The organism is Paenibacillus konkukensis (assembly GCF_023523925.1).
Taxonomy (GTDB): Bacteria; Bacillota; Bacilli; order Paenibacillales; family NBRC-103111; genus Paenibacillus_S; species Paenibacillus_S doosanensis.
In genome coordinates, this window is the sequence record NZ_CP027059.1 from 7,808,308 (window position 1) to 7,865,978 (window position 57,671).

The window sequence follows — 57,671 nt, forward strand, 5'->3', positions numbered from 1 at the left end:
GATCGGGTCAAAGGATATATGATCGTAGATCTGGATGCGGCGAAGGTGATCCAGGACGCGTCGCAGCAGTTGGGGCATGAGGATCGTCTGTTGATCTTCGCTGAAGACGGGCAACAGATCAATGGCTCCAGTGCGGTGGATGCCGACACGCTGACATGGGTGCACGGCGAGCTGGCTGCGCATCGGGAGGCGACATTGGAAAGAGAGCAGTCTGTCATTACGATATCGCCGGCGAAAGACTCCCTCTTCAACTGGCATTATGTATTGATTCGTCCGCAATATTCAGCCCTTGTAATGACGCAGCAGATGAAGCAGGAGATCTGGATTTTTGGAATAGCGCTTTTGCTGCTGGGGCTGGCCGTCTCCATTATTGCTTCCCGCCAGGTATACGGTACCTTCGCCGACTTGGTGCAGCGAATTCGTGCCGTCGCTGGCCTCAACAAGACAACTTCGCCGCATAATGTGATGGGCAGCGTCGAACAGGCGCTGGGACTGATGGACCAGCAGAAACGAAGCTATCTCCAGGAGCGGAAGGAGAAGCAGTGGCGCGCTCTTCTATCGGGACTGTCTAAACCGTTCGAGGGCGAAGTGCTGCTGCCGGAGGCTCAAGGCTATACACCGGTGTACATGGAACTTAGCGGAACGGATATCGAACGGTTATACGGACAACTGCACGCGGAGCCAGAGTCTGCTTTCGGCCTGCGCGGCGATTGGGTGATTCTTACTGCGCGTTCGGCGTATTGGATATTAATGTCAGACTTGGACCGCGACGACTTTCATGCAGCCGTATCGGAGCATTTGGAGCAAGCTCTTCGCCGCAGCGGCGGCGACATTCGGTTCCGCGCAGGGATAGGGACGGAAGTGACCAAGCTGGAGGACCTGTCCTGGTCAGCTCTCGAAGCACAGACAGCGGCGAGGTACGGATTCCTTCAACGGGAGAATAGGCTGGTGCGGTACCAGGAGGTCCAGCACCGTCCGTCCGTGTACCCGGACATCAAGCCGGATACGTTCGAATTGCTGCTCCGCGGAGGTTCTGTTGAGGAGATTGAGCATTATCTGGAAGCATGCGAGAATACGCTGTTGGCCAGCGGAACGACCATCGAGATGGTGGAGCTGTTGATTATGCAGTTGGGAATCAGCCTGTCCAAGGTATGCATGCTTCAGGATGAATCGGAGAAAGAGCACGCGCTGGAGCCGCTGCGATTCACCTTGTTTGACACTATGGCATATTTGCGCGAACAAAGCGCACGGCTTGTCTTAAGTCGCACGGAGAAGCGAAATGAACGCAATGAACGGATTCTTTCGGGCATCCAATCGTATATTCAGGCGCATATTCATGAAGATATCTCACTGGAACAGCTGACTGAGCTGACTTCCTACTCCAAGCAGTTCATTTGCAAGCTATTCAAGGATGAACTGCAGATGACCTTCGTCGACTACATGACGAGCGAACGGTTGTCGCATGCGGCAGCGCTGCTTACCTCGACGAATGAATCTGTCGGTCACATTGCGGAGCGCAGCGGGTTTCGCAGCTCGCAGTACTTCGCAACGAAATTCAAGGCGGAATACGGTGTCACACCTGTGCAATATCGTCAAGCAAACGGAAAAATCAAGTTCAATTTGGGTTAACTTTGTTTAAAATCGTCTAGGGAGGCATAAATTTCAGATTTTATACAGCGTTTTCATAATGTGAAATAGCCATTTCCTCCTTGCGATGGTACGCTGACCTTGCGAACGGCACCTATCACAAGGAGGGAAGACAATGAGCAGGCAACCTATGACAGCGCATACAGCACAGTCCGCTACGGGTAAGCCCAATTCGACCGTCTGGTCAAGGCAATATCAACGTTACCAAAAGCATAAGTACTTTTATCTCATGCTTGTTCCGCTGGTCGTGTACTATTTGATCTTTGAATACGGACCGCTTTATGGCGTACAGATCGCATTTAAGGATTATATGCTCCGGCAGGGCATCTGGGGCAGTCCTTGGGTGGGGTGGAAACATTTTGAGTACATGTTTACGCTGTCCCCGGACTTCTACAAAATTTTGGGCAATACGGTCATCATCAGTCTGTACCACATCATCTTCGGCTTTCCGGCTCCGATTATTCTGGCGCTTCTATTAAATGAGCTGCGTCTTGAAGTATTCAAGCAGGTCAGTCAGACCATCTCCTATTTGCCGCATTTCCTTTCCTGGATCGTGCTCGGCGGCATGCTGATCACGATCTTGTCACCGACGACGGGGGCTGTCAACATCGTGCTCGGCTGGTTTGGGATCGAGCCGATTTATTTCCTCGGGGACCCGCACTATTTCCGGTTTACTTTGGTTGTCTCCGCCATCTGGAAGGAAATCGGATGGGGAACGATCATCTATTTGGCTGCTCTGGCCGGCATCGATCCATATCTGTACGAGGCGGCGAAGATCGACGGCGCCAACCGCTGGAAGCAGACGGTTCATATTACGCTGCCCAGCATCATGCACGTCGTAGCCATCCTTTTTATTTTCAAGACGGGCAGTATTCTGAGCGCAGGTTTCGACCAAATCTTCAACTTGTATAATCCAGCCGTGTACAGCGTGGCAGATATTCTGGATACGTATGTGTACCGCGTCGGCTTGACCCAGCTTCAGTACAGCTTCACGACGGCTGTTGGCCTCTTCAAAAATATTGTCGCCTTCTCGATGGTCATGATGACGAACTTCATCGTGAAGAAGATGGGGCAGGAGGGGATTCTATGAAACCGTCTACAAGAATGAGCAAGGGCGAGGTAGTGTTTCAGATTATCCTGGTGTTCGTGATTTCATTGTTATGTATCATGACACTGTACCCTTTTATCCATGTGCTTTCGGTGTCCTTCAGCTCTGCCTCCGAGGCGATCCGGCCCGGCATTCACCTGTTTCCACGCGAGTTCACACTGGCTGCTTACAAGAAAGCCGTTCTACTGGATGGGATCTGGATCGGCTTTGGCAATACGATCTTTCGTACGTTGATCGGGACCGCGTTGTCCGTATTTGCGATGTCACTGGGCGCATATGCACTCTCGAAAAAGACGCTGCCGCATCGCAATTTTATTACGATGGCGGTGGTGCTGACGATGTTCTTTAGCGGAGGACTCATTCCAACCTTCCTGTTAATGAAGGAACTCGGCTTGTACGATACGCGCTGGGCGCTTATTATCCCGGGCTTGTACAACACTTTCTATATGCTGATTCTCCGCAACTTCTTTATGGGCCTGCCGGAAGAACTGGAGGAGTCGGCGAAAATTGACGGCGCTCACGATCTGCGGATTTTGTTCCAACTGATCTTGCCGTTATCGAAGCCGATCCTTGCGACAATCTCGCTGTGGGTTGCGGTGCATCTGTGGAATGAATGGTTTAACGGGCTCATTTATATTCGCGACCAGTCGAAGATCGTGCTGCAGATTTATTTGCGGCGACTCATCGTCGAGAACATGGACAGCGACTTGCAATCTCTGATGGAGCAGGGAATGGATCTTCATACGCAGGCGGTGCCGGAATCGATCAAAGCCGCCGTTCTCATGATCGGCACAGTGCCGATTCTGCTCGTGTATCCGTTTATTCAGAAGTATTTTGTCAAAGGTATCATGGTTGGTTCTCTGAAGGGATAATCGCTTGTGAATGGTATTAGAGTGGCGGTGATCCCAGGTGGCAGCCTCAGCTTTGATATAAATGTGCAACACCTACTATAAGGAGGGCAAAAAAGATGAAATGGTGGTCCAAAGGGTTAATCGTCGGGACATTGCTTGTGTCGGCCGTAGGCTGCACGGGCGCCAATGATGAAACAGCAGGCAAAACAGGTACGGGCTCGTCAAGCTCGGCAGCTCCAGGATCTAACGCAACGACGAAGTCGGAGAAGCCGATTGAAATTTCTTGGCTCAGCTTCGACTTCCCAAAAGATGACGGGAGCATCGGACAGAAGTATATCGAAGAGAAATTCAATGTCAAACTGAAAAATATCCGGATCGATCGCACCAACTGGAAGGATCAGCTCAACGTATTTCTCGCCTCCGGCGAGGTGCCGGACGTATGGCTGCTATGGGGGATTTCCGATGTGGACACGTATTCCAAGCAGAATCTGCTGACCGAGCTGCCGGTGGACGAAATCCGGGCGAAAATTCCCGAGCTGGCCGCTTTCGTCGATGAGAAAAATCCAAGCGCGTGGAACGATGGCCTGATTGCCGGGAAAAGCTACGGCATTCCGATTACGAACTTGGACGGCGCCTACCCGTTGCTGCCCTACTACAACCAGAATTGGCTGAAGGCTATCGGATATAACGAACCGCCCAAGACGTTTGCAGAGTTTGAAGATGTCATGTACAAATTTCGCAACAACGACCCGGACGGCAACGGCAAGAAGGATACGTACGGGATTACGGGCAAAGGCGCAACAAGCATCGCGGACAGCTTCCAAAACGTATTTGGAGCGTTCGATATCGCGCCTACTTACTGGGCATTGAACGCAAGCGGGGACCTGCAATACGGGCTGACGACGGAGCAGTCCCGCCAGGCGATGAAGGTTCTGAACAAATGGTTTAAGGACGGCGTCATCGATCCGGAGTTTATCACCGCCGACGGTAAGAAGGAGGAGTTCCTCAACGGCCTGGTCGGGACGACGACGGCTTCCTGGACGTACCATCGTCCGTCGGTGCAAGAGCAGGATAAGAAGACGAAGAGCAACTTCTTCCCTCGTGTGGCCGGGAAAGTCTTCGGAGCGGAGGGGTATAAGGGCTATGCACCGGCATGGGGCATAACAGGCAATTATCTGGGCATGGGGATTGATGTAGGAAAAACACCGGGCAAGAAGGAGAAAATTTGGGAAATCCTGAATGCGATGTACACGGATATGGATACGATGATGTTCCTGTCCTATGGCCAAGAAGGTGTCCATTATGACATGGTGGATGGGCTGCCTACGAAGAAGCCGGAGATCGGGGATCAGTTGAAAAACATGGGGATCGGTTCCTTCTACGGACTGCTTCCTGCCAAAGCGATGAAGTTCGAGCCGATGCGGAGTCCGAAGGCGGATCTGGATTGGAGAGCGAAGGTCTCGGCGGATGTGCCGATGCTGTTCAACCAGGTCAAGTTCATACTGCCGTCTGCTGGCAAGTTCCCTGACTTGAGCAACCTGGAGAAGCAATACTTCATTAAATTTATTACCGGCGAGGTCGATCTGGACGGCGGCTTTGAGAATTTCGTCAAGGAATGGAAGAAGGCTGGCGGCGAGGTGCTGACGAAGGAAGCGAACGAGATCTATAAATCGAAATGACGCCTGTCAGGCGTGGAGTGGTTGAACAAACTGGCGTCGAAATCGGGGAGGAACTTAAGATGTGCAATACTGATTTGATTGTGATCGGGGGAGGTCTTGCCGGCTGCATGGCCGCGATTCGAGCGGCGGACGCAGGACTCAGCGTGGTACTCGCGGAAAAAAGGGAATATCCGGGACGAGAAATTGCGGCTTTCAACCACACGTTCGTAGACCTGGAAGGTGAGGAACGGTTCAATCGCGAGTGTCCGCAATGGTTGACCCGGCTGTTCAGCATGCGAGACGATCAAGAGGCTATGGCACCGGACGGCCTAACTCGGCAATGGCTTATCGAAGCGCTGGAGGCTAGTGGCGTTACCGTGCTGTACAGCGCCATTGCGGTTGGATTGACGCAGGATGAAGACGGCGTAACGGGTGTCCTATTGGCAACGCCGTTAGGTGTCATGCACCTGGCGGCGAACAAGGTCGTGGATGCGACTGAACGGCATAATTTATGCCGAATCGCGGACGGTAAGCCCTATTTGAGCGGAACCGTTAGAGTAGATGCGGTATTTGAGATGGAGAACATGCAAGGATTGCCGACTGGCCTCGAAGCTGTAGAAGGGAAGCTTTCGCTGATTGGGGGCAGTTTGCGGGTCCATCCAACCTTACGCAAGGATACGACCGCGATCGAGTTTTCTTACATGGAGGAGGCAGGGAGGCCGTTCGTCGCACGAAGCGAATTGGAAACGAGGCGAATTGCGCGAAGCGGCGAGGTTGCGGCCGCCCTGCGCGAACACATTCCCTGCTTTGCGAATGCGAGTTTGAGTCACCATGCCTATGATGCTTTGTTGTCGGGAGAGCCCATCGATCCTCCCGAAATTACAGGGCTGATGGCTGCGCCATCATTGAGATGGCGGTTCTCACTAGGAGATGTCGCCCAGTCGTGGGAGCAGGCCGGGGCCGTCGCAAGCTGGGTATGCGAGAGCGCCGCATTCCGGTGCGGGGTGGAGCGGCTCAGAATCGGGGGAGCTGTTCTCCCGTTTGACCGCACGATGCTTGCGCCTTATGCCGATGACGGGCTGAAGGTTGAGCTTTCACGGTTCGATGTGTCCACGATACAGCATCAATTGATGACCTTCGACAATGACATTTGCGTTGTCGGCAGCGGTTCCGGAGGCGGCATGGCTATGCTGGCTGCCGCCGAAAGCGGCAAGAGCGTTGCGGTCATCGAGGTGAATACGCTGATGGGCGGGACGCATACCGTCGGTCGCGTGACAGGCTATTATGACGGCTATCGCAGCGGCATGAACAACAGCGTTGGCGAGAAGGCGAAAGCTTTTGCGCAGACGACGGGCAAGCACGAGGGGCACGGCGGCATTCCCCACGCCTCTTATCTGAACGACCGTGTCGTCCAATTGGGCGTGCAGGTGTTCACGGCCAGCTTCGCTTGCGGCGCCCTTATGGAGGGCATGCGTGTGACAGGTGTCGTGGCTGCGAACGAGGATGGGTTGTTTGGCATCCGCGCTCATGTCACGATCGATGCGACGGGCCACGCCGATATGGCTGCTTTTGCCGGTGGAGCCTATGAAATCGGGGATCCGGAGACTGGCATGGTGCAAAGCTACAGTATGTGGGGGGCCGAGGTGTATCCTGCTCCGCTCCATGTCATGCACAGGTTTCTAAGAGACCCTGGCATTTGCCATCCGGATCTGTACTCGGAGCGGCTGCGGGCCGTTCGCGACGGGCATCTGGGCAATTCCTCCTTTCATATTTCCCCTATGGTGACGGTGCGCGAATCCAGAAGAATTGTCGGCGAACACTACTTGACGGTGCGCGATCTGCTTGACGATCAGGTGCATGACGATGTCATAGCGGTAGCTTGCAGCAGAGCGGACAGCCATGCTTACACTTCTTCGCCGCTCGCGAGAATGGGAGGGCTCGGCGCCGGGAAGGAAATCAAAGTCCGGATTCCGTACAGATGTTATATTCCAAAAGGAATCCAGGGACTGCTTGTCGCCGCAAAGGCGCTTTCGGGCGAACGGGATGCCACCAGCTTTTGCCGAATGAACGCGGATGTTAAAAATGCGGGGTACGCCATCGGGCTTGCTGCCGCAATGGCCGTCGACAATCGGTCTGATGTGCGAAATATTGATTTGCCTGCGCTCCAGAGCACACTAAAGACGCTGGGCATATTGCCGGATTGGGCATTCGCCGAATCGGGGCTGTCAGACATCGACCAATTAGCGAACAAATGTTCTGTATCGGAGGAAGAGGCGTTCATTGCGCTGCTCCGTCGTCCTGACCATGACGCGCTGCCCGTGCTTGAAAGGCTCTACAATGAAGGAAAGCGCGGTTATGTCGCACATGCGCTCGCCTGGTTCGGATCGGATCTTGGCGGGGAACAACTGGCGACGCTGCTTAACGCCGCGATCGATGAAGGCCGGCATAGGGTGCTGCCGTACTTGAACATGAACTTCGGGTTGTTCAGAGAGGGCCGCCACTACGGTGACGATTACACCTTAGTAAACCGGCTGATTGTACTTGCGGGTCGCTCCAAACATGAGGCGACGATCGAGCCGCTTGCTCGGCTGATCGCCGATACCGAAGGTTTTGGCCCGCAGCATCCGGGGATTGCGCCGTATTATACGCTGCGAGAGGACATCCCCCGGCATCCTTTTTTTTACAGGATGCTTAATATTGCTTATGCGGCGGCGGAGAAAGCGGATCAACGGCTCGCCCCGGCGATGGATAGACTGCTGTCCCGGCCAGGTGTAACCGGCTATGCGACGGAATTGCATTCCGCGGGCCATCCGCAGTTTATGCTGGCGCACGCCGAAATCAGTCTGGCGCGCGCAGCGGTTCGATGCGGCAGCGCTGTCGGATTGACAGTGTTGGCGGCCTATCTGAACGACACCCATTCCTTCTTCCGTCAGACTGCGCGCCGGGAATTGGGATTCGCGCTCCGACAGGAGGAAGGAACTGCGAAGTAGGCACAAATCGAATAACGCGTGTATAGCAGACAGCAACGGAGACAGGCTTGGCACTAGCGCGCTTGTCTCCTTCTGTATATCTATAGCATTAAAGGAGTGTGGCAGGTAATGAGGATGGCAATGGAAAAAAGGTTGATCGGAAGCAGCATGAGGCGGGTTTGGCTGGCGGCGCTGGCCATAGTGTTAGTATTGACCATGATGGCTCCGACTGTCGGCGCGACTGGGGTCTCGGGCAACGGAGGGCATCCTGGTCAAGGCAGCGGCAACGGCGTTGGAAACGGCGGCGGGCAGCCGGGACACGGGAGTGGAAATGGAAACGGTTCGGGCAACGGATGCAATCATCCGGTCGGAGGCAACGGCAGCGCTGGCCATCGAACCGGCAATGGATACGGCAACGGAGGAAATCCGCCAGGTCATAGCGGATGCCAGCAGGAGCCGGAGATGGACCCTGATCCGATGGTGAAGAGCTTCTATGTGTCTGCAACTGGCGATGATGAGGGAACGGGGGCGATCGATTCGCCGCTGCGCACGTTGTCGGCGGCGCGCGATGCCGTCCGTGCCTACATCGCCGCAGGGATGACGCAGGATGTCGTTGTCTATCTGCGGGGAGGCATTTACCGTCTTGCGGAGCCGTTCCAGCTAACGTCGGCCGATTCGGGTCGCGACGGCTACAAGGTTAGCTACCGCAGCTTCCCGGGGGAGGAAGCGGTGCTCGACGGAAGCAGCGTGATCGGCGGATGGTCGCTCTATTCCGGTAACATTTATTCGGCGCCGATTGGCATCGGAACGGATGTAGACGTCATCTATGAAGGGGAAGAACGAGCGGTGCTGGCCCGCTATCCGAACCGTGCGGACGGCAAGGATCAATACAGCCGGACCGCGACCTACGCCTCCGATCTGCCGAAGCGCAAGTTCGGCTATGCCAAGGGAGACATTCCGGCGGTCGCTCATCCGGAAGAGCTGCAGGTGTACATTTGGCCGGGAGGTGCGGCAGGACAATGGAGCTGGTCGTCTAATACGATCGACGTAGAAGCGGTCGATACGACGAACCGAATCGTTACGCTGGAAAGCGACGCAACGTACGAGAATGGGGTGGGCTCGCGCTACTATGTGCAGAATGCATTGGAACTGCTTGATGCTCCAGGGGAGTTTTATATCGATCGAACAGCTGGCGTACTCTACTACTATCCCTTCGATGTCGGCGCTTTGAACGGCGGAGTTGCGATCCCGCGCGGGGGAAATATCGTGGAACTGGTCGGCGCTTCCAGCACGGACCCGATTCACGATATTGCGTTCGACGCCTTGGTCATCCGCAATTCGGACCGCTTGGGAGACGGCATTCACGGGGAAAATATCGAGCACTTTACAGTGAGCAACAGCAAAGTATACAACATCGGAGAGCACGGCATTCGACTGCTCGGATGGGCGCAACATAACCTCATTGAAAGCAATGAAGTTCATCATATCGGCTATAACGGGATCAGCGTCGAAGGGGTCGGCCGCGTGACAACGATGAGCAGCAGCCATAATGATTCTATCAACAATCACGTGCACACGACCGGATTGTTCTACGGAAACGCGGGTGGCATCCGGTATTATTACAGCGAAGGGAACCGGATCGCTTATAACCTCGTTCACGACATCAAGCGGCATGCGCTTCATCTGTTCGATGCGAACCGCGGCATCATCGGCACTACGATCGACGGCGTGCTCATTACGCAGGAGAACTTCCGGGATTACCAACGGACAAGAGATAACATCGTGGAGTACAACGAAGTGTACGATGCGGTCAACGATTCCCAGGACGCCGGTCCGATCGCAACTTACGGCGGGCCTGGCGGGAATATTTTACGCAACAACTACTTGCATGACAACACGGTTCCGGCGACAACGTCCAGTTCGTTCGGTTTCGGCTTCTACTTGGATGACTCTTCGGATTATGTCACCGTTGAGGATAACATTATCGAGAATCTGCAACAGCAGCCTGGCGGGGTTCAGTACAACGCCTTGATGCTGAAGGGGATCGGGATTCAGGTGAAGAACAACGTCGTCGCCAACAACAATGATTCCCGTGGCGCGATCGGCTCCACTGAAACCGGCGGGATGGTTTCCTCCGAAATTACGCTGGATCGCAATCTGTACTACAACTTGAATAAAGATCTGTACTACATGGACTACTGGACGCCGGAGAAACTGACGAGTTCGGACTACAACCTGTTCCATAGCGCGACCGGTCAGTATACGTTCGGCAGCACGATCCCGGTCAGCCAATACGGGGAATGGCTGAAGCTGTATAACGGCAAGTACGACCAGCATTCGCTTCGCACGGACCCGCTGTTCATGAATCCGGATGCGCGGGACTATCGTCTGCGGTACGATTCGCCGGCTTATCAGCTTGGCTTCCGCGAGCTCAATATCGGGGATATCGGGCTTCGGGCGGATTATCCGTTCGCCGACAGCAACGATCCGATTCAACGGGTGATCCCGCGATTTGAGGGAGATACGATTAACCGTTCTTTCGTTCAGTTGGCAAGCGGTCAGTCCCGGGCGATTGCGCTGACGGTGCGGACGGAAACAGGTTTCGTAGCGGATCTGTCGGATGCAGCGATCTCCTTTGCCTCCGACTCGTTGTCTGTAGCTTCCGTCTCGCCCCAAGGCATCGTCACGGCTAACGGTGCAGGAGTCGCCGAAGTGACGATAACGGTAACGAAGGACGGCGTTACGAAGTCTGCCGCTGCTCACGTATTGGTGAACGATCAACTGCAGCAGATCGGGATCAACGGTCCGGACACGGTGTATATGAATACGCCGGTCACGATGGATGTATATGGCATGACCGCATTCGGAGCTCATTATGATTTGTCGGATGCAGACATCAGCTACGCCATTGCGCCTTCCTCCGTCGCCACTGTGAACGGTCAGGGTACGGTGACGGGCGTGCAGCCCGGCGAGGCGGTATTGACGGTAACGGCAACTGTGGCGGGTGCGACCTACCTTCAAGAAGAGAAGCCGATTACAGTGAAAATCAGCTCGAATGCATCGACGGAATTTGACGGCTGGCACGCTGTGAACGGATCGTGGCAAATCGCCGAAGAGGATAACGGGAACCTCGTATATCGAAGCTTGACGACGAGCGGCTCCTCGCGAACGATTCGTGACGATAGGGTGTTGGAGGATTTCGCAATCAGCGCCCGTGTGAAGATTGATGAGTGGGCGAGCGCCGCACCGACACGCATCGGCATGATGGGCCGTTACGTGGATTCGAACAACTTCTATTACGCCTTCTACGAAGGCAGCTCGAAGCGGTTCAAGATATTGAGACTTGTCGATGGCGCCCAGACGCAATTGGCTCAATCCAGCGTGATGGATATGGACTTCACTTCCGGTTTCAGACAGCTTGCGCTAACGTTCGAGGGCGAACAGATTTCGCTTCTGCTTGATGGGAACGTCATGCTTACGGCAGCCGACAGCTCGCACGCCTCCGGCAAGCCGGGATTGTATGCGTACAGTCAACCGGTCGCCTATGACGACATCTCGATTCATGTCTTGCAGGGCGAGGATGGCGAAGAGGGGCCGCTTCCTTCGGAGTGGAGCGTGAAGCCATACGGTCCGCAGGCTGCCTTCGCTACGTTCAACGCAAGCTCAAACCGCTTTATCCTGGAAGCTTCGGGAGCGGACGTTTGGGGCACCTCCGATCAATTCGGCTATATGTATCAATGGGTGGAGATGCCAACTGGCGGCAAGGTAACAATGACCTTGCGGCTGGAGTCGATCGAGCAGTTGTCATCGGCAACGATGGCCGGTATTATGATGCGGGGAGCGGATTCGGCTGATGCCGCGAACGTTTTCGCGCGCATTATCGGCGGCGGCAACAACCAGGTAACGGTACGTCAGAGCGACGGCGGTTCGACATCGTACCAGTCCATCCCAGGTATCGGCACCCCGACTGAGTTGAAATTAGTCCGCGAGGGCGACACATTCACGGCTTATTACAAGAAGGACGGCGCAGACTGGATCCAGCACTCTACGTGGGAGGTCGCCTTACCAAACGAGTTTATGGTAGGGATGGCGCTTAGCGCGCATCATGCGACGGACTACGCGAAGGCCATATTTTCGAACGTAAGCATGGTAGTGGAGTAATTGGGTCGGTAAAGGGAAGGGCCTCGCTTAATGCGGGGCTCTTTGTGCTACCGGCATCCATCTTAAAAATGAACCCCCAATTCTGAGTAATGAACCGTATCGAAGCGCTTTCGGGCAGGGCTATAATGAGGTCAGAAAGGAGGATGCTTACGGCGTTACGGCGTATGGTATTATTACGGTAGACGATTTATCCATACGTAAAGGATGTTGATTGGAAATGATGCAAGTACTTCGGCGAGTTGGAGAACGGCTTCGTCTTGTAAGGATTGTGCCTCGTCTTGTCATCGGTTATGTGCTGCTGATCTGCGTACCGTTTTCCTTATTCGGTCTGCTGTTCTATCATCAGATGCACAATAATATGCTGGAGCAGTACCGGGCAGGAAAAGTCAGTATGATGGATCGCGCCCATCAAAATCTGGATATCGGATTGACCAAAGTGGAAGCGCTTTACCCGTTGTTCCAAAACAACACGCGATTAACGAAATACTTGGATGGTCTGAACCCGGAGGAATGGGGTGATCTCTATGATTATAAAAAGGACATCGGCCCCACCTTCTCCTATGCCTACATCGGCAACCAGTATCTTGAAAGTGTGAAAATGTTTAAAAACGATTCGACGATCAGTATTCTTTCGCCGGAGATTGAGAATCGGGGGAATTTTCAGATGCCAGGGCAAGCGGACAATCTCAAGTCGCTTTCCCCCAACAAGGGGATCTGGGTGCTCGATCAAGGGACAGACGGTCACTCGCTGCCAGCGCTCAGATACCTGCATGCCATTTACAACGACACGTATACGCGCGAGCTAGGACTTCTGCAGTTGGCCGTGAGCAACAGCCTAGTCCGGCAGAATCTCTATGATGCCGGAGATGGCTGGGGTGTTCAGCCCGAGATGAACTGGAAAACGCAGGATGGCCCCGCAGTCTATGGAGATAAGCCAAGTACGTCCTCGATGCTGCCGCCTTTTGCGAATATCAATGCATGGAGCGGAATTGGCGGCGTGAAGGTATCGACGAATCCGTCCGCTTTGCAGCTTGTCCTTTTTCCCGGTGAGGAGTTTGAGTATATTGCGGTTGATCTGACTGTATTCAAAGGGGATATTATCGACGGCAAAATGGCGGTAGAAGAGCATTTCCGCAAACGTTTCAAGTATCACGACGTTTCTACAGAACGACATTCTAAAGCAAGCCGCTGAAATGCTAAGAATAAGGGCTGCGTCACGGTACTGAACAGGAGTCAGATACCCTAACGTTCCATGAATCCGATGCGTATTAAACCAGTTGACGTAATCGTATAATTCCAGTTCAAGATGACGAAGAATCTGAAAGGTCATCTGGTTTACGAATTCGGTCTTGATGATCTTAAAGGTTGCTTCGGGTCTGTTATATGTAGACAACTACTGAAGGCTAAAAGGATTTCCAACGAATGAACCCTAGGATTCATTGTCCAGAAGCATGCCGGAAAGTCCAGTCCCTGATTCGATTTTCAAAGTAAAAAATGATGGGAAATTTCCTGAGCGGACGCTAGTCCTCTAGAGGATTGGAAACAGGTTTTCAAACCTCTTCAACAAATACTATACGAGAGGGAATGGTATGAATAAAAATTTTCAAGCGATACACTACTTTTTTAAAGAATATTTGGAAGGAATCAACGCAGGAGGGACGTTTAGTGTTGAGGAACTCATAGACTTATTCGAAACCTCTGAAAATGAAAATATTGGAAAAAGTATAATCGAAGAATTGAAAATGGTAGAAAACGAAATTAAGCTATATGACCGGGAAATCGATGAACATATATTAAGCTTATATAATAAATATGGAAAGAATAAGACGAAAAAAATTATTGAGAAATTAATGGCAAAGTTCAACGATTAATTTCTGAATGAGCAAGTTGATTTGCAATAAATGGAGAATTTGAGAATGCACTGCCTTGTTTTGAACGAGCTCGAGAAATGAATCCTGGGTGTGAAGATGTATTCTATTATTTAGGTGTTTATTCTTTCCAGAATGGCGAATTTGAGACTGCAAAATCATACTATCAACAATCGCTATCGATAAATAATGACCAATTGGAGACTAAGTTAAACCTGGGGGTTCTATGCAATGGGCTAATAGAGTATTTGAAATAAATAATGAGCATAAATACGCCCGGAAATTAGTAATGAACGTGATCGTGATGATTTTACTGCGAAATGAAAACAATCGTCAAGAGTAGCTTCCATACAAGCTATGAATTGGCAAGTCATCATAACGAAAATTTGATGCAGGAGCTTCATTTTATGGATAAATATTCAATACGCGACGATGAAAGCGGTTTGGTTATCGGATATTGCGAGGATATTATAGGTTTTTTGGATTATTATGCAAGTCGAGAGAAGCACTTTCATGAAATAACTTTATCCGGATTGAGGTTTGATGAGGCATTTGTTCAGCATTGTAAGTCTGCAAGGCTCAAAATATTTGGGATGCATTTTAGCATACTGGGACAAGGTGGCGAGCCTATGGGGTCTTATTATTTCACCCCAGAAAAGCCAATTTCTTTTTATAATGATATAACATCGCAGGAAAAAATCACTATGAGTGTCTCCGGTGCCCTTCACGGCGGACCATCGTCTGAAGCGCTGGAGATATGGAAGCAATGGATAATTGCAAAGCCGGTTATGAAAAATATCTGGGCAAGTCTGTCCAAGGAACAACGATTAGGTTGGCTAGAAGTGGTCCGCATTCACTCTCAGGTCGCCCAGAAGAAGGTGATCGAAGATCAGCATTATTACTTGGATATGGCGTATGTAACTGATCGTATTTCTTTTTACTGTGCTTTAGGGGAAGCAATGAATGGCCGGGCGGATATTACGGGTTTAACCTAGATAGCGTTGAGGATTGTTTATATGGAGGTTTTGGAGCTGTACCGCCGTTTTATCTCTGCTTTCAACATGGGCATCTTGACGATCTGATCAATAAGGAACAGCTTAATGAAACGGAGCGGCTCCGATTCCGTCAAATGAAAGAATTACTTATTTCACATGGAGTCATATTGCTATAAACGGTTTGAGCGATCAGGAAACTGGATCGGCTTCAAAACTTATGCCAAAGAGAGGGAGGGCGTTTCTTCAGGATCAAGCCCATATCCCAGAAAACTATCATCCAAGCAAGCGCCGGATCACGGAAAAAATCTACGATCATCTAGCACGCCCATTTCTTGTGTGTTATGTTATATACGTGCGAGAAAACGTTATCATTTTACTGCATGTCAGTCAACCTCAACCAACAATAAATTGCCGAGGAGGCCGCTTGTATGTTACATCCGGACGGATATCTTGACAGGCTGTACGATACGCTGCAGCAAAGCAGGGAGGCGCTTGGTCGCGACGAGACATGGGAGAAGAAAAGGGCGCGGCTGATTGAACGGCTGAAGCAGCTGCTCGGCGAGTTTCCGCTGCCGGAGAACGGTGGGGGACTCGATCCGGTTGTGACCGAGCGGGTGGAGCTGGATGAAGTGATCCGCGAGCATGTCGAATTTACTACGCTGGACGGACTGCGGATGCCGGCGTATGTCGTCATTCCGAAGCATATTAGGCCTGGCGAGCGTCTTCCCGCCGCGCTGCTCTGGCATGGCCACGGCTATGGCGGCAAGCGTATGGTCGGTCTGCTGCCTGACGGCACGCCGGCGCCGGTTACCGGAAAACCCGGGGATAATCTGGCGTTGGAGCTGGCTCGCAGGGGACTTGTGGTGATCGCGCCGGATGAAGCGGGAATCGGCAGCCGGATGCTGGCACGGGATGTGGCGCTGAACGACCCCGACCTCAAAAATTCATGCTACAATCTGTCGGTCTCTCTGCTGATGACCGGCAGGACGACGGCAGGTTTAAGAGCGTATGAGGCGCTGCGCACGGCGGATTATATGATAACCCGGCCTGAAGTGGATTCGCAGCGTCTCGGCAATATCGGGTACTCGGGCGGAGGAACGGTAGCCTCGCTGTCGGCGGCTTTGGATGATCGCATTCGGGCGTCGGTGGTCGGGCTCTATCCGAATACGTATCGCGGCAGCATACTGCATGTGCGACATTGTCTGTGCAATTATATTCCCGGTTTGCTTCAGGCCGGAGAAATGCCGGATTTCCTCGGGTTAATCGCTCCGCGGCCGCTGTTTATCGAGACGGGGATGCAGGATAAAATTTATCCGGTTGAGACGGCGCGCGAAGCGATCCGCGAGTTGAATGCTCTATACAAGCAGCTCGGCTGCGAGCATTTGCTGGACAGCCATATCCATGAAGGCGGGCATGAAGTCAGCGGGGCCCAAGCGCTCGATTGGCTTGCCGATACGTTGAAAGAATTGTGACGGAAACGAGGAGCGGCGCGTGTTACTTCGCTTGGCCCACGGTCGATCGGGTGCTATGCGCCGCTTTTCTCATGTTTGCCGTATCCTGAGAGCATATAATTCCCCTTGTAAAATGCGCAGGATGCGTTTATATTTAAATATAGTTAGATAATCTAATTATATGGCAAAAGGGTGGACATATGGGAAGAAAGACGTCCAAGGATCAACCGACAGATCAGCGGCTGCCCAGGCTGGGCGTTGAGCCTTATTTACAGTTGATGGGACGGACGGCCGCGCCGGAGACGGATGCGAAGTCCGCGCATATGGGGCTTGTCATGCTTTGGCTTAGCGATCATATTCTCGATGTGATGGATGAGGAGTTGGCTTCCTACGGCATTACCGAAAGCAAGCTGGATTTGCTGCTGCTGTTAATACTGCACCAGGATAAGGGAATGATCACGCCGTCGGCGATCGCGGCCCGCTTGGGGATTCGCCGGGCTTCGGCCACAGCTCTGCTGGATTGGCTGGAGAAGCGCCAATGGATTGCCCGCGAACAGAGCGACCAGGACCGCCGGATGATCCATGTCAGCATCACGCCGGAGGGAAAGGAATTGGTAGAACGGCTGCTGCCGGCGTTCTGGCGCACCTGCGCTTCGCTGGTGGAAGTGCTGGAACCGGAAGAACGCGCGGTTTTTGAGAAGGTGCTGCTTAAGCTGAACGATACAATAGAGAAACGGCTGGACGCAGGAAGATAAATTTTTTTGCACATATAGTTAGATTGCCTAATTACAATAAACGGAAAATGAGGTGCTTTATGCTGCAGTACAGTAGGCAAGAGGAGGCCGGTCGGCCTTATACACGGATGACGGTCATTTTAAGCTGGACCGGTTTGGCGGTCATGTCGAGCTTGTACGTTACGATCCCGTTAATTCCTTTGTTTGCGGAGAAATATGATCTGATGCCCTCGCAAGCGACCGCCGCAGGAAGCGTATTTTCGTTAGGCTTTGCCGCAGGATGCTTGGCGTACGGAGCTTTGTCGGACCGATACGGCCGCAAGCGGGTCATTGTGCTCGGGCTTCTGGCGTTGGCGCTGATTTCCCTGCTGCTTGGAACGGTAGACCGGTTCGGATGGATCGTGGCGCTTCGGGGGCTGCAAGGTGCTGCAGCGGCGGCGTTTTCTCCGGTTGCGCTCGCTTATGCCGTGGAGATGTTTCCGGAGAGCAGGAGGGTCACGACGATCGGGTTTATTAGTACGGGTTTTCTCGTAGCCGGTATCGTCGGTCAGGTGCTCAGCGGTATGATAAGCCCGCATTACGGCGCGAGCGCGATATTTTATGTTTTGGCGGCGGTGTATGCGCTGACGTTTGTTCTGGTGCTGAGGCTGCTGCCTAATGGCGACATAATCCGCCCGCAAGCTTCCATCCTGGAGCCTTTGAAACAAATCGGGCCGGTCATCCGCCAGAAAAATCTTCTGCTGGCTTATTCCGTCGCGTTCGTCCTGCTCATGTCGTTTGTAAGTATGTACACGGTGTTAGGCAGCTATTTGAGCGGTTCGGATTTTGGATTGGATGCCGGGCATATTTTGGCGATCCGGTCGCTGGGGATTATCGGGATGATGGTCTCACCTTTTGCGGGAAGACTGGCCAAACAGTTTCGCGTCAGAAGCGTGCTGTTCGGAGGGCTGCTCATATCCGTTATCGGGCTGCTCGTTATGGGCTGGCTCCATCAAGTATGGCTTATAGCGGGCACGAGCGTTCTTTTTGCAGCGGGCATCGCTCTTGCGGTCCCGTCATTGGTCGCGCTTGTAGGCCGCCTGGGGGGCGCGGCCCGCGGGATAGCGGTGTCGGTGTATACGTTTATTCTTTTTGCCGGAACGAGCGTGGGGCCGGTGCTATCCATCGCTTTGATGAACGCGGGAAGCTATGCTTTTACGTTTACGATGCTTGCGTTTGTCCTGGGCGCCGGTCTGCTGGCTGCATTCTTCATTCGGGAGCAATAGCTGCAATATGGGAAAAAGCTTGCTTCGCTAAAAATTATAGAGGAAGAAAACTCTTTTCAAAACGCTTCGTTTCATATATAAAGAAATGGAGGATATGATTTCCAAATGCGACAGTCGGCGTTTTTTACCCCCTTTTAAAAGCCTGGTGAAAAAAGAGCGGAGGGACCATTTGAGTCTGGAAAAGCGTAAGCGATCGCCTTTGAAAACGGATTCTCTCCATAGAAAAATAGGAAAATAATCCAAAGAATCCGATTTCAACAGCGATTGGAGGATCAAATGGACGCCGCAGCGGACTTTTTCACCACCCTTTTAGGAGTCTGTCCGACGAAACAGGAAAAGCATAGTTTCGTCGCGAAACTTAACTGTAATCTGTTTATCTGGTAAAAAAGGGTGTGTGGTTAATGGCAAAATTTAAATCTTACTCCACGGAACAAGGTGAATTGTTTCCGATGTATTTGAGCGATTGGATCCCTGAAGATCATTTAGTGCGGCTTGTTAGCGACATCGTGGATCAGTTGGATCTCACGGTCATGACAAATCGGTATTCCCATCGCGGAGAAGAAGCCTATCACCCCGCCATGCTTTTGAAGTTATGGTTCTATGGCTATGCTACGGGTGTGTTCACCTCCCGGACCCTTCGTCAGGCTATGGATGAAAATATTCCTTTTCGTTGGCTATGTGGCGGCCATCGACCGGATTTCCGTACGCTCAGCGATTTTCGAAAAAATAACCTCGAATCATTACCGGGACTTTTCAAACAAGTGGTACACATCGCCATACAGCTAGGGTACGTGTCCCTCGGTCATGTCAGCATCGATGGTTCGAAGCTGAAAGCCCATGCATCGAAGCATAAGTCGATGTCGCGAGATCGGATGAACCAGGAAATCGAGCGTCTGGAAAAGGAAATCCGCGAAGCTCTCGAGCAAGCCGGCCAGATAGACGACCAAGAGAACGAAGAGCCCCTTTCGCTGTTGCCGGAATCGGTGACCAATCGCCAATCCCGACTTGAAAAAATCAGAGAGGCGCTCAGACAGTTGGAAACTCGCAAACCGGTAGAGGAATCGAAGACACCGGACAAAGATCAATTTAACTTTACCGATCCAGATTCCCAAATCATGGATACGAAAACCCAAGGCGTCATCCAAGGATATAATCCGCAAATTGCCGTAGATGCGGATCAGGGATTCATCGTCGGACTGCAGATGAACTCTAGCAGCAGCGACCAACACCAATTCCAGCCGGTGCTCGGTTCCATCCGCAACATAACGGGAAAGGTGCCCGAGAAAGTGAGTGCGGACGCAGGGTACTTTAGTGCGGACAACATTCAGGCGGCGACGAAGGCCGAGACCGACGCCTACATCGCGGCAACCCGTGAAAACAAGCAGCACGGGAATCCGTACGATAAAACCAACTTTACGTATATCCCGGAAACGGATACCTATGTGTGCCCAGCGGGACAAACGCTGATCCACAAGTACACATACTATGAAAAGGATCCTCAAAAAGCGACTCAATGGGTGTATATGAGCGATGCCTGCCTGACCTGCCCGTTTCAAAAGGACTGCGTTAAGTCCGGATCCGGTAAACGAAGGGTCAAACGCAATGAAGGCGATCCGATCCGAGAAGCCATGAGAACCAAAGTGCAAAGCGATGCCGGTAAAGACATTTACCGGTTACGTAAAGCCATCGTGGAACCCGCGTGGGGGCAAATGAAAGAATGTCAGGGCTTTCGTCAGTTTCACCTCCGTGGCGAAGATAAGGTTGAGGGTGAGTTCGTCCTTTTGGCTTTAAGCTATAATTTAAGAAAGCTTCATTCTGCCAGATATCCCAAACCATCCACGGTGTATAAACGGGAGAGGTCTGCCCAAAAACGTAAAAAAGCGGCGTAACTCCCACAAAGGCAAAGAAAGACACAGTGATTATACTCAAATCGTGATGAAAAATCATTTGAAAACCGAGTCTTACTCCGAAGGGACCTACAAAAGTAACTCCGTCGGACAGACTCTTAGAAGCCCGGTGAACAAGCGGCCGGAGAGCGGGTAGAGCATTGGAACAGCTATACAAACGGAGGAGAAGATGCAATGAGTATCATCAGCAGCAAAATCGGAGCCGTGTTCATTCCGGTCAGCGACATTGTCAAGGCAAGAGAGTGGTATTGCGATCTGCTAGGCTTGGAGCCCGAATACAAGATTCACGCCGGGCATTTATGCTGTATCCCGATGGACAACAACGGCTTGAACATCGTGCTGGACAGTAATGTTTATTCGGAGGAAACATACTTCCGCACGCCTGCGTTCCATTTTAATACGGAGGACATTCAAGCGGCCTACGATTTGATGCAAAATCGCGGGATCGAGCTGGTTACCGGAATCGAAAACGGGCACTGGTTCAATTTCAAAGATCCCGATGGGAACTGCCTGATGATTTGCAAATGCTAGGGGATTGCAGGCTGACGGGGGTTCGGCCCGGCTGCAGTGAGCTGAAGGCCGCTTGGAGCTGTGAAAGGTATCGCAGCGAAAGGCTGCTTAGAGAGTTCGAGCGAATCCGCAGCGAGAAGTTCGTCGACGACCGCGTTGTCTTGGGATAAGGTTATCGCTGTCGGGCCCAATCGGCACAAGCATACAAAGCGCATCGCTGTCTTACGGATAGCCGGTGCGCTTTTTTGCTGCTTGGGAATATGAGGCGGGTCTCCGCTGAGGCACCTGGAGCCGCGCGGTGGTGGTCAACCTCTAACCAGCCGCAGTTGCTCGCTTGCCCCCGCATGCCTAGCTCCGATGCTGGTAGCCGTTGCGGTATTTGGCCGGGGAGATGCCGGTATGCTGGCGGAACACCCGCAAGAAGTAGTTATAGTCGGCGAACCCGACCTGGGCGACGATTTCCTTCAGAGGGAGATCCGAGTGCTGCAGCAGCGATTTGGCTTTCTCGATTTTGATCCGGTTGGCGTATTGCAGCGGCGTCATGCCGGTATGCTTTTTCAAGCATTTGGATAAATAGTCGATGTGGAAATTGAATTTTTTGGACAAGTCATCGAGCCGGAACGGTTCGGAGCAGGTCGCATACAAGTATTGAACGATTTGCTCGCTCAGCTTCTGGCTTCGCGAATACGTTTGCGCGCGCAGCCGTTTTTGCAGCAGGACGAGGAACTGGCCGAGCAGCGCCTGCAGCTGCAGATGATTTTCGGGGGAAAACCGGCTGTGCAGCTGTTTCATCTGATCGAGCAGCGGGAATGCTTCGTCGGGCTCCACATGGGCGAATTTGGGGAGGTACATCAGCTGACGATGCGGCTCCTGATCCCGGTAAGTGGGGGAAGGGGATACCGCCGTCCATTGAATATCCTGGGCGTGTACGGTGCGCAGCGGGCTGGAATGCAGGAAGTGCAGGTAATACAGCTCGGTTCCCGCCGGGCAAGGTCGATGACCTCTATGCAGCCGGTGCGGCTCCAGCACGAGAAAACCGTTCTCGCCGATCTCGTAAGGAACTTCGTCCTCGGTCATATAATAAGCGCCGCTTTTCACCAGAATCATGTCGTACAGCGGAAAGCTCCTCTCAAAATGCTGCGTTCCTTCCCGCGGCTTCGTATGGCCGACGGTGATATATTGCGGCATCGGCGGTATTTGCAGCTCCAAACAGTCCACTTGCGCAGCCTTCCCTTCAAAATAAATTGAAAGCGTATAATATTTCATACAAGAATTTATTTTACCCGTTAAATAATGATAAAATCAAGTAGTTGTACATAACAGAAAGTCTGATATTGTACTTAAATCGAATGATATTTTCTCTAGGTCCCCGGCGCCGCTTATGTTTAAATGAAGGAGCATACAAGATTGCCGAGCGATGAACCGAACATTTTTTCCAATGAAAAGGCGGGTGGGGATTGTTTGAGAAGTTCATACCGATTATGGCTGGCGCCGCTGCTAACCTTGTCTATCGTATCCGGCTGCAGCTCCACTGACACGTCACCGGGCGATAAGTCGAAAAAAGAAGAAGCGGTGCAAACCGAACCGGCCACGATCAAAATCGCGGTCAGCAACAATATGTTCACGGAGGAGGATTTTGCCAAGTACATTACGGAGCCGGTTAAAAAGAAGTATCCGTACATCACGGTGGAGAGGATCAATACGTCCGAAAAAGGGAGCAGCATAACCGATCTTCTCTCCGCGGGCACAACCCCCGATATCGTCGGCTATTATCCGGGGAATCTGAGCGCGATCAATGATCTCGGTTTGACGTATAACATCGAGGATTTGATCAAGAAGCACCGGTTCGATGTGAACCGGATCGCTCCGGAAGTGTTGGAAACGATCAAAATCGCCAGCAATCAGAGCTATTTGGTAGGCTTTGCCGCTTATCATAACCCGTTCGGGTTATTTTACAACAAGGACGTGTTCGACCGGATGGGCATTCCGTACCCGCAGGACAACATGACTTGGGACGATCTGAGGGATTTGTCGATCAAGATGACAAAGATGGACAACGGCGTGCAGTACCGCGGGCTATATGCGGATTTCCTGTACCGCGGCGCGCGGCAGCTGGCGTTGCCTTATGTCGATTTCCAAACGAACAAATCGCTGCTGAACACGGACTCGTGGAAGGAGCTGTTCCAGCTGTGGGAGAGCTTGTACGACATTCCCGGGATGACGGCCGGCGATTACAAGACGCTGAACTACGGCAAAAACGAGCAGGCGTTTATCAAAGGCGAGCTGGCCATGCTGGCCGGCTACAGCAATACGCTGAATGCGCTGAAGAAAGCGCCCGATGTAAGGTGGGACGTCGTCACTTACCCGTCCAACAAAAAGGCGCCCGGCGTTGCCCACCGCGTAGACAGCCCGATTCTCGCGATTACCGCGCAAAGCCCGAACAAGGACGCGGCGTTTCAGGTGCTGGAGACGATGATGTCCGACGAAGTGCAGACCGACATGGTGCGCAACGGGCGCATGACGGTGCTCACCTCGCAGAAGGTGAAGGATGAGTTCGGCAAAGGCATCCCCGAATTTAGCGAAAAGAACCTGATCGCGATGACCAAGCCGAAGATGGCCGTCATTACGCCGATCAAATATTTGAACGAGGGCGAAGTCGATAAAATAACGAGCAATGCGTTCCAGGCCGTTGTCAATAAAGAAAAAGATATTAATACGGCGCTGCGCGAAGCCGATGAATTATTGAACAAGCATATCGAGGCGCAATTGAATAAATAAAAACAGACCCGATTGGAGAGAATACCATGTCTGCAACGATTGAACGTTTAAGCGAAAAACTGCTTCCGGCTCCCGTGAACGGCGGCTTCCGGATGGAAGGCTACTGGGTATGGTGCGGATCGGTAATTAAGGGCGAGGACGGCCGCTTCCATATGTTCGCCTCCCGCTGGCCGCAAACGCTGCCCATGCATCCCGGCTGGATTATGGCTTCGGAGATTGTGCGCGCCGTATCGGATACGCCGGAAGGGCCTTACGAGTTCCAGGAGGTTGTGCTGTCGGCCAGAGGCGCCGAGTACTGGGACGGCCGGAGCACGCATAATCCGCATATTACGAAGTGCGGCGATACGTACCTGCTCTACTATATGGGCTCGACCCATCCGCTGCCGGAGCCTGCGCCGGGCGAGATCGTCGGTCTTGACGATCCGCGCTGCATCGTAGGGCGCGCCAACAAGCGGGTCGGTCTGGCGACGTCGAAGAGCGTGTTCGGTCCGTGGAAGCGCTCGGACAGCCCGATCCTGCCGACGCGTCCGGACAAATTCGACAGCTTCCTGACGTCCAACCCGGCGCCGTGCGTGCATGAAGACGGTTCGGTGCTGCTCGTATACAAAGCGAGGAAATATGAAGGCCATGTGCACGGCAAGATGACCATTGGCGTGGCCAAGGCCGCCCATTACGAGGGCCCCTATGTGCGGAATTCCGATGAGCCGCTGTTTTCGCCCGAGCGGTTCCATATCGAGGACCCGTTCATTTGGAAAACGCCGAACGGCTACGAGCTGATCGCCAAAGATATGGAAGGGACGATCTGCGGCGAAAAGCACGGAGGCGTGCATGCGTACTCCAAGGACGGACAGCAATGGGCGTTCAGCGAATCGCCCAAAGCGTACTCGCGAACGGTCGCTTGGGAGGACGGCACCGTGCAGACGATGGGCAGTCTGGAGAGGCCGTTCCTGCTGTTCCAGGACGGAAAGCCGACGCATTTGTTCGCCGCGGTCGCGAACGGCCCGGGAGGGTTCCAGCAGGCGACGCGTACGTGGAATATGTGCATCCCGATCGGGGAGTAGAAGATAAGGCGGAAGCTTATCCGCCGCATCATAGGCAAGCAGTTATCCGCCAACCGGGTAGCTGCTTGTTTTGTTTTAACCGGAGCACAGGTATTTTTCAGGAAAAAGTAGGAATAAACGGGGACGGCGGAGAATAGGTGATGAAAGCGTAAACAGTAATGCTTATGCCAGGTAATAACAGCTTCAACCAATCCGTTAAAAGGAGGTCGGACCGATTGACGACGTATCATACGGTCATGATGAAGCCGCAGGACAAGGTGGCCGTCGCTTTAAGCCAGATTCCGGCAGGAACGACGCTTACGGTCAGCAGCCAGGGCAAGGAACTGGAGGTTACGCTGCTGGAGACGATCGAGTTCGGTCATAAATTCGCCGTCGTGCCTATGGAAGCGGGAGACGATATTATCAAGTACGGCGAAGTGATCGGAGCCGCCACCCGCAGCATACGCCGCGGCGAGCACGTGCATATTCACAACCTGGAAGGCAAGAGAGGAAGGGGAGACAGACATGAAGCCATCTGAATCGCTTCGCAGAACGTTTTGGGGATACCGCAGGCCCGACGGGGGTGTCGGCGTCCGCAATCATGTGCTGATTTTGCCGACGATCGTCTGCGCCACGCAGACGGCGGCGAGGGTGACGGAGCTTGTGCAGGGAACCGTCAGCTTCATCCATCAGCACGGCTGCGCCCAGGTCGGGGTCGATTACGAGCAAACGTTCCGCACGTATGTCGGAAGCGCCGCCAATCCGAACGTATACGGCGTCATCGTGCTCGGGCTCGGCTGCGAGACGCATCAAGCCCGCAGCGTTGCCGCGGAGGTGCGTAAAACCGGCAAGCCGGTGGAAGTGATCTCGATACAAGATCACGGCGGCACGCTGTTCACGGTCGCCGAAGCGGCCCGCGCCGCGGCGCGAATGGTGCAGGAGGCGTCGCGTCAGCGGCGGGTGGAATGCGACTTCGGCGAGCTGATCGTAGGCACCGAATGCGGCGGCTCCGACGCCTGTTCGGGCTTGTCCGCCAATCCTGCCGTCGGCGTCTGCAGCGACCGGATTGTCGATCACGGCGGCACGTCCATTCTCGCCGAGACGACGGAGCTGATCGGTGCGGAGCATCTGCTGGCGAACCGGGCGGTGGACGACCAGGTGGCCAAGCGGGTGTATCAAGTGATCGAGGCGATGGAGAAGCGGGCCTTCGCGATGAACGTCGATATTCGCACGGGCAATCCGAGCCCCGGCAATATTAAAGGCGGCATCAGCTCGCTGGAGGAGAAATCGCTGGGCGCGGCCAACAAGTCGGGAACCCGCCCATTGCAGGAGCTGATCGATTATGCGGAGCGCCCGACCCGGCGCGGATTGGTGTGGATGGATACGCCCGGCCATGATATCGAACAGCTGACCGGCATGGTAGCGGGAGGCTCGCAAATCGTGCTGTTTACGACGGGCCGCGGCACCCCGACGGGCTCGCCGATCGCGCCGGTGATCAAGATTGCGACGAACACGAGCATTTTTGAAAAAATGAACGATAATATCGATCTGAACGCCGGGACGATCATTGACGGTACGGAAACGATCGAATCGGTAGGCGACCGCATCTTCGAAGAAATTATTGAAGTTTGCTCGGGCAAGCTGACCAAATCGGAAATATTGAAGCAGCATGATTTCGGAATATGGCGGATCGGACCGACATTCTAAACTTAATGCCTGGATGACGGGAAGCCCAAGACTTAGGTCGGGGAGCCGGCCGGTCTCGGGACGGTTTATAGAATTTACGCAGCAGCATACAATAAGGGGAGTTTATGTCAGAAATCGACAATCCTAACCGACAGGTGCTGCTGCTATGCTGGAATCTTATTTATTCCCTATCCGCTATGCTCTGCTAACGTTTCCGCTGGCCGCGCTGCTGTTCACGCTGCCGTTTCTTATCGTCCAATACCGCAAATACGGCTATGTGAACGGTTTTCGCGGCTTTGCGATGTACGCTTTGCTGCTTTATATGATTACCGCTTATTACTTGGTCATTTTGCCGCTGCCGGATACGGTTCATACATGCACGGGCCCGGGCAAATCGTACATTCAGCCGGTTCCGCTGCAATTCGTCAACGATTTCTTGAGGGAGACCCGCGTACGATTCGATCAGCCTTCCACTTATTTGCTGCTCATTCAAGAGCGTGCCGTGCTGCAGGTTGTGTTTAACGTGCTGCTGCTCGTTCCTTTGGGGCTGTTTCTGCAATATTATTTCCGGCGCAGCGGTTGGCAGACGGTCTCCGCGGCTTTAGTGCTTTCGCTGTTTTTTGAAACGACGCAGTTAACCGGTCTGTACGGTATTTACGATTGCCCTTACCGGATATTCGACGTCGACGATCTGCTGCTGAATACGCTCGGAGGCTGGATCGGCTACGGAATGGGCCGGTTGTTTGCCAGCCGGCTGCCTGATATTGGACAACTGGACCGCAATGTGGATTTATCCTCCAGGCGTGTCGGCTATATCCGCCGCTTCGTTGCTTTCCAGATCGATTGGGTGGTTCTGCTTCCGTTTGCGGCGTTTTTGCTCGTGGTGGGGCGTCCGCTGTATATGCTGGCGTTCGTGCTGATATATTTTATCGGCGTTCCGTATGCGACGAACGGTTATACGTTCGGCAAATATATCGTCCGAATCCGTCTGAAAGGACAGCATGAGCATATCCGGCTTCAGGAGCTGCTGATGCGATACGGACTGCTGTATGCCGCAATCGGCGGCCTGCACGTTCTGACGGCGCTGGCCGCCAAACAAGCCGTGCCGGACGACATGGCCGTTTTCCTGGCGCTATTCACGCTAGGGATCGACATCCTGCTCGGCTTTCATCTGCTGCGCAGGTTATACCGCCGCGATAAAGGCTTATTTTACGAAGCGATCAGCAGGACGAAGCATATTATCGTATAAATGATGCAAGCTCAGGCCCAAATGCAGCCTGGGCTTGTTTGCTTGAACCGGGTCGGACGCAGGATAATAGGACAAAAAAATGAAATTTTAAGCGCTTTTCGACATGGTTTTATATAGAATCGAGCTATTCATTGTACTAGAATGAACAAAACGTCAAGAAAGACAGCAAAGGAGAGCAATAAGCCTATGGAAACGTTCCGCAATCCGGTTTTACCCGGTTTTTACCCTGATCCGTCGATTTGCAGAGTAGGAGAGGACTATTATATGGTCACCTCCTCTTTTGAATATTTTCCGGGAGTTCCCATCTTCCACAGCAAAGATCTCGTTCATTGGCGGCAGCTCGGCCATGTGCTGGACCGCCCGTCGCAGCTGGATTTGGATGAAACGCCGTCCTCCAAAGGCATTTACGCCGCAACGATCCGGCACCATAACGGCATCTTTTACATGATCACGACGTTCGTCGTCAGCGCCAGCGGAGCCCGCCGCAATTTTTACGTAACCGCCGAGAATCCCGCCGGCCCCTGGTCCGACCCGCATTGGCTGCCGGACGCGCCGGGCATCGATCCGTCCTTGTTTTTCGACGAGGACGGCAAGGCGTACGTGATGGCGAACCGGATGCCGCCGGAAGGACAGTCGTATCCGAAGCATATGGAAATTTGGCTGCAGGAGCTCGATCTGGAGCATCATCGGCTCGTCGGGCCGAAATACAGCTTATGGGACGGAGCGCTGAAGCAGATTCACGCGCAGGAAGGCCCGCATCTATACAAAATAAACGGATATTATTACCTGCTAATCGCCGAAGGTGGGACTGGCTTCACGCATTCGGTGACGATCGCGAGGAGCGAGTCGATAACGGGGCCTTACGAGAACTGCAAAATGAACCCGATCTTGACGCACCGTCATCTGGGCAGAGGCTATCCGATCACGAACGTAGGTCATGCCGATATCGTCGAAACCGAGAACGGCGAGTGGTGGATGGTGTGCCTCGCTTCGCGTCCTTACGGCGGGGACTTTCGCAACCTGGGCAGGGAGACGTTCCTCGTTCCGTTCCGCTGGGAAAGCGGATGGCCGGTCGTCAACCCGGGCAAAGGCATCGTCGAGCTGGAGCTGCCGCGGCCGAATCTGCCCGAGCATAGATGGCCGTCGGAGCCGGTTTGCGACCACTTCGAGTCGTCCAAGCTGGGGCTGCAGTGGAATTTTATCCGCACGCCGCGGGGCGAATATTGGTCTTTGACGGAACGGCCGGGATATTTGCGGCTGAAGCTGAAGCCCGAGCGGATGACGGAATGCGCCAATCCGAGCTTCGTCGGAAGACGTCAGCAGCATATGAATTTTGCCATGCGGACGGTTATGGAATTTAAGCCGCGGCGCCGGGGAGAGACGGCGGGAGCGGTTCTGCTGCAAAACCAGGACTATCAATTCCGGATGGAGTACGCTTATACCGAAGCTAGGACCGTCATCCGTTTGGTGGAGCGCAAGGCGGGCGAGGAGCGGCTATTGGCGGAGCGTCCGGTAGATGCGTCCAGGCTGTATTTGAAGGTGGAAGCGGTAGGTCAAGCTTACCATTTCTACTACGGCACCGAGGCGGAAGTATGGCACACGCTGGCCGAGAATGCGGACGGCACGATCTTGAGCACAGATGTAGCCGGAGGCTTTATCGGCGCTTATATCGGGCTGTTCGCCAGCAGCGAAGGGCAAGCGAGCGAAGCTTACGCCGATTTTGACTGGTTCGAGTACCGCGAAATTTAACAAGCGAAGGGATGACGCGCAGATGACAACGGCAGCTCAGCAAATCAGGGAACAACTTGGTGAAATGGACTCATTGTTCGGCGATTTTTTCAAGTGGCTCGCAGGCCAGTACGATCCTGCCTCCGGAGGATTCTATTATGCCCGCAGCTCGTTCGATATGGAGAACTTTATTCCGGATATCGAATCGACGGCGCAGGCGGTCAATATTTTGATCCGATCCGGCTTATTCGATGCGCTTCCTCAGGAGACGAAGGAAAATATCGCGGCATTTTTCCGCAATAAGCAGGACCCGGATTCCGGTTATTTCTATGATGCCGATCCGAATATGCGCAAGGATGAGGTTATGGTAATGCGCGCTTTGGGCTACAGCACCAACTCGCTGCATCGTCTGGGCTCTGCCCCGCTGTATCCGCTGCCCCATCAGGTACAGGAGAGACCGGACTATCTGCGGTCGCCGGAAAGTTATGTGGAGTGGCTGAAGCGGGTCGATCTGAGCAACAGCTGGAGAGGCTGCGATTTTATGGGAACGCCGAACCATCATATCGCCAAGTTCGAAGAGCCGGAGCGGAGGGAATTTATCGAAGCGGGCGAGCGTTATTTCGCCTCGATTCAAGACCCCGAGACCGGTTTATGGGGCGAAGGGAACCGTTACATCCGCATATCGGGAACGTTTAAGCTCAATGCGTTCTATTCCCGTTTCGGCGTTCGCACGCCGAACATCGACCGGATCTACCGGACGATCTTAAGCTGTCTTCGCGAAGACGAGGCGCGAGATATGTGCTGGATTCGCAATCCGATCGATCTGCTCGGCACGTTCCGGCAGGAGCTGCGTATTCCCGAGGAGGAATTGGAGGAGATTATCCGCATTACCGTCTCCAACATGCGCAAGCTATTGCGGCCGGACGGAGGCTTCTCCCGCGAAATTCATCAATCGCCGCCTGCCCCTAACGTAGCCCAGGTGAAAGAAGGCGAATTCTATTCGTACATGCCTGCGCCGGTGCCTATCGGCCAAGGGCTCGTGGAAGGGGATATGAACGCGGGAACTCAAGCGCTGCTTATTCGCGAGTATTGCCACAAGCTTGCCGGCGTGGAGCATCGTCCGCTTGCGTCGGCGTCTCCGGCAGCGTTTCTCGACAATATCGGCCGCCGCTAAAAGTATGGTAAAAAAGGGCGGAGGGGCCATTTGAATCTGGAAAAGCGTAAGCAGTCGCCTTTGAAAACGGATTCTCTTCATAGAAAAATAGGAAAATAATCCGATTTCAACAGCGATTGGAGGATCAAATGGACGCCGCAGCGAGCTTTTTCACCACACTTCTAAAGCTAGCAGAAAAGGAGCTTACAGTGAACAGCAGAACGTATACGAACCCTATCCGGCCCGGATTTCATCCCGATCCGTCGATCGTGCGGGTCGGCGAAGATTATTATATGGTCAATTCCACGTTTCAGTTTTTCCCGGCTATCGTCATTTCTCATTCGCGGGATTTGGTCCACTGGGAATATATCGGCCATGCGATCACCGAAAGCGATTATATTCAACTATCGGATTTGCCGGACTCTTACGGGATTTGGGCGCCGGATATCGCTTATCATGAAGGTACATTTTATATTATGGCTACGCTGCGTCTGCACGGCTCGGGTCGGCGCAATATTCTGATGCATTCGGACCGGCCGGAAGGACCTTATTCGAAGCCTGTAACAATCAACGAAGAAGGGCTCGATCCCTCCCTGTTCATTGATGACGACGGCAGCCGTTACATGGTGTTCGGAGGCGGCGGCGCCAAGCTGCTGAAGCTGAAGGACGATATGTCGGGCGCCGAGGGCGAAACCGTCTTTCTATGGCCGGGAACGGGCAAGGCTTCGCCGGAAGGGCCGCATATTTTGAAAAAAGACGGCTATTACTACATCATTTTGGCCGAAGGCGGCACGGAGTACGGTCATTGCGTCACGACGGCGCGTTCCCGTTACCTTACAGGGCCATATGAATCGTGCCCGGATAATCCCGTTCATACCCAGACCGACCCCGCTGCGGCGATTCAACGCGCAGGTCACGGGAAGCTGGTTCAGACGCAGCACGGCGAGTGGTGGATGGTGCATTTGGCGGGAAGACCGGTAGCCGGAAACTACTGTACGCTCGGTAGGGAAACATGTCTGGAGCCGGTTCGCTGGACGGCGGACGGCTGGTTCGAGGTGAACGAGGGGCGCGGTCCGAGCGTCACACAGAGAGCTCCGCAGCTGGAAGAGACGGTCTATTCGTATCCGGCGCTGGATGATTTCGACGAGACCGCGCTGCCGCTGCATTGGCAGTTTGCGAGAAACCCCGACGAGGCGAAGTGGTCGCTGACCGAAAGGCCCGGCTGCGTGCGTCTATGGACGGGTGAAGCGGATATCGATACGATCGAAGCCCGCAATGTGCTGGTGCGCAGGGAGCAGCATCACCGCTACAGCGCGAGCATGAAGCTGGAGTTTCGGCCCGAGCGGGACGGAGAAGAGGCCGGACTCGTCTGCTATTACGACACCCGCTGCTTCGTGAAGCTGTGCGTCGCTCAAGATAGCGGGCTTAAGCTCAAGCTGATCGAGCGCCGGGCTTCGGTGACCCGCGAGCTGCAATCGGCGGCTATCGGCCAAACGGAGGCGAAGGCGATCTACCTGCAGGTTCGCGTCGATCGCGATGTCCGCAGCTTCTACTATAGCGGCGACAACGAGAATTGGGTTCTCGCCGGGCGGATCGGCGACGCCGTATTCTTAAGCGACGAGGGTACGATGGAGAAAAAGGCGTTCACCGGCACGATGGTCGGCTTCTATGCCGTGAGCGGCGGATCGGGACGCAGCATCCCCGCGGATATTGACTGGTTTCATTACGTGCCGGAGCCGCCCGCCGCGGGCGAGTAAGTACCGGAATTGTGGCCAAACAGCGGCCGGGAGAGCCGAGAGGGAGCTGGAAATAACGTCGGCGCTCGTCCTTGTAGACGGAAGCTTTTTCGTTTAAAGAATAGATTCCCGCATGTGCATTTATGCTTTTTCTTATAGAAGGAGACAGCCGTTGAGGCTGTCTTTTTTTTAGGAAATGATGCGCAGCAATATCCTGTGGAAATCCGGGTTCTCCCCGAAAGTAAAGTCTACACGTCACTTTTGGGGGATTTGTTCCCGATCGGGCTGTAGAAATAACTGTTAATTTATGGTACGTTTAAAGAAACGGACATGCGTCCCAGACTCGTGTTCCTAATGCAAGGAGGACTCATTGGCTAATGAAGATCATTCTGGCAAGACACGGCGAAGACGAGAGCGGCTATCGCGGCGGCTGGAGCCCGAGGGGCTTGACGGCGGACGGCATACTTCAATCGCGGAAGCTGGGAGCGTACCTGGCCCGGCATCAAGCCGTCTTTAACATCAATACGATCGTCAGCAGCGATCTGCAGCGTGCGATGGAAACGGCGCGCGAAGCGGCCGCAGAGCTGAAACTGCCCGTCATCTATTCCTCCGCCTGGCGGGAGATGAATAACGGACTGCTTGCAGGTATGCCCAATCCGGAAGCAGAGCGGCGGTTTCCGGGCGTTTATTTCAACACGCTGCGGATGGACGAGCCGTTCCCCGAAGGCGAAAGCCCGCAGCAGTTTTATACGCGAATCCGCGGCGCATTCGAGCACTTGCTCTCCCGGCTCGAACAGGCGGAGCTGGAAGCCAATGTGCTGGTCGTAACGCACGGCGGCGTTATCAATGTGATCTACTACCTGCTGTCCAGATTGGACTGGACGAACAAGGCTCCGTTTCATTCCGCCGGCAGCACCGGCCTGCATATCGTTGAGCGGACGGAAGAGGGTTGGACCATTACCGGCAGGAATGATAGGAAGGAATTAATACACATATGAAGAAATTATCGGAATACGAAAGACTGACTATCTTAAGCAAATTCATTGAAACATTTGCGAATGAAGAAAAAGTAATGCAAGGTCATTTAATATGGAACTCACTCAAAAAAAAGCCCCAAAGAGTAACTTTTGAGCAGGCAATAAATATAGATGAACAAAAAGAATTAATATTCTATTTAGAAAGACAAAAAGAAATGTACTCTGTAAACCCTTGTGATGTGAAATCATACTTTGAGAAAGTAGAGCCTTGGATAGAAACTGATGCGTATTTATTTGATACTACTCTTACTTGGATGACTGCATTTACTCATGAGGACGTTGTATTGTATCAGCAAGTCTAATATAAAAGAGTAATTTTAATAAAGGATGATGAAAATGGAGGAAAGCGAAGTCAAACTAGTTGTTGGGGAAATAAATAAATTCATCCAGAAAGAACTTTGGTTTGACTTTAGTGCACAGCAATATATCAATGACAAATTGACAATTACTGGTGGGTTAAGTCGTTCATATCCACCCGTGATAGAGATTTATTTCGATGAGGTCTTTTTTTGTCTTACTTCATACAGATTGGAATACTGATACGTCAAAAACAATTTTACCCTTCTTGAAGGGGAAGAAGCAAGGTCAATAAACCTAATGTTTCAAGTGGAAATTGGCAATAACTTATTTAGATTTACTCCAGAAGATTGTCAGAATGATTTCGGATGCTTAGTAGTGGCAAGGAAAATCTCATATAAAATAAATGAACTATACACTCTATAAAACATGGATTTCTTATGCAACTGGATTCTTGATACAATTTTTGGCACAGGCATCTTGATTTCAGTGGTTTAGGAAATAACAGTTTGTAAGTTAGAAGGGAACATATTAAAGCGTATATATTTCTTTATTCTAAATTGCAGTCTCTTTGATTGGATGAACGGTCCATACCCGGATTTCAGTATCACGTAATTGAATTATTCCATATTCGTCTGTTATGCGATCCTGAAATGGTGAAACGGATTGATACCCGGAAGCTTGATATTTAACAATCGCTATGAATAAATTGTAACGGGCCGCAGCCGTTAACAAGCTGCAGCCTTTTTCTCGTTCAAGCCCCCCCTTACATCGAGTAATCCTGCTCCTGCCCTACCGGATGGGGGACGCTGTTCCGGTTATGCTTGCGGTAGCGGAGCGGGGTCATGCCGGTAACTTTTTTGAACGTCGTGTTGAAATGGGCGACATGCTCGAAGCCGGTTTTCTCGGCGATCGTCAGCACTTTCTCATGCGACTCGCGCAGCAGCCGCTGCGCTTCCTTGACCCGGATGAGCTGCAGGTACTCCCTGAAGTGAAACCCGGTCACCTTTTTAAACACGCGGCTTAAGTACGAAGTGCTGATATAAAATTGCTTGGCGGTCTGCTCCAGCGTAATATTTTCCTGAAAATGATGGTTCAAATGCGTGGCGATTTCCGATATTTTCTGATGCATCGGATGGGCGTACTGCAGCGGCTCCTGTTTGGCCTCCGTGCTCTGCCGGAAAATCTTGATCAAGAGTTGGCTCATCAGCGACTTGATATATTCGACGTAACCGTCCTGCTGATTCTCGCATTCCGTCAGCATTTCCCGGATCATCTGCTCGACGACCGGCTGCTCTTTCATTGAAAACCGGACGAGACTCGAACCTTGCGCGAACGGGAGGAAGCGCACCAGCGTCTGGGCGCCGCCGGGCGGCACGAACGTCTCCTTGAAATTAATCAGGATGCGTTCGAATTCCTGCACCTCGGAGCTCGTCGTTCTATGTACGTCGTAAGGGTTTACAAGAATCATGTCGCCGCGTCGGGCGGTATAGATGTTGCCGTTAATGAAGTAAGTCCGTTCGCCTTGAAGCAAAAAGTAAATTTCGTAAAAAGGATGAAAATGAGGCGTCGACATCGTCGAAAACCCTTTACGATACATGTATTGGATGGAAAAAGAGTCGTTCTCGATATAATATTTGGGTCCGAAAATGTCCGGCAAGAAAGGCGCCTCCTTTGCAGACAAAGTGTATATCCATTCTAACATTTCCGGCATCGGTATGGCGATGCGAAACGAAATTTTTATGGACGAGGGCAGCTTTGCCTATTTTGAGAAAAGAGTCTTGACAAAAGAAATAAATATGTCATAATGATAATATCAAATCGACAATATAAAAAGAAACGGTCAGGTGAAGCGGATGGATTCCCAAGACAACGAAACGACCTACCATGCCGGCAAATATCGCACACCGGACGGAGCGCCTGCCGACATCGTCATCTTCACCATCACTTCAACGGAAAAGCAGGGGACGAAGAAATCGCTGCCCCATCGGGAGCTGCAGCTGCTGCTTATTAAGCGGAAGCAATGGCCGTTCGCCGGACAATGGGCGCTTCCCGGGGGGTTCTCCAGGGAAACCGAGACGGTTCACGAATGCGCGCGCCGGGAGCTGCTGGAGGAAACGGGGGTGGCCGATGTGCACCTCGAATATTTCAACGTGTACAGTACGCCGAAGCGCGACCCGCGGGGTTGGATCATCTCTCATGCTTTTTTTGCCCTGGTGAACGAGAAGTACTTGGAGAAGCGGAGGGCGGCGGACGATGCCGCGGAGGTCCGATTATTCCCCGTGCGGGAGGCGCTTTCGATGGAGCTTGCTTTTGACCACCGGCAAATCGTGCAGGACGCGTTGAGGCGTATCCGCGAAAAGATGCTGACGACGACGATCGCCAAGCAGTTTTTGCCCGGGCAATTCACGATCGGCGAGCTGTACCAGGTGATTCAGACGGTTTGTCCCGATTTTGAAGAGCCGAACTTTATTCGCAAAATTACTTCCACCCAGAGCCGCAAAGGGCTGATTGAGGAAGTGAAGGATGCCGCCGGGCAGCCGCTCATGTCGAATAAATATTCCCAGCGCGCGGCGCAGCTGTACTGCTTCACGGGACTGGAGCCGCAGCTGTCGATTTACAGCTAATCCCACTATGATAAAAAAAGGACGGTGCCAAGATGAAAGCTCTTATTGTAATTGATTATACGGTGGATTTTGTCGTAGGGAAGCTGCCTTGCGGCCAGCCGGCTATCGACATTGAGGAACGCATTGCGGAGCTTACGGAAGAGTTCGTTCAGAGCGGGGATTTCGTCGTCATGGCGGTAGATTTGCATGATGAGAACGATCCGCTGCACCCCGAGTCGAAGCTGTTTCCGCCCCATAATATCCGCGGCACAAGCGGCCGCGAGCTGTACGGCAAGCTGAAGCCGGTGTATGAAGGCAGCCGGGAAGCGATCTATTGGATGGATAAAACGAGATACAGCGCTTTTTGCGGGACCGATCTGGAGCTTAAGCTGCGGTCGCGGGGCATCCGCGAGCTTCATCTCGTCGGCGTCTGCACCGATATATGCGTGCTTCATACGGCGGTCGACGCGTATAACAAAGGGTTCGACATCGTCGTTCACCGGGATGCGGCAGCCAGCTTTAATGCGGCAGGGCATGAATGGGCCCTGGGGCATTTTGAACATACGCTCGGCGCCAGCGTGGTAGCCAAGTTTTAACCCGGCTTAGAAGAGGGAACACTGATTGGAATCCGGACGGATTCTGGAATAATTCGATAACGATATGACGAACTGTGGATGGAGTGATCGGCATGACCTACGATAACTTGACTTTGCATACGGATAAATACCAAATCAATATGATGTACGCGCATTGGATTCACGGCACGCTGAATCATAAAGCGGTGTTTGAAGTTTTTTTCCGCAAGCTGCCGTTCGGCAACGGATATGCGGTGTTTGCGGGACTCGAGCGGATCGTCCGCTACGTGAACAGCCTTCACTTCGACGATGCGGCGATTCAATATTTAAGCGAGCAGGAGGAGCAGTACGATCCGGCTTTTCTCGATAAGCTGCGCGGGTTCCGCTTTGGCGGCAATATCAGCAGTGTAGAAGAGGGCACGATCGTATTTCCCAACGAGCCGCTCATCCGGGTGGAGGCTACGATCTTCGAAGCGCAGCTTCTGGAGACGGCGATGCTGAACTTCATGAACTTCCAGACGCTGATTGCTACGAAGGCTTCCCGTATTAGACAGGTTGCGCCGGACGATACGCTGATGGAGTTCGGGACGAGAAGGGCGCAGGAGGCGGATGCCGCGATCTGGGGGGCGCGGGCCTCGTATATCGCCGGGTTCGACGCTACGTCGAATATGAGGGCGGGCATGCTGTTCGGCATCCCGAGCAAAGGCACTCATGCCCATGCCTGGGTACAGTCCAACGATTCGGAGGAAATCGCATTCGAACGGTATGCGGAGGCGCTGCCCAATCAGGTGACGCTGCTGGTCGATACGTACGATACGCTGAGAAGCGGGGTTCCGAATGCGATCAAAATCGCCAAACAAATGGAACTGAAGGGGAAACGGATGGGCGGTATCCGGCTGGACAGCGGCGATTTGGCTTATTTGTCGAAAACGGCGCGGACCATGCTCGATGAGGCGGGACTATCGTATGTCGTTATCGTAGCTTCGAACGATCTCGATGAAAATATTATTTTCAACTTGAAGGCGCAGGGCGCCAAGATCGATAGCTGGGGTGTAGGAACACAGCTGATTACGGCCGCGGATCAGCCGGCTCTGGGCGGCGTATATAAGCTGGTTGCCCGGGAGAAAGACGGTGAGCTAGTACCGGTGATCAAAATTTCCGGAAATCCCGAGAAGGTATCGAATCCCGGCAGGAAGGACGTATTCCGGATCGTCAGTCGCGAAACGGGTAAAGCCGTGGCCGACTACGTGGCGCTCACCGGGGAGAACGAGGTACAGCAGGGCAAGAAGCTGAAGCTGTTCGATAAGGTGCATTCGTACATTTACAGATACGTGGATAATTACGATGCCAAGCCGCTATTGACGCCGATCTTCGTTGACGGCCGCCAGGTGTACGAACTGCCGACTTTGGACCAAATTCGCAGCCATCACCAGCAGCAGCTCGCCTTGTTTTGGCCGGAGTACTTGCGCAAGCTGAATCCCGCCGAATATCCGGTCAACCTGAGCACGACCGCGTGGGAACTGAAGATGGATTTGATCCATCAGTACCAAGCGTAATGTTTTGCCCCAGCCCGACGATCGGAAGCCGCTTGGCGACCGGGATGTCGGGCTTTCGTATATTTTTTCCAGGAATATAATAAATGTGTTGATAACGCTTACCTAACGGCTGATTTTATAGTATAATGACATCAACCTGTGCAATAAGCACACGATCAATCCTACTTATAGGATCGGAGGAATCAAAATGAGAGTGCATGAAATTACAGTCGCTGCCGATTTTCAGCCCCAGTATTTGCAAATGGTCGTGCAAAAAGCAAGCCATTTCAGCTCGGATATCAAAATAAAGTTTGAGAAAGAAAACATACAGCTGGATGCCAAAAGCATTCTCGGAATGATGCTGCTTCCGATTCGCCAGGGCACCAGAATTACGATTCAAACGAAAGGAAGCGATGAAGAAGAGGCTATCGAGGCGATGAGCAGCCTGCTGGAAAAGCATTGATCGCTCGGCCCGCCATCGCTATCCCCCATACCGCCGCCGTAGGAAAAGACCGCTGACGAAGGAAAGCGGTTATTTTTTTGCCGCAGAGATTCGTCCGCATACCGCCCAGTACAGGAGCGATCAACAATTATCGTTATGGGAAGCATTGCCATAACAGCCAACGCCGCTGAACGTTAAACCCCTGCGCGGCGACAACGCCGCCCTAATCCCGCAAGTCCTTGTCTTGTCGCTATTATGCCCATGCCGCTGCTGAGAATCGTAAAAAAACACAAGAAGACCGTAAATTTACCCCATGACCCTGCTGATGAAAACGTCTACAATAGGAAAAAAATGAAATTTAATCCACTGTTTGAGTAAGCGGTTAATCAAACAGGAATTTGTACCTGAGAAGACGGAGGACATGAATATGAGACGCGCGGTTTCCAACTGGTTCGACCCGGTTTCGTACCGGATAGAGAAAGGGGTTTCTTACCTGGGGCCTGACAGGAAGGAACAAATGGACGTATACTTGCCCCAATATCCGGGAAATGAAACCTTTCCTTGTATTATCGTCGTACACGGCGGCGGCTGGGCGGCCGGCAGGCGCAGCGGGCTAAAGGATTTGCAGATTGCCGTCAATCTGGTGGCATGCGGCTATGTCGTCATGATCATCGATTGCGCGGTTGCTCGGCATTCCGTGGAACGTTGGAACCACGATCTGCTTATTCCGGGATGGCCGAATAACTTGTACGATTGCAAAACCGCAGTTCGTTTCGCCAAAAAACAAGCGGAAGCCTATCATATCGACCCCGAGAGAATCGGGATTATCGGCGGGGCGAGCGGAGGGCATCTGGCCTTGTTCGCCGCGTTTACCGCCAATCACCGGGGGCTGCTCGGAGAAGGGCTGTACGCCGAATATTCATCGAGCATCCAGTGCGCGGTTAATTTGTACGGTATCCCGGATGTGCTTACCTGGGGAAGCAAGAGCTTCAGCGGTGTGCCGCTTGCGCCGGCCTCGCAGGATCCAGCCTGGAGAGCGGCCGCCAAGCTTGAAGCCACCCGTCATAAGAGCAAGGATGTGCCACCGATGTTCATTGTCCATGGCGAACAGGATGAGGAGATTCAATTCCGGCTGTCCGACGAATTCGTCAACCAACTGAAGGAATTGAACACGGTTAGCCAGTATGCCGTAGAAGGAGCAAGGCAGCGTCTGCCGAGCAGGGCAGCTCCGGCCATCGATCTTAGGCCGCTGATCATCCGGTTTTTGGACGCCTATTTGAAATAACGAGATCCGCAGCCTCCGTGTTATATTTTAATGGCTTTAAGCAGTAGACGACTCCCTATAGGGGATTCGTCCATCTATTTACAAACCGCTGGTCGGTTTGTATAATGAGTTATATGCTTCATGTAAAGCATCATGATCGATCTCAAAGATTGCGGAGGAACTTATGAAGAGAGAATTGAAACGACAGCAGACTTGGCAGCTGCTGCTTGATACGACTCAGGAGCTGATTCGCGAAAAAGGCTGCGCCAAAACGACCTTCAGCGATATTATGGAACGGTCCGGACTGTCGAAGGGGGCGATCTTTCATTACGTCAAGAGCAAAGACGAATTGCTGGCTATGATTCTTCAGCAGAAGCTGGAGGAAACGAACAGCCGATTTTTCGAAGGGGTTATCCATGAAGACGGAGAGGTCCGGTTCGCGGGACCGATGGGCGCCATTGCGAACAGTTTGCCTGTGCTGGAGGAATCGCGCGATATTACGAATCAAATTTTTATGTATTTGCTTGGCAGAAGCGATGAATCCGCGGTAGAGGAGATTAGGAGGTTTTACGAGCAGGCGGCTCAATTTTCGCGCAAATGGATTGAGACGGGACAGGAGCATGGAGTCATCCCGCAGAGTGTGAACGCCGACAAAACGGCCGATCTGTTCATGCTTATCTCCTTCGGTTTGCGTGTGCGCGGCTTTATCGCTTCGGATAAGAAAGCTTTTCAAATCGGCGATTTCACGAAATTAATGGTTGATATATTGCAGCCGGAGAAAAAAAGTGATCGTTAATTATTTTAGGCGGAGGGAAAAAAGATGGCGCCATTCTATGCGTTGACGGGTTCTTTTGTATTGCTGCGGCTTGCGGGCTGGCTGGGCTGGGAGGCTATGAACGACTGGATTCATCCGCTGCGGATCGCGGTGGCGCTGATGTTCCTGCTGGCGGCCACGGCGCATTGGGGGAAACGGCGGCCGGATCTGATTCGCATGGTTCCCGCGTCGTTGCCGAGACCGGACTGGATTATCTCGGCGACAGGCTGGCTGGAAGTGATCGGAGCCGCCGCCATCGTCCTGCCGGCAACGGCGCGCGCCGCCTCGCTATGTCTTGCCTGCATGCTGCTAATGATGTTTCCGGCCAATATCAGGGCGGCCAGGAACGGCTTGACGCTTGCGGGCAAGCCTGCGACGCCGCTGCTGCTGCGTACGGTGCTGCAGATCGTCTTTTTGGCGGCGGTGCTGACGGCAGGCTATCCGGTAAGCTAAAGACAGCGGGGGTTCGACTTTAAGCGGCATGATTCATGCTGCAGCTTCCCGTCAAGCGCCTGCATCAGCATCAAAGCCAAGGCCTCGCGCTGCGGGGCTATTTTAGCGTAATAAAGAGCGTTTCCCGTTGGCGATAAAAACTTCAGGTGAACGCGAAAATGAAGATTGACTTCAATACGATATATCGTTATTATGAATATAACGATATATCGTATTCTTTTATTAAGGGAGAGATTGCATTGAAAAAGCATTTCGCAGATCAAGCAAGGTATCGTATGAAACGAGGCGGCCGAGAGGAGCATTGGCCGTTTTACGGCGACCACCATCATCGCAGAAGAGCTTTTCCGCCTGACGGGGGCCGGGAGGTTTATTACCGACACGGCTTCCGCGGCGAAGGACGCGGGGAAGGCAGAGGCGGCGGCAAGCGGTATTTCGGCCGCGGCGACGTCAAGTTCGCGCTGCTGGAGCTGCTTGCCGCCGAGCCGATGCACGGCTATCAGATTATGAAGGCGCTGGAGGAAGCGTCCGGAGGACTGTATGTGCCGAGCGCCGGCTCGATCTACCCGACGCTGCAGATGCTGGAGGACCGAGAGTGGGTTCGCTCCGGCGAGCAGGACGGCAAGAAGGTGTACCGGATTACCGACTTGGGACAGGAAGCCGTATCCGAGTGGAAAGCGAAGGGAGAGCGGGAAGAACCCCGCGGCAGAGGACACAGACAGGAGCACCGCGCCCAAGCGAACCCGGCCGAACTGATGGAGCTTCGGGAGTCCGGCAAAGACACGTTAAAGCAGATTTTGCTGGCGGCGCGGGGAGGCGCCCTTCAGCCGGAGCAGCTCGCCGCTCTGCAGCAGCTTTTCCGTCAGCTTAAGACCGATGTCGATCACATTTTGACCGTGCAGCAACCCGATCAGGCCGATCAGGCCGACTCGGTTAGCGGTTCCGGTTCATCCGATTCGGATACGGAGCAAGAGCAGCGCCCGTAACGGCATAACGGAGCGTAGCGCAGGCCTGTTGAAATGAAAAGCAGAATAGTAACACTCTAAGACGCCGTCAAGGCGTCTTTCTCGTTGTTTAGGAAATGATGCGCAGCCATATCCTGTGGAAATCCGTGGGCACCCCCGAAAGGAAAGTCTACCCATAGAACGATCCCAGAGGAAGGGTTAGACGCCGATCCAGCTTAGGCTGGATGCGGACGGAATAAGCTTCAGAGTATCACGTCACTTTTGGGGGATTTGTTCTATTTAAGAACGAAAAAGCGCAAGGTGCTGGTATCTTTTTTTGCAGGTTACGAATAAATCACGACCCTTTCAAGCGCTATGAAGAAAAAAGTGCAAAACAGTTCTGGAAACTGTCCATTGAATTGCGGCAATGTCTATGATAGATTACGATAGTGATAATGATTATCATTTACACGTCAATATGCCTTAACATTACCACGAACAAGGCGGATAGGATGAAGCGATGAAGGGATTATTAAAGAACGAGCTCTGGGATAACCGGGAGCTGACGATTTATGTACCGCCGACATACGGCTCAAAGCCGGATAGGGCTTATCCGGTCGTTTACGTTCATGATGGAGGCAATTTGTTTGACCCGAAGTACAGCGAATCGTTAACTGTGCTGGAGCGGCAGTTCGCAAGCGGGGAGCTCAGGGAGCTGATTCTCGTCGGAATTCGGCCGCTGCAAAGGCTGGATGAATATACGCCTTGGCCCGCTCAAGCGCTTTCGGCCAAATTCGCCGACTTCGGAGGCCGGGGGAGCGAATACGCCGACTTGATCGTTCGGAAGCTGATCCCTTATATCAGGGAGCGCTATGCGGTTCTGGAAGGACCGGAGCATACCGCAATGGCGGGGGCTTCGCTCGGAGGCTTGATCTCAATGTATGCGGCATACTTGCACCCGGATCGATTCGGCCGGATCGGGTCGATTTCGGGCTCGTACTGGTATCCCGGCTTTGTCGATTATATGCGCGCCCATTCGTTAGAGGATAGAGCGTATCGCCGAATCTATATGGATGTCGGCAGCATCGAGGGCAAGCAAATGTATCCGCTGAACCGGCAGGTGCACGCTCTGCTGCGGCAAATGGGACATGACGATGACCGTCTGCGGTTCGATGTCGAAGAGGGAGCGGCTCATGATCCGTCGCTGTTTCCGATGCGATTGCCGAAGGCGCTTCAATGGCTGTTCGCCGACCGAACAGGTAAGGACAAGAAAATAAGATAAAGAGAGTGCAACGCTTATGCAGCTTAAAAAAAATTTGCCGGCCGTCATTTTATGGTGCTCGCCGGCCGCCATCATTTTGACGATCGTATTATCCATCATGTACGGAGCCAAAGATATCGACTCGGCGACTTTGTGGGATGCGCTGGTTCATTTTGATCCCGGCAACGTCAACCATCAGATTGTCGTGAACTCGCGACTGCCTCGGGTTATCGGGGCTTTGCTCATCGGAGCCTTCCTCGCTATTTCGGGAGCCATCATGCAGGGGATGACCAGAAACTATCTGGCATCCCCTTCCATTATGGGGGTGTCCGACGGTTCGGCCTTCGCCATCACGATGTGCATGATCTGGCTGCCAAATTCTTCTTCCATCGAGATGATTTTATACTCATTTGTCGGCTCGGCGCTCGGCGCCGGCATCGTCTTCGGGCTGGCGTGGCTTCTGCCGGGAGGGATGTCCCCGGTGCGTCTGGCCATCATCGGGACGATTATCGGCACGTTTCTAAGCAGCTTTTCGGCGGCGATCTCGACCTATTTCCAAATATCGCAAAGCATCAGCTTCTGGTATAATGCCAGGCTCCATCAAATGGACCCGCACTTAATCAAGCTGGCGCTCCCGTTCGGATTGGCGGGGATCATCGCCGCTCTGCTGATTTCCAGGTCGATCACCATATTATCGCTGGGAGACGAAATATCGGCCGGTCTGGGACAGCGAACGACGGCCGTGAAGGCGGCCGCAGCGCTGACCGTCGTCGTTCTCACCGGAGTCTCCGTCGCGCTGGCCGGAAAGATCGGCTTTGTCGGGCTGATCATCCCGCATATTACGCGCTTCCTGATAGGAGGCATCGACTACAAGTGGATCATTCCGTGCGCGGGCGTGCTGGGCGCCGTATTCTTAGGATTATCCGACGTGCTGAGCCGGTTTCTGAATTATCCGTTCGAAACCCCGATCGGCGTCGTGACTTCCGTGATCGGCGTACCGTTCTTCCTTTATTTGGCGAGAACGAGAGGAGGCGGCAAGCATGCGTCTTAATTCAGGAAAACGGCTGGCGGCCGTGCTCGCGATCGGACTATCCGCCGTGATCTTGGCGATGTATGTGAGCGTTACGAACGGAACGTTCGATATTACGGCCGCCGATGTTATCCGCACGCTGCTTCGAATCGATCCCGTGCCGGAGCACGATCTGGTCATTTTGGAATTCCGGCTGCCGCGCATCGTGATCGCCGCGCTCGTCGGCATCGGGCTCGGCGTCGCCGGCGCCGTCATTCAGGGAATTACCCGCAACGGACTGGCCGATCCGGGGATATTGGGCATTAACGCCGGAGCGGGGACGGCAATCGTCTTGTTCATGTTCTTCCTCCAAGGGCAGCTCAAAGGTGCCGGCTGGCTCGCCGTCATGACGATGCCGCTGTTCGGTTTGGCCGGAGGGCTTGGCGCTGCGGCGCTCATTTACGCATTCTCCTGGAAAAACGGGCGCTTGGACCCGCAGAGGCTGATTTTAACCGGAATTGCGATCGGTACGGGGCTTGGCGCCGTCTCCTTGTACCTGACGTTAAAGATGAAGTCGACCGATTTCGAAATGGCGACCGTCTGGCTTACGGGCAGCATATGGAATGCGAATTGGCAATATATTGCGGCGATTATGCCGTGGCTTGTGATCGGGGTTCCGCTCATCTGGAGCCGCTCCCGCATACTGGATTTGTTCCAACTGGAGGAGGGCAGCGTGATCAGCCTCGGCGTCTCGGCGGAGAAGGAGAAGGCGCTGCTGCTCATCGCCAGCGTCGGCATCGTCAGCGCTTGCGTTTCGGTATCCGGCGGCATCGGCTTTATCGGCTTAATGTCGCCGCATATCGCCAAACGGCTCGTCGGGCTGCAGCACCGCCATATCATTCCCGTATGCGGCATGGTCGGCATGCTGCTGCTGGTCGTCTCGGATCTGATCGCCAAGACGGTCTTCGCTCCGGCGGAGGTTCCTGTCGGGATCGTCGTCGCTTTGATCGGCGTGCCTTATTTTGTCTATTTGCTGTATAAGGCTAAAGCCTGAGCGAGGGGGCCCGGGCGGGCGTTCTTGGAATATGCAGGAAGCAGAAGGCCGAGCTTGGCGGTCAAAATCGGAGCCCGCATCGTCTGGGTGCGCGTTTTATCGGGAAAAGCGCCCCATTTGGCGGGAAAATGGCGGTTGACTTGCCGTCAAGCCATGTTATAATCTCTGAATACGCTTCGTAGCGCCGGATTATCAAGCCCGCTATAGAAAAAGACAGAGAGAGGAAGATAGGCTGTGGAGAAAACCGCTGCGAAAGCAGCACCTGTAGCTTCAACGGTATTTCCGATTATATTTGCCATCAGCATCGTTCATTTGCTTAACGATTCGATGCAGTCGACCGTGTCGGCGTTATTCCCGATATTGAAGGATACGCTGCAGCTGTCGTATACGCAGATCGGACTCATCGCGTTTGCGATGAATATGACGGCTTCGTTCCTGCAGCCGGTCGTAGGTTTGTATGCGGACATTCGTCCGAGGCCGTACATATTGCCGGTGGGGGTCTGCTTTACGCTGATCGGCATTATTTCGCTGGCGCTGGCGCCGAACTTTGCCGTCATCCTGCTGGCGGTGATCGCGATGGGGGTAGGCTCGGCCGTATTCCACCCCGAATCGTCGAGGGTCGCTTATTTGGCGGCCGGGGGGAAGCGCGGGCTCGCGCAGTCGATATTTCAGGTCGGCGGCAACATCGGCAGCTCGCTCGGCCCGATCATGACGGCGCTGATCTTCGTGCCCTTGGGGCAAATCGGGGTCATCTGGTTTACGATTGCGGCTATCATCGCGATAGCGATCCAATATTATGTAGCCGGATGGTACGGCAAGCAGCAAATTCAGCCGAGACGTTCATCCAAGGCCAAGAGCGCCGGGGAACGGACGACGTCGCTTACGCAGCTGCAAATTACGATCGCGATCGTCATCCTGGTATTTCTCGTCTTCTCCAAACATGTGTACATGTCGAGCATTACGAGCTTCTACACCTTTTATCTGATTAACGATTACGGAGTAACCGTCGAACACTCGCAGATGTATCTGTTCGCTTTCCTCGTCGCTTCGGCGGCGGGCACGTTCTTCGGAGGACCGCTGGCGGACCGTTACGGGCGCAGAAACATCATCTGGCTGTCCATCTTGGGGACGGCGCCGTTCTCGATTTTACTGCCGTATGCGAATTTGTTCTGGTCCGGCGTGCTGTGCGTCTGCGCGGGCTTCGTGCTCTCATCCGCATTTTCCATTATTGTGGTATACGCGCAGGAGTTGCTGCCGGGCAAAGTCGGACTCGTTTCCGGTTTATTCTTCGGTCTTGCGTTCGGCCTCGGCGGCCTCGGTTCCGCCGTGCTGGGCTCGATCGCCGATGCGACCAGCATTGCTTTCATCATGAAGCTGTGCGCATATTTGCCGCTGCTCGGCCTTCTCGCCGTATTGCTGCCAAAGGACGAGACCGTGCGCGGGCTCTAAGCTCATATTTCGCTGTGCCAAGCCGCAGACAAGGCCGTCCTTGTTGTGCGGCTTTTTTACAGGGTGAAGGCATTGAAACCCGCGGGACGTCAGGATGACGCTTCGTGTAAAAAAACTAACACGGCATGCGATGAAGACATCCGCAGCTTACGCAGCTACCGTTCTGATGAAGGGGAAAGGTTGTTTATAATCAAAAGCTACCATGAGAATGTTTGGTCCGGATGCTATCATATTATATAACTGCGGTTAACGGATCGGAACGTAGAGCGGTACGAGCCCTTCGGCTTGTTTCTTCGCGATGAAGACAGAATAGTGCAAGGAGGGGCGACCGGCGCGCTGAAATGGAATTATTTGAAGGCGGATATCGTTTGGATCGACGAGAGTTTGAGGGGACAAGGGTTCGGAAGCAAGCTGCTGCAAGAGATGGAGAAGATGGCGACAGAGCGGAGATGCGATTTCATCGAGCTGGATACGTTCAGCTTTCAAGCTCCCGATTTCTATATGAAGCACGGTTATGAAATCATCGGATTCATTGAGGATGCGGTGAACTTGAACTTGCAGCAGCTGACCTCCCGGTCATTTGGGCGGCAGCTGCTTTCTGTTCGGCGTTTTTACGATTTCGTCAATCTCCAGGCGAACAAATCTTCCAAGTGCCGCAGCAGCTCCGCGTTGTCCTTGCCCAGGGTAACCAAGTAGTTATACATTCCCTGGATAATGATTTCATTCGGGTCCTCTTTCTTCAACTCCCCGATTAGAGCCTCCAGCGATTGCAGCATCGTATCCGATGCGCGCTGGTCCTCGATATGGGTGTCGATCCACTGTTTGAACCGTTCCACCTTTAGCATCCAGGTGCTGCTTTCGCCGCACAGTCCCATATTTCGCAGCATGTCGATGGAGGAGAGGATCGGCCCGTCATTTTTGCGCAGCATGCCTTGAACCAGATCATCCAGCCGCTCGTACAGGAAGGAAGCCAGCTCCTCGGGCTTGCGCGCCACATGGTAGCTTAGGCAGTAGAACATATAGTCTTTCATCATGCTGTTCAGCAGAACCGCGCAGTCCAGCGAATGCTTCTCGATCGGCGGACCGTAAATGGCGATGATTCGAGTCTGATACCAGCCCATAATTTGCAATGTCGTCTGCAGCAGGATGTCTTTAATCGTTTCGTTCTGAATGAACGCGGCACCGTTGATCTGCATCATCGAGAGAAATTCCTTGTTGCCCATGATGATTTTCATCTGAAGATAAATGGCTTGCTCCAGAACTTGTCTGGGGGTTGAGGAAGGATTGGCAAGCGCTTGATTCATCCCATTGGAAATGAGATCCAGAAAATGGTTGTAAATCGAGATAAGCAGCTCTTCCTTGGAATGAAAATATAAATAAAACGCACCCTTGGATACGCCGGCAAGGCTGACGATATCCTGAATCGAGGTGGTGTGGTAGTCCCTTTCTCCGAACAGCTTAATGGCAGATTGAATGATCTGCGCCTTCTTATCTCTCATCAAGAATCCCTTCCCGGTTTCACATAGTCTATTACAGTTGATTGTATACGCAGCGGTAAAATTAGTCAAGAAAATGACCGACTGGTCAGTTTTAATATTTTTGACGTATTTTTTTATTGAAAAGTGTTGAAAATATTGGGTTTATTGTTTATATTACAATATGAATGACTGGTCAGTGTAGATGGTTAAGATGTTTGTTAACGATTTTATCTTTACTGCAGCCGATCATTACAAGAGAAAATGAAGAGGAGAGGACTATGCATTTTGCGCCGCAAAGCTTTGCTGAAGTAAAACAATATGTCAGCAACCATATGTCTCTTCTGCTGGAGGCGGACGGTCACAGCCCTCTGGTCGGGAGAATATTGGCGTTGCTGTTGTTTGCTACGGAACCGGTCAGCCTGCAGGAAATCGCCGAGCAGCTGAAAGTGACGCGAGCGGCGGTCAGCGTACATATCCGTTCAATGGAACGCAATGCCTTATGCCACAAAGTCGCAACGAGCAACGACCGCAAAAATTACTACTACATATCCGACGATGTCGATCTCTCCGCGATCCGCGCGTTTAAGGACAGGATTACGGCTACGCGGTCGATGGTCGATACGGCTTTGACCGCCTGCGACATGCTGCCGGACGTCCACCCTGAAGAGATGGAAGCCCATGATTTGCTCAAGCGCCGATTTTGCGAATTCGCCGCATTGAGCGATCTGCTGATGTCGCAGCTGGAGGAACTGGAGGAGAAGTGGAAGGTCATGAAGCAGCAATTGGGGGAACGTTAAGTTAGCATATCCGTGATCGATCCTATATTTTTGTAGTTGTAGTTGGAGCAGTCAGCAGTAGGAATGGAGGAGTAGAGAGATGAACAAGTTAACCCATTTTTCCTTGAAAAATGCTGCGGCCGTCATCATTATGAGTGTTCTTTTGTTCGTAGCGGGGGCGTTCTCGGCATCGCAGCTGAAGCAGGAAAGCATGCCGGATATATCGCTGCCGGTCGTGTTCGTAAGCACGGTGTATCCGGCTCCGCCCAAGGATGTGATGGAGGACGTAACGAAGAAGCTGGAGAAGCGGATCGTCGGGATCGAAGGCTTGAAGAAGGTAACCTCGACCTCGAACGACGGCTTCTCCGCCATTACCGTGGAGCTGGTCAACGGCCGCAAGCCGGATGACGCGAAGCGCGACATCGAGAGCGCGATCGCCGACATCAAGCTGCCGTCCACGGCTTCGCAGCCCAAAGTATCCAAGTTCGGGAGCAGCGATTTTCCGGTATTTTTCGGAGCCGTCAACGGCGATAACGGGATGAACCAGGAAGAGCTCAACCGGATTTATAAAGATACGATCGAGCCGACGCTCAGTGCGATGAAAGGGATCGACCATGTCGACTCCGTAGGCCAGCAGGAAGCGACGCTGAAGCTGAAGCTGGACATTAACGCGCTAAGCAACTATGGCATGACGCCGTCGCAAGTCCAATCGGGCATTCAGGCGGCTCTATTGACAAGTCCGGCAGGTACGGCGGATTTCAACGGCAGCGAGCAGATGGTGCGGATTCAGAGCGATCTGAACACGATCTATAATCTGGAAAATATGAAGCTGACGACAGCCACGGGGGAAACGGTGCTGTTGAAGCAAATTTCCAAAGTGGAGGCGATCTCCGACTCCGAATTTATCGACCGGCTTAACGGAAGTCCGGCCATCGGGATCACGCTGTACAAGAGCAAGGATGCGAACACGGTAGAGTTCTCTAACGACGTGAAGAAGCTGATCGCCGAATGGGAGAAAGAATTTCCGAATATTCATTTCACTACCGTATATAACTCCGCGAACGATGTAGAGAAGTCGATTCACGGGATGCTTAAGGAAGGCATATCGGGGGCCATCCTCGCATCGGTGATGATTTTGCTCTTCTTGAGAAATATTCGGATGACATTGATCGTTTTAGTCTCGATTCCGCTGTCCATTTTGACTACGCTGTCGATTATGGCTCCGCTCGGGATTACGCTTAACATTATGACGCTGGGCGGCCTGACGATCGCGGTCGGGCGCGTCGTGGACGACAGTATTGTCGTTATCGAGAATATTTACAGCGAGCTGCAAAGAGCGCATGAACGCAACGAGTCGGTTATTAAGCTGGCTACCGCGCGCGTAGCGTCTGCGATCACCTCGTCGACGATTACGACGGCGGGCGTGTTCCTGCCGATTGCGTTTGTCGGCGGGATTCTCGGGGATATATTCCGTCCGTTCGCCATTACGCTTGTTGTCGCGCTGATGACCTCGTTGATCGTCGCGCTGACCGTCATTCCGATGCTGGCGAAGCTGCTCGTGCTGAACAACAATAATATTAAGCTTCATGACGAAGAAAAATTGGGTAAGTTTTCCAGTAAGTACAAGAAGTTTCTCGAATGGTCTTTGGACAACCCGAAGAAAACCGTTCTGGTCGCTTTTCTCATATTCGTTGTAGCGATAGGCGGTACGGTGCCGTTCCTTCCCGCGGCTTTCATGCCGGACAGCGCTACGGATAAACAGGTGATGTTCACCTTGAAGCTGCCGCGCGAGACGTCGATCGAATCGATGGATCAGAAGGTGAAAGAGATTGAAGCGATGCTGAAGGAAGAGAAGGATTCCGCCGGTCAGCCGGCTTTCGATTATTTCGAATCGATGGTCGGTTACGATCAGAACAATACGAGCGGAGAGCGCGTGTCGTATAAGGCGATGATCATTGGGTCTTTGTCTCAAGCTTCCGACGCCAAGCAAATGTCCAAGGCCTATGCGGACAAAATTTTGTACATGGTGCCTAAAGGCTCCGAGGTCGAAGGCAGCTTGATGAGCGGCGCGATGTCCGGCTCGGGCGACGATTTCGCTTATTTGCTCAAAGGGGACGATCTGAACCAGCTGATGGCGGGAGCCGAGCTGATCAAGGAGAAGATGAAGCAGTTCCCAGAGCTGGAGGAGATCAAAGATAACCTGAGCGAGAAAAAAATGCAGGTCGAAGTAACCGTTGACCAGAACAAAGCGAGAGCTTACGGACTTTCCTCGGCACAAATTCTGGATACCGTCCGCGTCTGGCTCGGCAAGGTAGATATCGGAGAGCTGAAATTCGATAATACCACTTTCAAGACCCAAATGATGATTCAAGACGATTTCAAAAATTCCGTCGACAAAATCGGCTTGTTCCAAATTACGACGCCGACCGGCGCCGTGGTGAATCTGAACGAAGTCGCCAAGATCAAACAAGTCGACGCGCCTGCGGCAATCTCCCGCGAGATGCAGGAGCAGTTCGTGAAGATTACGGCGAAGATCGACAGTAAAGATAAGGGCGGAGTCAGCGCCAAAGTCGCCGAAGAATTGAAGAAGGTAGAGCTTCCGAGCGGAATTCGGGCTTCGGTTCAAGGGGTTAGCGACGATATTCAGGAGAGCTTCGGCCAAATGGCGGTCGCCATGGTAGCCGCGATTCTGCTCGTCTATCTGGTTATGGTCATTGCATTCGGCAACGCCAGCGCGCCGTTCGTCATCCTGTTCTCCTTGCCGCTGGCCGCTATCGGAGGTTTCCTCGGATTGCTGATCGCCGGCGAGTCCCTCAACATTACTTCGTTGATCGGCTTCCTGATGCTGATCGGGGTCGTGGTGACGAACGCGATCGTGTTGATCGACCGCGTGCAGCAGCTGCGCGAGGAAGGAGCATCCGTCAGAGACGCTTTGGTGAAGGCGGGTCTCACGCGTTTGCGCCCGATTATAATGACGGCGGGAGCAACGGTCATTTCCTTGCTGCCGCTCGGGATCGGCTTGTCCGAAGGCTCGCTGATTTCCAAAGGTCTCGCCGTAGTCGTTATCGGCGGTTTGACGACCTCCACCGTGCTTACCTTGGTCGTCGTGCCGGTCGTGTATGAAATTATCGATGCGATGAAAGTCCGCGTCATCCGGTTCTTGTACAGAGGCAAAAACAAAGGGAAAGCGGAAGCCAAGACGGGCATCGCCCATTAATTCGATCAAAGCTTCGATCGCAGAAACGACAAGGGAAAGGGAGAATCGTTCAATGAACCATATATTTTCAAACTCGGTGAAAAAGAATCTGAGCGTCGTCGGAGCTCTCGTCATAAGCGCGGCTCTGTTTGCAGGATGCAGCGCCAAGCCGGATGCGCAAGCGCAAAGCGCTGCGGAGCCGCAGATCAAAACGGTCAAAGTGGAAAAAGTGCAAAAGCAAAAAATCGCCGATCCGCTGGAACAGGTCGCCGATATCGTATCCTCGCTGCAAATCGACGTCATTGCCAAGGCGGGGGGCGACGTACAGGAATTGGTGAAGAAGCGGGGAGATATGGTGGAGAAAGGGGAGGTCATCTTCCGTCTGGACCCTACCGATGTGCTCATCGGCAAGGAGAAGGCGCAAATAGCCGTAACCGGAACCCAGCAGCAGATGGACAAAGCGCGTCAAGATTTGGCGGATTCCAAGCTGGAGCTTCAGAACGCCATTACCAAGCAGGAAACCGCGATCAAGGATGCGGAGAAAAATTATAACAAGATGCGCAACGATTACGACCAAGGTCTCGTTACGAAATTTCAGTTGGAGCAAACGGAAGATCAGCTGAAAAACCAGCGGCTCGATCTGGAAAGCAGCCGCAGCAAACTGAAAACGCTGGAGAACACCAACTCGCTCTCCCAGCTGGAGCAGGCTCTGCAATCGGCGAACGTATCGATTCGCGAGGCGGACCGCACGCTGGAAAATATGGAAGTGAAAGCTCCGGTCAGCGGCATCATTACCGACCTGCCCGTCGAGACGGGCATGACCATCTCCGCCGGTTTCAAGGGAGCCCAGGTGCAGCAGCTCGATCCGATCAAGATCAAAGCGGAATTGACGGAGAGCTCGGCGAATCTGGTGCGCGGCAAGCAGGAGCTGACCTTCTATGTTCCGGGAACGACCGATAAAATGAAGGGCAAGGTCAGCTACCTCGCCGATGTGATGAGCGCCAATTCCAAATCGTATTCTTTGGAGCTGGAGGTGCCTAACGCCGATCGCAAGCTGAAGCCGGGCATGAAAGCGCAAATCCTGCTGACGGATGATCAGGATCAAGTCGTCGTTGCCATTCCGACGCTGAGCGTCGTTCGTGAAGGCGGCGAAACGTTCGTCTTCGTGCTTGCAGGCGATCAGGTCGAGAAGCGTAAGGTCGAAATGGGCCGGTTGAACGAAACGAACCAGGAAGTGCTTTCCGGTTTGAAGGAAGGCGAGCAATTGGTCGTCTCCGGTCAGCACCAGTTGAAGGATCAAGAAAAGGTTCAGCTGGCTCAATAAAAATTCAAGGAGGAGAAACCATGAATCCAAAGTTGAAGAAAACCGCCGCCGTCATGATTTTATCAGCATCGCTTATGAGTACGGGATATTCGGCTTTTGCAGAAGAGACGACTCCTGCGGTCGCTGCAGAGGTGAAGGCTCAGACCGTCTACCCGCTCACCGATCAGCTGGAAGTTGAAGTGAAGAGTATATTGAACGAACATGTTCCGGAAGGGACGCGAATCGGCGTCGTCGTCCGGATGAAAAATAACTATTCCGATTTTGTCCGCGTTCCCGAGTACGAGCTAAGAGTCAAGACAGAGGACGGCACCGAATACAAGCTGGAGCCGAGCGCTTCGAACGCCAAGGCGATTCAGTCCAAGGCAAACACGGAGCTGAGCTATATGGCGGTCATCGACCGTACCGATGATGTCGCGCTCTCCGAAGTCAACTGGACGGACGTAGATTACTACGTATATCCGAAGAAACAGACGCTCATTCTCGCCATTCCGGTTGCGGGCCAATCGTGGCAAGGAAGCGATATGCAGATTAAAGACGAAGCCGCCGTCAAGAAGTGGTCGGATTCGTTCAAAATTCCATCGCTCATCTCGCCGATTCAATATACGCCGGTGAACATCGACAAGCAGTCGACGGAGCAAGGAACGGTGTACGTCGTGCAGCTGCTGGCCTACAACCCGACGGACAAGCGCGAAACGGTACCCGACTTCCTCGTCGACGGGAAGACAGGAGCCAAAGTATTTTCCGGCAAGCGGGTGGAGGAAGGCCAAGTCGTATTGGAGGGCAAGGAAGAGAAATACATCCACTATGCGATCCCGACGGAACAGGATACGGTGTTATCGAGCCTCAACGTGCTGACGACCGAGAACTTCACGCAAGCTCCGGCATCCGCAGGGGCCGCTCCCGAGGTCGTGAAATACAATGTAGGGAGACTGAACATTTTGCTGCCTTCGCAAACGTTGGGCAACAGCTACGAGACGTACGCGATGGGCAGCGCGATGAAGTTCGACAGCCGCAGCGAGCTGATTCACCCGGATATCGACGTATCGCTGGTGGAATTCGAGATGCAGGATAACGAAGAGGAAGGCAACAAAAATGTGACGGCCAAGTTCAAGCTGTACAACAAGAGCGATCGTCCGATGGCGATTCCCGTATTCGATGCCGATCTGGTCAGTGCGGAAGGCTATGAATACACCGGCAAGCGGCAGACGATCACGGATTCGCCGATACTTCCGAACGGCGGCATCACCGTGAATTACTCGTTCGCTCTGCCCGTATCCGAGTCGGGGCAAGGCTTGGCTATGAAAATCGGCGATCCGAAGACCGCGGCGCCTTACAAGACGACAATCGCCGCCTATCGGGTCGCGCTGCAGCAGCCGGAAGACGGCGCCGTCAAATTCAACGTTTATCCGTTCCGGTTCGATCTGACCCATTGGGATATTTCGTTCCAGTTCAATTCTCAGACCTTCGAATATTCTTACAAAGGCAAATTCTTTATGGATATCGAGCGCGAGCCGAACGTCCAAGTGGACGCCAACTTCTCGAAGCTGCAGTTCGAGCTGTATGACTCGGCAGGACGTCTGGTCGGCACCAGCACGAATTCGTTTATCGGACCGAACCGTCTAGTCACTGGGGAAAACAATATCGTATTCAAAGGCACGTCCCAACAGTTCGACGCTCCGCTGACGTTGAAAGTGTACGAGGTCTATACGACCGCAAGCGGCGAGTCGAAACGTCTGGTTACTCAGCTTACGCAATAATCCTAATTTTTCCAGTGCAAGAAAGAAGAAGCCGCAGCGAATGCTGCGGCTTTTTAACTTTTGTATGCGTCAATGAATAAGCTCGATAGAAGAATCGCTGGAGGCTTGGATTAACAACCCGTCGTCGGATATGAGCAGGCGAGAGACCGGCTTCGCTGCTTCCAGCAGCAGTCGACCAGAACCGTCCAGCAGTACGACGCCGTAGTCGGCATTTTCGCCGAGTCGGCATACGAGCCGATTGTGAAGCGCTCGCACCTCTGCGACCGGCGTTTTCCATACAAGCGGGTCATTTCCGCTAGGATCGGCCTGATACAGGTCGAATCGGTTCGCTTCTTTCTCGGTAGTATAAAATACATGTCCGTCGATGCTGTCAAACCAGGACACGGCATGGTCGGACCATTTCATTTCGCCCGTCCCGTCCAGTGCCGACGAGTACAATGCGTTGTCCTTGTCTTTTACATAATATAGCTTGTTATCGATAACGCGAAAGCGGCTGACGCTTGAGCTTACGATTTTCTCGGTCGCATTCGTTTCGAGGTTGATTCTGTAAATGTTATTGGCATCGGATTCGCTGCGTGAAGCAAGCACATACACATCGTCCCCGATGACGGCGGTATAGGCAGCATCGCCGCCGGTTGGTAACGACCAACTGCCGTTGAACGTAGCCGCGTACATCAATTTCGGATCTCCAATACGTTTACCGTGCGTGTCGTCCTGCCCCGGCGGCGCCAAATACAAGTTGCCGCCTTCGAACGCCGAAGCCCCGAGACGAAGGATCAGCGTGCCGTAAGGCGTGTCGTGGAAATTCAGATACCCTTGATGTACCAGCTGCGCTTTCCCGTCTTCGCCGATTTTTACGAACTCGTCGTGACCCATAATTCCACCCCCGAGGTGATAGGTCAACCACAGCGTATTGTCGCGGATTTGAAAGGATGCTTGCTTCTGCAATCCTTCCGAGGTTTGGACATTGTAGGAATAAATCTCTTCCTTGTCGGACGGCCGCTGGGCGGAAGCCCTATATACATGGTTTGTCGTATCCGTCGTCTCGATGAAATAATAATACCCCTTGAACAGAGCGACGTCGTTCTCGCCGGCAGCCGCAGGAAGGTCCGCTATTTGCACCTGCGGGTTATCGGATGTGATGCTAAGGCCGCCGGCATCGTCCCACTGGTAATTCCATCCAAATTGGTCGTGCGCAAACCGCCACGTCATCGGGAAATAGGTGACATTCCGGAAGCTCAGCAACGGATAGTCTTCCTTGGCATTGTCGATCGCCTTGCCGTTGATCGTGACGGTCGATGCGAGAACTTCAGCCGTATAGGCGGCTGCGTTGCGCTGCTCGGACTTGTACGGCATATAAGGGGAGGTCACCGGTCCTTGCTGAATGTTTAAACCTTTGTCCGGCGACCAATTCGCCTCCAGGCCTAGAAGTCTGGTATCGTACCACGTCATCGGGAAATAGGTGATATCGCGGTAAACCAGCAGCGGGTATTCGCGGTACTGATTTTCCACCTTATGTCCGTTCAGGCTCACTGTAAAATTTGGCAGCGTCACCTTCGCGCTCCTATCGGCAGCTTGACTGTGTCCGCCAGGAGCCAACAAACTCATGCATAATGAAAAAACAAGCGTATAACCGGCCCATTTGTTTCTCAACGTTTGCGTCATCTCCTCTCTAGTGATTTAAACGTGCGAATTGGCGAAATGTTACGGATTGCATACGTAATATTGTGTTAGGCAGGAAAGTTTGGTTATAAACGCAATGGACCTTCGTTTTTTATGGTAAAATACCCACAATAAGGGAGGTTCGGATATGAATATAGAAACGATATTGGTTCCGTATGAAGAAAAAACGGTGCTTTACAATCTCATCTAGTTATATCGTTACGATAGCAGCGAGTTTGACGGGCAT

Annotated in this window: 47 protein-coding genes and 1 pseudogene (1 of these 48 running past the window's edge); 43 read left to right on the plus strand and 5 right to left on the minus strand. The window is 53.1% G+C overall.

The genetic code is table 11. The features are described from left to right. The 7 genes from SK3146_RS34195 to SK3146_RS34225 form a co-directional block, all read left to right on the plus strand. Positions 1-1,629, plus strand: the 3' portion of a protein-coding gene (locus SK3146_RS34195) for a helix-turn-helix domain-containing protein (RefSeq protein ID WP_249862987.1). 576 nt of this gene lie to the left of the window's left edge; 1,629 of the gene's 2,205 nt are visible here — the last part of the coding sequence; its start codon lies off the left edge, out of view; the stop codon is at positions 1,627-1,629. Positions 1,630-1,762: 133 nt separating this feature from the next. After that, positions 1,763-2,737, plus strand: a complete 975-nt coding sequence (locus SK3146_RS34200; protein ID WP_249862988.1) for an ABC transporter permease — start codon at positions 1,763-1,765, stop codon at positions 2,735-2,737. Further along, positions 2,734-3,627 carry a carbohydrate ABC transporter permease gene (locus SK3146_RS34205; RefSeq protein ID WP_249862989.1) on the plus strand — a complete coding sequence of 298 codons (894 nt, stop codon included), beginning with the start codon at positions 2,734-2,736 and terminating at the stop codon, positions 3,625-3,627. Before SK3146_RS34200 ends, SK3146_RS34205 begins: the two co-directional genes overlap by 4 nt. 95 nt (positions 3,628-3,722) lie before the next feature. Continuing rightward, positions 3,723-5,285, plus strand: coding sequence for a type 2 periplasmic-binding domain-containing protein (locus SK3146_RS34210; protein ID WP_249862990.1), 1,563 nt, complete (start codon positions 3,723-3,725; stop codon positions 5,283-5,285). Positions 5,286-5,344: 59 nt separating this feature from the next. Further along, positions 5,345-8,254, plus strand: coding sequence for an FAD-dependent oxidoreductase (locus tag SK3146_RS34215; RefSeq protein ID WP_249862991.1), 2,910 nt, complete (start codon positions 5,345-5,347; stop codon positions 8,252-8,254). 120 nt (positions 8,255-8,374) lie between these two features. Next, entirely contained in the window at positions 8,375-12,394 is a 4,020-nt protein-coding gene (locus SK3146_RS34220; protein WP_249862992.1) for a right-handed parallel beta-helix repeat-containing protein, read from the plus strand. Positions 12,395-12,611: 217 nt separating this feature from the next. Beyond that, positions 12,612-13,586: a hypothetical protein gene (locus SK3146_RS34225; RefSeq protein WP_249866543.1), complete on the plus strand. Its 975-nt coding sequence runs from the start codon at positions 12,612-12,614 to the stop codon at positions 13,584-13,586. Positions 13,587-13,610: 24 nt separating this feature from the next. Here the strand turns inward: SK3146_RS34225 and SK3146_RS34230 are convergent. After that, positions 13,611-13,766 (minus strand): annotated as a pseudogene (locus tag SK3146_RS34230) (IS3 family transposase); the annotation flags it as partial. Positions 13,767-13,983: 217 nt separating this feature from the next. Here SK3146_RS34230 and SK3146_RS34235 point away from each other — a divergent pair. The 8 genes from SK3146_RS34235 to SK3146_RS34265 all read left to right on the plus strand — a co-directional run bounded on the left by SK3146_RS34235 (position 13,984) and on the right by SK3146_RS34265 (position 21,145). After that, positions 13,984-14,265 (plus strand): hypothetical protein, encoded by a 282-nt coding sequence (locus SK3146_RS34235; RefSeq protein ID WP_249862993.1) that lies wholly within the window; start codon positions 13,984-13,986, stop codon positions 14,263-14,265. A gap of 77 nt (positions 14,266-14,342) precedes the next feature. Beyond that, a complete protein-coding gene (locus SK3146_RS35395; RefSeq protein ID WP_434006849.1) occupies positions 14,343-14,519 on the plus strand; it encodes a tetratricopeptide repeat protein in 177 nt (58 codons plus the stop codon). A 63-nt stretch (positions 14,520-14,582) separates the two neighbouring features. Continuing rightward, a complete protein-coding gene (locus SK3146_RS34240; protein ID WP_249862994.1) occupies positions 14,583-15,257 on the plus strand; it encodes a barstar family protein in 675 nt (224 codons plus the stop codon). A 428-nt stretch (positions 15,258-15,685) separates the two neighbouring features. Next, positions 15,686-16,729 (plus strand): dienelactone hydrolase family protein, encoded by a 1,044-nt coding sequence (locus SK3146_RS34245; RefSeq protein WP_249862995.1) that lies wholly within the window; start codon positions 15,686-15,688, stop codon positions 16,727-16,729. 179 nt (positions 16,730-16,908) lie between these two features. Further along, positions 16,909-17,463, plus strand: coding sequence for a MarR family winged helix-turn-helix transcriptional regulator (locus SK3146_RS34250; RefSeq protein ID WP_249862996.1), 555 nt, complete (start codon positions 16,909-16,911; stop codon positions 17,461-17,463). Positions 17,464-17,522: 59 nt separating this feature from the next. Next, a complete protein-coding gene (locus SK3146_RS34255) occupies positions 17,523-18,707 on the plus strand; it encodes an MFS transporter (RefSeq protein WP_249862997.1) in 1,185 nt (394 codons plus the stop codon). A 401-nt stretch (positions 18,708-19,108) separates the two neighbouring features. Further along, on the plus strand, positions 19,109-20,596 hold the full coding sequence (locus SK3146_RS34260) for an IS1182 family transposase (RefSeq protein ID WP_249862998.1): 1,488 nt from the start codon (positions 19,109-19,111) through the stop codon (positions 20,594-20,596). A 192-nt stretch (positions 20,597-20,788) separates the two neighbouring features. Next, positions 20,789-21,145 carry a VOC family protein gene (locus tag SK3146_RS34265; protein ID WP_249862999.1) on the plus strand — a complete coding sequence of 119 codons (357 nt, stop codon included), beginning with the start codon at positions 20,789-20,791 and terminating at the stop codon, positions 21,143-21,145. 327 nt (positions 21,146-21,472) lie between these two features. Here the strand turns inward: SK3146_RS34265 and SK3146_RS34270 are convergent, their stop codons facing one another. Beyond that, positions 21,473-22,342 (minus strand): helix-turn-helix domain-containing protein, encoded by an 870-nt coding sequence (locus SK3146_RS34270; protein WP_249863000.1) that lies wholly within the window; start codon positions 22,340-22,342, stop codon positions 21,473-21,475. 243 nt (positions 22,343-22,585) lie between these two features. Here SK3146_RS34270 and SK3146_RS34275 point away from each other — a divergent pair, with 243 nt between their 5' ends. From SK3146_RS34275 to SK3146_RS34320, 10 genes are all read left to right on the plus strand, one after another. Beyond that, complete coding sequence (locus tag SK3146_RS34275) at positions 22,586-23,902, plus strand: ABC transporter substrate-binding protein (RefSeq protein WP_249863001.1); 1,317 nt, start codon at positions 22,586-22,588, stop codon at positions 23,900-23,902. Positions 23,903-23,928: 26 nt separating this feature from the next. Next, entirely contained in the window at positions 23,929-24,963 is a 1,035-nt protein-coding gene (locus tag SK3146_RS34280) for a glycoside hydrolase family protein (RefSeq protein ID WP_249863002.1), read from the plus strand. A 215-nt stretch (positions 24,964-25,178) separates the two neighbouring features. Continuing rightward, on the plus strand, positions 25,179-25,481 hold the full coding sequence (locus SK3146_RS34285) for a UxaA family hydrolase (protein ID WP_249863003.1): 303 nt from the start codon (positions 25,179-25,181) through the stop codon (positions 25,479-25,481). After that, positions 25,468-26,649, plus strand: coding sequence for a UxaA family hydrolase (locus tag SK3146_RS34290; RefSeq protein ID WP_249863004.1), 1,182 nt, complete (start codon positions 25,468-25,470; stop codon positions 26,647-26,649). Before SK3146_RS34285 ends, SK3146_RS34290 begins: the two co-directional genes overlap by 14 nt. A 145-nt stretch (positions 26,650-26,794) precedes the next feature. Then, positions 26,795-27,877 carry a VanZ family protein gene (locus tag SK3146_RS34295; protein WP_249863005.1) on the plus strand — a complete coding sequence of 361 codons (1,083 nt, stop codon included), beginning with the start codon at positions 26,795-26,797 and terminating at the stop codon, positions 27,875-27,877. A 186-nt stretch (positions 27,878-28,063) separates the two neighbouring features. Further along, the gene (locus SK3146_RS34300) at positions 28,064-29,626 is read left to right on the plus strand and encodes a glycoside hydrolase family 43 protein (protein WP_249863006.1); all 1,563 of its coding nucleotides are present in this window, start codon (positions 28,064-28,066) and stop codon (positions 29,624-29,626) included. A gap of 22 nt (positions 29,627-29,648) precedes the next feature. Further along, complete coding sequence (locus SK3146_RS34305) at positions 29,649-30,779, plus strand: prenyltransferase/squalene oxidase repeat-containing protein (RefSeq protein WP_249863007.1); 1,131 nt, start codon at positions 29,649-29,651, stop codon at positions 30,777-30,779. Positions 30,780-30,967: 188 nt separating this feature from the next. Further along, positions 30,968-32,515: a glycoside hydrolase family 43 protein gene (locus tag SK3146_RS34310; protein ID WP_249863008.1), complete on the plus strand. Its 1,548-nt coding sequence runs from the start codon at positions 30,968-30,970 to the stop codon at positions 32,513-32,515. A gap of 356 nt (positions 32,516-32,871) precedes the next feature. Then, positions 32,872-33,492, plus strand: coding sequence for a histidine phosphatase family protein (locus SK3146_RS34315; protein ID WP_249863009.1), 621 nt, complete (start codon positions 32,872-32,874; stop codon positions 33,490-33,492). Next, entirely contained in the window at positions 33,489-33,833 is a 345-nt protein-coding gene (locus SK3146_RS34320) for a hypothetical protein (RefSeq protein WP_249863010.1), read from the plus strand. Before SK3146_RS34315 ends, SK3146_RS34320 begins: the two co-directional genes overlap by 4 nt. A 761-nt stretch (positions 33,834-34,594) precedes the next feature. On the opposite strand, the gene SK3146_RS34325 is transcribed toward SK3146_RS34320, so the two are convergent. Continuing rightward, positions 34,595-35,479 (minus strand): AraC family transcriptional regulator, encoded by an 885-nt coding sequence (locus SK3146_RS34325; RefSeq protein WP_249866528.1) that lies wholly within the window; start codon positions 35,477-35,479, stop codon positions 34,595-34,597. Between SK3146_RS34325 and SK3146_RS34330 the strand changes: the two genes are divergently transcribed. The 14 genes from SK3146_RS34330 to SK3146_RS34395 all read left to right on the plus strand — a co-directional run bounded on the left by SK3146_RS34330 (position 35,478) and on the right by SK3146_RS34395 (position 47,927). Beyond that, on the plus strand, positions 35,478-35,636 hold the full coding sequence (locus SK3146_RS34330) for a hypothetical protein (protein WP_249863011.1): 159 nt from the start codon (positions 35,478-35,480) through the stop codon (positions 35,634-35,636). The two genes, SK3146_RS34325 and SK3146_RS34330, sit on opposite strands and share 2 nt — an antisense overlap. A 48-nt stretch (positions 35,637-35,684) precedes the next feature. Then, positions 35,685-36,455, plus strand: a complete 771-nt coding sequence (locus tag SK3146_RS34335; RefSeq protein ID WP_249863012.1) for an NUDIX domain-containing protein — start codon at positions 35,685-35,687, stop codon at positions 36,453-36,455. Positions 36,456-36,487: 32 nt separating this feature from the next. Then, positions 36,488-37,030 carry a cysteine hydrolase family protein gene (locus SK3146_RS34340; RefSeq protein WP_249863013.1) on the plus strand — a complete coding sequence of 181 codons (543 nt, stop codon included), beginning with the start codon at positions 36,488-36,490 and terminating at the stop codon, positions 37,028-37,030. Between the two features lie 92 nt (positions 37,031-37,122). Further along, entirely contained in the window at positions 37,123-38,565 is a 1,443-nt protein-coding gene (locus SK3146_RS34345; protein ID WP_249866529.1) for a nicotinate phosphoribosyltransferase, read from the plus strand. Between the two features lie 187 nt (positions 38,566-38,752). Then, on the plus strand, positions 38,753-39,007 hold the full coding sequence (locus SK3146_RS34350) for an HPr family phosphocarrier protein (RefSeq protein ID WP_249863014.1): 255 nt from the start codon (positions 38,753-38,755) through the stop codon (positions 39,005-39,007). A gap of 406 nt (positions 39,008-39,413) precedes the next feature. Continuing rightward, a complete protein-coding gene (locus tag SK3146_RS34355; protein WP_249863015.1) occupies positions 39,414-40,271 on the plus strand; it encodes an alpha/beta hydrolase in 858 nt (285 codons plus the stop codon). Positions 40,272-40,434: 163 nt separating this feature from the next. After that, on the plus strand, positions 40,435-41,046 hold the full coding sequence (locus SK3146_RS34360) for a TetR/AcrR family transcriptional regulator (RefSeq protein ID WP_249863016.1): 612 nt from the start codon (positions 40,435-40,437) through the stop codon (positions 41,044-41,046). A 24-nt stretch (positions 41,047-41,070) separates the two neighbouring features. Beyond that, positions 41,071-41,517, plus strand: a complete 447-nt coding sequence (locus SK3146_RS34365) for a DoxX family protein (RefSeq protein WP_249863017.1) — start codon at positions 41,071-41,073, stop codon at positions 41,515-41,517. Between the two features lie 275 nt (positions 41,518-41,792). Beyond that, positions 41,793-42,500 carry a PadR family transcriptional regulator gene (locus tag SK3146_RS34370; RefSeq protein WP_249863018.1) on the plus strand — a complete coding sequence of 236 codons (708 nt, stop codon included), beginning with the start codon at positions 41,793-41,795 and terminating at the stop codon, positions 42,498-42,500. Between the two features lie 478 nt (positions 42,501-42,978). Continuing rightward, positions 42,979-43,740, plus strand: a complete 762-nt coding sequence (locus SK3146_RS34375; protein ID WP_249863019.1) for an alpha/beta hydrolase — start codon at positions 42,979-42,981, stop codon at positions 43,738-43,740. Positions 43,741-43,756: 16 nt separating this feature from the next. Beyond that, positions 43,757-44,770 (plus strand): FecCD family ABC transporter permease, encoded by a 1,014-nt coding sequence (locus tag SK3146_RS34380; protein ID WP_249863020.1) that lies wholly within the window; start codon positions 43,757-43,759, stop codon positions 44,768-44,770. Between the two features lie 58 nt (positions 44,771-44,828). Next, entirely contained in the window at positions 44,829-45,782 is a 954-nt protein-coding gene (locus SK3146_RS34385; protein ID WP_375295566.1) for a FecCD family ABC transporter permease, read from the plus strand. 234 nt (positions 45,783-46,016) lie between these two features. Further along, on the plus strand, positions 46,017-47,231 hold the full coding sequence (locus SK3146_RS34390) for an MFS transporter (protein WP_249863022.1): 1,215 nt from the start codon (positions 46,017-46,019) through the stop codon (positions 47,229-47,231). A 285-nt stretch (positions 47,232-47,516) separates the two neighbouring features. Next, positions 47,517-47,927, plus strand: coding sequence for a GNAT family N-acetyltransferase (locus tag SK3146_RS34395; RefSeq protein ID WP_249863023.1), 411 nt, complete (start codon positions 47,517-47,519; stop codon positions 47,925-47,927). Here SK3146_RS34395 and SK3146_RS34400 read toward each other — a convergent pair. Next, positions 47,843-48,730 (minus strand): TetR/AcrR family transcriptional regulator, encoded by an 888-nt coding sequence (locus SK3146_RS34400; protein ID WP_249863024.1) that lies wholly within the window; start codon positions 48,728-48,730, stop codon positions 47,843-47,845. The two genes, SK3146_RS34395 and SK3146_RS34400, sit on opposite strands and share 85 nt — an antisense overlap. Positions 48,731-48,924: 194 nt before the next feature. Between SK3146_RS34400 and SK3146_RS34405 the strand changes: the two genes are divergently transcribed. From SK3146_RS34405 to SK3146_RS34420, 4 genes are all read left to right on the plus strand, one after another. Continuing rightward, positions 48,925-49,506: a GbsR/MarR family transcriptional regulator gene (locus SK3146_RS34405; protein WP_249863025.1), complete on the plus strand. Its 582-nt coding sequence runs from the start codon at positions 48,925-48,927 to the stop codon at positions 49,504-49,506. Between the two features lie 79 nt (positions 49,507-49,585). Beyond that, the gene (locus SK3146_RS34410; RefSeq protein ID WP_249863026.1) at positions 49,586-52,702 is read left to right on the plus strand and encodes an efflux RND transporter permease subunit; all 3,117 of its coding nucleotides are present in this window, start codon (positions 49,586-49,588) and stop codon (positions 52,700-52,702) included. A 52-nt stretch (positions 52,703-52,754) separates the two neighbouring features. Beyond that, positions 52,755-54,005, plus strand: a complete 1,251-nt coding sequence (locus SK3146_RS34415; RefSeq protein ID WP_249863027.1) for an efflux RND transporter periplasmic adaptor subunit — start codon at positions 52,755-52,757, stop codon at positions 54,003-54,005. A 20-nt stretch (positions 54,006-54,025) separates the two neighbouring features. Then, on the plus strand, positions 54,026-55,762 hold the full coding sequence (locus SK3146_RS34420; protein WP_249863028.1) for a hypothetical protein: 1,737 nt from the start codon (positions 54,026-54,028) through the stop codon (positions 55,760-55,762). 69 nt (positions 55,763-55,831) lie between these two features. Here the strand turns inward: SK3146_RS34420 and SK3146_RS34425 are convergent, their stop codons facing one another. After that, positions 55,832-57,316, minus strand: a complete 1,485-nt coding sequence (locus tag SK3146_RS34425; RefSeq protein WP_249863029.1) for a DUF5050 domain-containing protein — start codon at positions 57,314-57,316, stop codon at positions 55,832-55,834. Positions 57,317-57,671: the final 355 nt, after the last annotated feature.

Coding starts and splice junctions, on each gene's coding strand:
- SK3146_RS34200 (WP_249862988.1), top strand. CDS start 1,763: ATGAGCAGGCAACCTATGACAGCGCATACAGCACAGTCCGCTACGGGT.
- SK3146_RS34205 (WP_249862989.1), top strand. CDS start 2,734: ATGAAACCGTCTACAAGAATGAGCAAGGGCGAGGTAGTGTTTCAGATT.
- SK3146_RS34210 (WP_249862990.1), top strand. CDS start 3,723: ATGAAATGGTGGTCCAAAGGGTTAATCGTCGGGACATTGCTTGTGTCG.
- SK3146_RS34215 (WP_249862991.1), top strand. CDS start 5,345: ATGTGCAATACTGATTTGATTGTGATCGGGGGAGGTCTTGCCGGCTGC.
- SK3146_RS34220 (WP_249862992.1), top strand. CDS start 8,375: ATGGAAAAAAGGTTGATCGGAAGCAGCATGAGGCGGGTTTGGCTGGCG.
- SK3146_RS34225 (WP_249866543.1), top strand. CDS start 12,612: ATGATGCAAGTACTTCGGCGAGTTGGAGAACGGCTTCGTCTTGTAAGG.
- SK3146_RS34235 (WP_249862993.1), top strand. CDS start 13,984: ATGAATAAAAATTTTCAAGCGATACACTACTTTTTTAAAGAATATTTG.
- SK3146_RS35395 (WP_434006849.1), top strand. CDS start 14,343: ATGAATCCTGGGTGTGAAGATGTATTCTATTATTTAGGTGTTTATTCT.
- SK3146_RS34240 (WP_249862994.1), top strand. CDS start 14,583: ATGAAAACAATCGTCAAGAGTAGCTTCCATACAAGCTATGAATTGGCA.
- SK3146_RS34245 (WP_249862995.1), top strand. CDS start 15,686: ATGTTACATCCGGACGGATATCTTGACAGGCTGTACGATACGCTGCAG.
- SK3146_RS34250 (WP_249862996.1), top strand. CDS start 16,909: ATGGGAAGAAAGACGTCCAAGGATCAACCGACAGATCAGCGGCTGCCC.
- SK3146_RS34255 (WP_249862997.1), top strand. CDS start 17,523: ATGCTGCAGTACAGTAGGCAAGAGGAGGCCGGTCGGCCTTATACACGG.
- SK3146_RS34260 (WP_249862998.1), top strand. CDS start 19,109: ATGGCAAAATTTAAATCTTACTCCACGGAACAAGGTGAATTGTTTCCG.
- SK3146_RS34265 (WP_249862999.1), top strand. CDS start 20,789: ATGAGTATCATCAGCAGCAAAATCGGAGCCGTGTTCATTCCGGTCAGC.
- SK3146_RS34280 (WP_249863002.1), top strand. CDS start 23,929: ATGTCTGCAACGATTGAACGTTTAAGCGAAAAACTGCTTCCGGCTCCC.
- SK3146_RS34290 (WP_249863004.1), top strand. CDS start 25,468: ATGAAGCCATCTGAATCGCTTCGCAGAACGTTTTGGGGATACCGCAGG.
- SK3146_RS34295 (WP_249863005.1), top strand. CDS start 26,795: ATGCTGGAATCTTATTTATTCCCTATCCGCTATGCTCTGCTAACGTTT.
- SK3146_RS34300 (WP_249863006.1), top strand. CDS start 28,064: ATGGAAACGTTCCGCAATCCGGTTTTACCCGGTTTTTACCCTGATCCG.
- SK3146_RS34305 (WP_249863007.1), top strand. CDS start 29,649: ATGACAACGGCAGCTCAGCAAATCAGGGAACAACTTGGTGAAATGGAC.
- SK3146_RS34315 (WP_249863009.1), top strand. CDS start 32,872: ATGAAGATCATTCTGGCAAGACACGGCGAAGACGAGAGCGGCTATCGC.
- SK3146_RS34320 (WP_249863010.1), top strand. CDS start 33,489: ATGAAGAAATTATCGGAATACGAAAGACTGACTATCTTAAGCAAATTC.
- SK3146_RS34330 (WP_249863011.1), top strand. CDS start 35,478: ATGTCCGGCAAGAAAGGCGCCTCCTTTGCAGACAAAGTGTATATCCAT.
- SK3146_RS34335 (WP_249863012.1), top strand. CDS start 35,685: ATGGATTCCCAAGACAACGAAACGACCTACCATGCCGGCAAATATCGC.
- SK3146_RS34340 (WP_249863013.1), top strand. CDS start 36,488: ATGAAAGCTCTTATTGTAATTGATTATACGGTGGATTTTGTCGTAGGG.
- SK3146_RS34345 (WP_249866529.1), top strand. CDS start 37,123: ATGACCTACGATAACTTGACTTTGCATACGGATAAATACCAAATCAAT.
- SK3146_RS34350 (WP_249863014.1), top strand. CDS start 38,753: ATGAGAGTGCATGAAATTACAGTCGCTGCCGATTTTCAGCCCCAGTAT.
- SK3146_RS34355 (WP_249863015.1), top strand. CDS start 39,414: ATGAGACGCGCGGTTTCCAACTGGTTCGACCCGGTTTCGTACCGGATA.
- SK3146_RS34360 (WP_249863016.1), top strand. CDS start 40,435: ATGAAGAGAGAATTGAAACGACAGCAGACTTGGCAGCTGCTGCTTGAT.
- SK3146_RS34365 (WP_249863017.1), top strand. CDS start 41,071: ATGGCGCCATTCTATGCGTTGACGGGTTCTTTTGTATTGCTGCGGCTT.
- SK3146_RS34370 (WP_249863018.1), top strand. CDS start 41,793: ATGAAACGAGGCGGCCGAGAGGAGCATTGGCCGTTTTACGGCGACCAC.
- SK3146_RS34375 (WP_249863019.1), top strand. CDS start 42,979: ATGAAGGGATTATTAAAGAACGAGCTCTGGGATAACCGGGAGCTGACG.
- SK3146_RS34380 (WP_249863020.1), top strand. CDS start 43,757: ATGCAGCTTAAAAAAAATTTGCCGGCCGTCATTTTATGGTGCTCGCCG.
- SK3146_RS34385 (WP_375295566.1), top strand. CDS start 44,829: ATGTATGTGAGCGTTACGAACGGAACGTTCGATATTACGGCCGCCGAT.
- SK3146_RS34400 (WP_249863024.1), bottom strand. CDS start 48,730: ATGAGAGATAAGAAGGCGCAGATCATTCAATCTGCCATTAAGCTGTTC.
- SK3146_RS34410 (WP_249863026.1), top strand. CDS start 49,586: ATGAACAAGTTAACCCATTTTTCCTTGAAAAATGCTGCGGCCGTCATC.
- SK3146_RS34415 (WP_249863027.1), top strand. CDS start 52,755: ATGAACCATATATTTTCAAACTCGGTGAAAAAGAATCTGAGCGTCGTC.
- SK3146_RS34420 (WP_249863028.1), top strand. CDS start 54,026: ATGAATCCAAAGTTGAAGAAAACCGCCGCCGTCATGATTTTATCAGCA.